General features: G+C 66.9%; 51 protein-coding genes and 3 rRNA genes (2 of these 54 cut by a window edge). 20 read left to right on the top strand and 34 right to left on the bottom strand.

From position 1 onward, the window contains the following. A protein-coding gene (locus tag QP609_RS01970; protein ID WP_197602883.1) for an acetyl-CoA hydrolase/transferase family protein crosses the window boundary here: on the top strand, positions 1-923 show its 3' portion. The gene continues 592 nt to the left of window position 1, outside the view; 923 of the gene's 1,515 nt are visible here — the last part of the coding sequence; the start codon falls outside the window, past its left edge; the stop codon is at positions 921-923. Positions 924-1,033: 110 nt separating this feature from the next. On the opposite strand, the gene QP609_RS01965 is transcribed toward QP609_RS01970, so the two are convergent. From QP609_RS01965 to QP609_RS01925, 9 genes are all read right to left on the bottom strand, one after another. Then, the gene (locus tag QP609_RS01965; protein WP_197621500.1) at positions 1,034-2,398 is read right to left on the bottom strand and encodes a VOC family protein; all 1,365 of its coding nucleotides are present in this window, start codon (positions 2,396-2,398) and stop codon (positions 1,034-1,036) included. Between the two features lie 160 nt (positions 2,399-2,558). Then, positions 2,559-3,047, bottom strand: a complete 489-nt coding sequence (locus tag QP609_RS01960) for a hypothetical protein (RefSeq protein WP_053495789.1) — start codon at positions 3,045-3,047, stop codon at positions 2,559-2,561. A 31-nt stretch (positions 3,048-3,078) separates the two neighbouring features. Then, positions 3,079-3,831, bottom strand: a complete 753-nt coding sequence (locus QP609_RS01955; protein ID WP_049397778.1) for an HAD family hydrolase — start codon at positions 3,829-3,831, stop codon at positions 3,079-3,081. A gap of 95 nt (positions 3,832-3,926) precedes the next feature. Beyond that, positions 3,927-4,337, bottom strand: a complete 411-nt coding sequence (locus QP609_RS01950) for an EF-hand domain-containing protein (protein ID WP_014035758.1) — start codon at positions 4,335-4,337, stop codon at positions 3,927-3,929. A gap of 232 nt (positions 4,338-4,569) precedes the next feature. Beyond that, entirely contained in the window at positions 4,570-4,941 is a 372-nt protein-coding gene (locus QP609_RS01945) for a hypothetical protein (RefSeq protein WP_046428249.1), read from the bottom strand. A 209-nt stretch (positions 4,942-5,150) separates the two neighbouring features. Next, entirely contained in the window at positions 5,151-5,864 is a 714-nt protein-coding gene (locus tag QP609_RS01940) for a M15 family metallopeptidase (RefSeq protein WP_289213850.1), read from the bottom strand. Continuing rightward, positions 5,797-7,383, bottom strand: a complete 1,587-nt coding sequence (locus QP609_RS01935; RefSeq protein WP_197621499.1) for a serine hydrolase — start codon at positions 7,381-7,383, stop codon at positions 5,797-5,799. The genes QP609_RS01940 and QP609_RS01935 overlap by 68 nt, the downstream gene beginning before the upstream one ends. Beyond that, entirely contained in the window at positions 7,371-10,370 is a 3,000-nt protein-coding gene (locus QP609_RS01930) for a TonB-dependent receptor (RefSeq protein ID WP_164166856.1), read from the bottom strand. The genes QP609_RS01935 and QP609_RS01930 overlap by 13 nt, the downstream gene beginning before the upstream one ends. A gap of 51 nt (positions 10,371-10,421) precedes the next feature. Further along, positions 10,422-11,894, bottom strand: coding sequence for a transglutaminase-like domain-containing protein (locus QP609_RS01925; protein ID WP_197602888.1), 1,473 nt, complete (start codon positions 11,892-11,894; stop codon positions 10,422-10,424). A 132-nt stretch (positions 11,895-12,026) separates the two neighbouring features. Between QP609_RS01925 and QP609_RS01920 the strand changes: the two genes are divergently transcribed. The 6 genes from QP609_RS01920 to QP609_RS01895 all read left to right on the top strand — a co-directional run bounded on the left by QP609_RS01920 (position 12,027) and on the right by QP609_RS01895 (position 18,427). After that, positions 12,027-13,466: an SH3 domain-containing protein gene (locus tag QP609_RS01920; RefSeq protein ID WP_134966454.1), complete on the top strand. Its 1,440-nt coding sequence runs from the start codon at positions 12,027-12,029 to the stop codon at positions 13,464-13,466. Further along, positions 13,463-14,557 (top strand): dipeptide epimerase, encoded by a 1,095-nt coding sequence (locus tag QP609_RS01915; protein ID WP_014645715.1) that lies wholly within the window; start codon positions 13,463-13,465, stop codon positions 14,555-14,557. The genes QP609_RS01920 and QP609_RS01915 overlap by 4 nt, the downstream gene beginning before the upstream one ends. A gap of 512 nt (positions 14,558-15,069) precedes the next feature. After that, complete coding sequence (locus QP609_RS01910; RefSeq protein ID WP_032957791.1) at positions 15,070-15,918, top strand: MurR/RpiR family transcriptional regulator; 849 nt, start codon at positions 15,070-15,072, stop codon at positions 15,916-15,918. Positions 15,919-15,933: 15 nt separating this feature from the next. Beyond that, on the top strand, positions 15,934-16,695 hold the full coding sequence (locus tag QP609_RS01905; RefSeq protein WP_049408409.1) for a L,D-transpeptidase family protein: 762 nt from the start codon (positions 15,934-15,936) through the stop codon (positions 16,693-16,695). Next, a complete protein-coding gene (locus QP609_RS01900) occupies positions 16,692-17,993 on the top strand; it encodes an amino acid permease (protein WP_014645712.1) in 1,302 nt (433 codons plus the stop codon). Before QP609_RS01905 ends, QP609_RS01900 begins: the two co-directional genes overlap by 4 nt. A gap of 110 nt (positions 17,994-18,103) precedes the next feature. After that, positions 18,104-18,427, top strand: coding sequence for a hypothetical protein (locus QP609_RS01895; protein ID WP_053495439.1), 324 nt, complete (start codon positions 18,104-18,106; stop codon positions 18,425-18,427). Between the two features lie 107 nt (positions 18,428-18,534). Here QP609_RS01895 and yiaA read toward each other — a convergent pair whose 3' ends face one another. Continuing rightward, positions 18,535-18,987 (bottom strand): inner membrane protein YiaA, encoded by a 453-nt coding sequence (gene yiaA / locus QP609_RS01890; protein WP_014645710.1) that lies wholly within the window; start codon positions 18,985-18,987, stop codon positions 18,535-18,537. A 168-nt stretch (positions 18,988-19,155) separates the two neighbouring features. On the opposite strand from yiaA, the gene QP609_RS01885 reads away from it, so the two are divergent. Continuing rightward, complete coding sequence (locus tag QP609_RS01885) at positions 19,156-20,322, top strand: PQQ-dependent sugar dehydrogenase (RefSeq protein ID WP_142235590.1); 1,167 nt, start codon at positions 19,156-19,158, stop codon at positions 20,320-20,322. A 110-nt stretch (positions 20,323-20,432) separates the two neighbouring features. On the opposite strand, the gene QP609_RS01880 is transcribed toward QP609_RS01885, so the two are convergent. The 4 genes from QP609_RS01880 to folB all read right to left on the bottom strand — a co-directional run bounded on the left by QP609_RS01880 (position 20,433) and on the right by folB (position 25,132). Further along, positions 20,433-20,984, bottom strand: a complete 552-nt coding sequence (locus tag QP609_RS01880) for a hypothetical protein (RefSeq protein ID WP_049441418.1) — start codon at positions 20,982-20,984, stop codon at positions 20,433-20,435. A 128-nt stretch (positions 20,985-21,112) separates the two neighbouring features. Further along, positions 21,113-23,287: a glycoside hydrolase family 3 N-terminal domain-containing protein gene (locus QP609_RS01875; protein WP_014645707.1), complete on the bottom strand. Its 2,175-nt coding sequence runs from the start codon at positions 23,285-23,287 to the stop codon at positions 21,113-21,115. 128 nt (positions 23,288-23,415) lie between these two features. Beyond that, positions 23,416-24,687: a mechanosensitive ion channel domain-containing protein gene (locus QP609_RS01870; protein ID WP_046428231.1), complete on the bottom strand. Its 1,272-nt coding sequence runs from the start codon at positions 24,685-24,687 to the stop codon at positions 23,416-23,418. A gap of 91 nt (positions 24,688-24,778) precedes the next feature. After that, complete coding sequence (folB, locus tag QP609_RS01865; RefSeq protein WP_005407807.1) at positions 24,779-25,132, bottom strand: dihydroneopterin aldolase; 354 nt, start codon at positions 25,130-25,132, stop codon at positions 24,779-24,781. A 357-nt stretch (positions 25,133-25,489) separates the two neighbouring features. Here folB and QP609_RS01860 point away from each other — a divergent pair, with 357 nt between their 5' ends. Next, positions 25,490-26,155 carry a hypothetical protein gene (locus tag QP609_RS01860; protein WP_197621497.1) on the top strand — a complete coding sequence of 222 codons (666 nt, stop codon included), beginning with the start codon at positions 25,490-25,492 and terminating at the stop codon, positions 26,153-26,155. A 33-nt stretch (positions 26,156-26,188) separates the two neighbouring features. Here QP609_RS01860 and tsaD read toward each other — a convergent pair whose 3' ends face one another. Next, positions 26,189-27,214 (bottom strand): tRNA (adenosine(37)-N6)-threonylcarbamoyltransferase complex transferase subunit TsaD, encoded by a 1,026-nt coding sequence (gene tsaD / locus QP609_RS01855; RefSeq protein ID WP_032957776.1) that lies wholly within the window; start codon positions 27,212-27,214, stop codon positions 26,189-26,191. A gap of 166 nt (positions 27,215-27,380) precedes the next feature. On the opposite strand from tsaD, the gene rpsU reads away from it, so the two are divergent. The 6 genes from rpsU to QP609_RS01825 all read left to right on the top strand — a co-directional run bounded on the left by rpsU (position 27,381) and on the right by QP609_RS01825 (position 32,528). Beyond that, positions 27,381-27,596, top strand: coding sequence for a 30S ribosomal protein S21 (gene rpsU, locus QP609_RS01850; RefSeq protein ID WP_002808376.1), 216 nt, complete (start codon positions 27,381-27,383; stop codon positions 27,594-27,596). Between the two features lie 133 nt (positions 27,597-27,729). Continuing rightward, on the top strand, positions 27,730-28,173 hold the full coding sequence (locus QP609_RS01845; RefSeq protein ID WP_197621496.1) for a GatB/YqeY domain-containing protein: 444 nt from the start codon (positions 27,730-27,732) through the stop codon (positions 28,171-28,173). 105 nt (positions 28,174-28,278) lie between these two features. Further along, complete coding sequence (locus tag QP609_RS01840) at positions 28,279-29,199, top strand: YihY/virulence factor BrkB family protein (protein ID WP_032957774.1); 921 nt, start codon at positions 28,279-28,281, stop codon at positions 29,197-29,199. A 61-nt stretch (positions 29,200-29,260) separates the two neighbouring features. Then, positions 29,261-31,000 (top strand): DNA primase, encoded by a 1,740-nt coding sequence (dnaG, locus tag QP609_RS01835; RefSeq protein WP_032957772.1) that lies wholly within the window; start codon positions 29,261-29,263, stop codon positions 30,998-31,000. Positions 31,001-31,027: 27 nt separating this feature from the next. Beyond that, on the top strand, positions 31,028-31,528 hold the full coding sequence (locus QP609_RS01830; protein WP_032957770.1) for a sulfur transferase domain-containing protein: 501 nt from the start codon (positions 31,028-31,030) through the stop codon (positions 31,526-31,528). 28 nt (positions 31,529-31,556) lie between these two features. Beyond that, positions 31,557-32,528 (top strand): bile acid:sodium symporter family protein, encoded by a 972-nt coding sequence (locus QP609_RS01825; protein WP_032957769.1) that lies wholly within the window; start codon positions 31,557-31,559, stop codon positions 32,526-32,528. A gap of 58 nt (positions 32,529-32,586) precedes the next feature. Here the strand turns inward: QP609_RS01825 and QP609_RS01820 are convergent, their stop codons facing one another. The 5 genes from QP609_RS01820 to QP609_RS01800 all read right to left on the bottom strand — a co-directional run bounded on the left by QP609_RS01820 (position 32,587) and on the right by QP609_RS01800 (position 36,986). Next, positions 32,587-33,396 (bottom strand): hypothetical protein, encoded by an 810-nt coding sequence (locus QP609_RS01820; protein WP_053505033.1) that lies wholly within the window; start codon positions 33,394-33,396, stop codon positions 32,587-32,589. 136 nt (positions 33,397-33,532) lie between these two features. Then, positions 33,533-34,426 (bottom strand): heme o synthase, encoded by an 894-nt coding sequence (gene cyoE / locus QP609_RS01815; RefSeq protein ID WP_111127774.1) that lies wholly within the window; start codon positions 34,424-34,426, stop codon positions 33,533-33,535. 4 nt (positions 34,427-34,430) lie between these two features. Beyond that, on the bottom strand, positions 34,431-35,594 hold the full coding sequence (locus tag QP609_RS01810; protein WP_041863006.1) for a COX15/CtaA family protein: 1,164 nt from the start codon (positions 35,592-35,594) through the stop codon (positions 34,431-34,433). A gap of 10 nt (positions 35,595-35,604) precedes the next feature. After that, complete coding sequence (locus tag QP609_RS01805) at positions 35,605-36,174, bottom strand: hypothetical protein (protein ID WP_046428212.1); 570 nt, start codon at positions 36,172-36,174, stop codon at positions 35,605-35,607. 95 nt (positions 36,175-36,269) lie between these two features. Next, the gene (locus tag QP609_RS01800; RefSeq protein WP_014645694.1) at positions 36,270-36,986 is read right to left on the bottom strand and encodes an SURF1 family protein; all 717 of its coding nucleotides are present in this window, start codon (positions 36,984-36,986) and stop codon (positions 36,270-36,272) included. A 57-nt stretch (positions 36,987-37,043) separates the two neighbouring features. Here QP609_RS01800 and QP609_RS01795 point away from each other — a divergent pair, with 57 nt between their 5' ends. Continuing rightward, positions 37,044-37,262 carry a twin transmembrane helix small protein gene (locus QP609_RS01795; protein WP_005412025.1) on the top strand — a complete coding sequence of 73 codons (219 nt, stop codon included), beginning with the start codon at positions 37,044-37,046 and terminating at the stop codon, positions 37,260-37,262. Between the two features lie 20 nt (positions 37,263-37,282). On the opposite strand, the gene QP609_RS01790 is transcribed toward QP609_RS01795, so the two are convergent. Genes QP609_RS01790 through QP609_RS01765 form a run of 6 tightly spaced genes read right to left on the bottom strand, consistent with a single transcriptional unit; the run spans position 37,283 to position 42,076 of the window. After that, positions 37,283-38,158 carry a cytochrome c oxidase subunit 3 gene (locus QP609_RS01790; protein ID WP_005407793.1) on the bottom strand — a complete coding sequence of 292 codons (876 nt, stop codon included), beginning with the start codon at positions 38,156-38,158 and terminating at the stop codon, positions 37,283-37,285. A gap of 13 nt (positions 38,159-38,171) precedes the next feature. After that, positions 38,172-38,762, bottom strand: a complete 591-nt coding sequence (locus tag QP609_RS01785) for a cytochrome c oxidase assembly protein (RefSeq protein WP_014645692.1) — start codon at positions 38,760-38,762, stop codon at positions 38,172-38,174. Further along, positions 38,759-38,959 (bottom strand): hypothetical protein, encoded by a 201-nt coding sequence (locus tag QP609_RS01780; protein WP_049408388.1) that lies wholly within the window; start codon positions 38,957-38,959, stop codon positions 38,759-38,761. Before QP609_RS01780 ends, QP609_RS01785 begins: the two co-directional genes overlap by 4 nt. 8 nt (positions 38,960-38,967) lie before the next feature. After that, on the bottom strand, positions 38,968-40,575 hold the full coding sequence (gene ctaD / locus QP609_RS01775; protein WP_004153896.1) for a cytochrome c oxidase subunit I: 1,608 nt from the start codon (positions 40,573-40,575) through the stop codon (positions 38,968-38,970). A gap of 59 nt (positions 40,576-40,634) precedes the next feature. Next, positions 40,635-41,588, bottom strand: coding sequence for a cytochrome c oxidase subunit II (gene coxB, locus QP609_RS01770; RefSeq protein ID WP_041863004.1), 954 nt, complete (start codon positions 41,586-41,588; stop codon positions 40,635-40,637). Between the two features lie 11 nt (positions 41,589-41,599). Beyond that, positions 41,600-42,076 carry a DUF2244 domain-containing protein gene (locus tag QP609_RS01765; protein WP_014645689.1) on the bottom strand — a complete coding sequence of 159 codons (477 nt, stop codon included), beginning with the start codon at positions 42,074-42,076 and terminating at the stop codon, positions 41,600-41,602. Between the two features lie 274 nt (positions 42,077-42,350). On the opposite strand from QP609_RS01765, the gene putA reads away from it, so the two are divergent. Then, positions 42,351-45,569: a bifunctional proline dehydrogenase/L-glutamate gamma-semialdehyde dehydrogenase PutA gene (gene putA, locus QP609_RS01760; protein WP_014645688.1), complete on the top strand. Its 3,219-nt coding sequence runs from the start codon at positions 42,351-42,353 to the stop codon at positions 45,567-45,569. Between the two features lie 118 nt (positions 45,570-45,687). Here the strand turns inward: putA and QP609_RS01755 are convergent, their stop codons facing one another. The 3 genes from QP609_RS01755 to QP609_RS01745 form a co-directional block, all read right to left on the bottom strand. Then, positions 45,688-46,761: an AAA family ATPase gene (locus QP609_RS01755; protein ID WP_197621690.1), complete on the bottom strand. Its 1,074-nt coding sequence runs from the start codon at positions 46,759-46,761 to the stop codon at positions 45,688-45,690. After that, entirely contained in the window at positions 46,748-47,347 is a 600-nt protein-coding gene (gene pnuC / locus QP609_RS01750; RefSeq protein ID WP_014645686.1) for a nicotinamide riboside transporter PnuC, read from the bottom strand. The genes QP609_RS01755 and pnuC overlap by 14 nt, the downstream gene beginning before the upstream one ends. Before the next feature lie 113 nt (positions 47,348-47,460). Then, positions 47,461-48,888, bottom strand: coding sequence for an outer membrane protein transport protein (locus QP609_RS01745; protein WP_049419231.1), 1,428 nt, complete (start codon positions 48,886-48,888; stop codon positions 47,461-47,463). Between the two features lie 225 nt (positions 48,889-49,113). Here QP609_RS01745 and QP609_RS01740 point away from each other — a divergent pair, with 225 nt between their 5' ends. Continuing rightward, positions 49,114-49,806, top strand: coding sequence for a rhomboid family intramembrane serine protease (locus QP609_RS01740; protein WP_005414994.1), 693 nt, complete (start codon positions 49,114-49,116; stop codon positions 49,804-49,806). An 83-nt stretch (positions 49,807-49,889) separates the two neighbouring features. On the opposite strand, the gene QP609_RS01735 is transcribed toward QP609_RS01740, so the two are convergent. Both QP609_RS01735 and QP609_RS01730 read right to left on the bottom strand, forming a co-directional pair. Beyond that, positions 49,890-51,410 carry a S41 family peptidase gene (locus QP609_RS01735; protein ID WP_289213849.1) on the bottom strand — a complete coding sequence of 507 codons (1,521 nt, stop codon included), beginning with the start codon at positions 51,408-51,410 and terminating at the stop codon, positions 49,890-49,892. A gap of 108 nt (positions 51,411-51,518) precedes the next feature. Then, positions 51,519-52,820 (bottom strand): peptidoglycan DD-metalloendopeptidase family protein, encoded by a 1,302-nt coding sequence (locus QP609_RS01730; RefSeq protein ID WP_197621688.1) that lies wholly within the window; start codon positions 52,818-52,820, stop codon positions 51,519-51,521. Positions 52,821-52,915: 95 nt separating this feature from the next. On the opposite strand from QP609_RS01730, the gene QP609_RS01725 reads away from it, so the two are divergent. Together QP609_RS01725 and QP609_RS01720 are read left to right on the top strand one after the other, a co-directional pair. After that, entirely contained in the window at positions 52,916-53,578 is a 663-nt protein-coding gene (locus QP609_RS01725) for a hypothetical protein (protein ID WP_197621687.1), read from the top strand. 86 nt (positions 53,579-53,664) lie between these two features. After that, complete coding sequence (locus tag QP609_RS01720; protein WP_180835692.1) at positions 53,665-55,374, top strand: M28 family metallopeptidase; 1,710 nt, start codon at positions 53,665-53,667, stop codon at positions 55,372-55,374. Positions 55,375-55,688: 314 nt separating this feature from the next. Here QP609_RS01720 and rrf (QP609_RS01715) read toward each other — a convergent pair. The 3 genes from rrf (QP609_RS01715) to QP609_RS01705 form a co-directional block, all read right to left on the bottom strand. Then, positions 55,689-55,803 (bottom strand): 5S ribosomal RNA (gene rrf, locus QP609_RS01715). A gap of 133 nt (positions 55,804-55,936) precedes the next feature. Next, a 5S ribosomal RNA gene (gene rrf / locus QP609_RS01710) occupies positions 55,937-56,051 on the bottom strand. Positions 56,052-56,177: 126 nt separating this feature from the next. After that, a 23S ribosomal RNA gene (locus tag QP609_RS01705) occupies positions 56,178-56,420 on the bottom strand; it runs 2,635 nt beyond the window's last position.

The following is a 56,420-nucleotide window of genomic DNA, read 5'->3' as shown; positions in this document are numbered from 1 at the left end:
TGGTGAACGCCAACGACCGCATCGGCGACACCGCGCTGCGCTGCGACCTGGACAAGATCGTGGCCGTGGTGCGCACCAACGGCCCGGACCGCAACAGCCCGTTCAGTCCGATCGATGCGACCAGCGAACAGATCGCCTCGCACCTGATCGAGTTCCTCAAGCACGAGGTGAAGAAGGGCCGCCTGCCGCCGAACCTGCTGCCGCTGCAGTCGGGCGTGGGCAACATCCCCAACGCCGTGCTGGCCGGCCTGGCCAGGAGCGGTTTCCGCGACCTGGCCGCGTTCACCGAAGTGATCCAGGACGGCATGCTCGACCTGCTGCGCGATGGCGTGCTGAGCTACGCCTCGTGTACCGGCTTCGCGCTGAGCCCGCAGGCCAACGAGACGTTCAAGGAGAACATCGATTTCTACCGCGAGCGCATCATCATGCGCACGCAGGAGATCTCCAACCATCCGGAACTGGTGCGCCGCCTGGGCTGCATCGGCATGAACGGCATGATCGAGGTGGACATCTACGGCAACGTCAACTCGACGCACGTGATGGGCACGCGGATCATGAACGGCATTGGCGGTTCGGGTGACTTCGCCCGCAACGGTTTCCTGTCGGCGTTCCTGAGCCCGTCCACTGCCAAGAACGGCACCATCTCGGCGATCGTGCCGATGGCCAGCCATGTCGACCACACCGAGCACGACGTGTCGGTGATCGTCACCGAACAGGGCCTGGCCGACCTGCGTGGCCTGACCCCGCGCAAGCGCGCGCAGGTGCTGATCGACAACTGCGCGCACCCGGATTTCCGCCCGCAGCTGCAGGATTACTTCGACCGTGCCAGCCGCGAAAGCTACGGCAAGCACACCCCGCACCTGTTGCCCGAAGCACTGTCGTGGCACCAGCGCTGGCTGGATACGGGCACGATGAAGGGCTGACCCCGGGTCCGGACATCGGGTAGAGCCGGCCGCTGGCCGGCTTCCCCTACAGCCGGCCAGCGGCCGGCTCTACCTCACGCGGTGCGCCCGGCCAGCGGCCGGCTCTACCTTCACGCGGTGCGCAGCGCCGCCAGCGATTCGGCCTGCAGCCGCTCGTAGATCTCGAACTCGTCATTCACCGCCACGCCCAGCGCCTGCTCGAAAGCCTCGCGGTTGGCGTGCGCGGCATACGCGCGCTGTTCTTCGCCGCCCAGGTTCGACTGGAAGATGCCCGCGGCACTGACCGGCAGGAAATCCTCGTAGACGATCGGATCGGCCGTGGCCAGGCCGGCGGCCACCAGCACTTCGGCAGGCAGATCGGCCACGCGTTCCGGCGCGGCGCGGCCGGCGTCGGTCAGCTGGTAGCGGTAGTAGCCCAATCCTTCCTGGCGCAGCGTGTCATGGTCATCCGGGAAGCTGGCGAACACCGCCTGCAGGCGCTGCCCGTAGTCGCCACCGGTACTGCCTTCGCCACCGGCATCGCGTGCCTGCGACAGCAGCTGGTCGTACAGCGCGCGGCCCTTCGGGGTCAGCGCAAGGCCGCGTTGTTCGATCTCGCCGAAGCGCGCGGTATGGGTGCCGGCATCGCCACCGTCCGCATCCGGGAAATGCACGGCCTCTTCCAGCGCCTTGAAGCTGGTCTGGCGCAGCAGGATCGGGCAGGCGCGGCGCGGCGGCCCTTCGATCACCGCCTTGGCCGCCATGCCGTGCTCGATCATTGCCGCCTGCGCCGCGTCGATGTCCAGCGTGCGCGGGGTCAGGTGATTGATGTGCGGGCCACGGAAACTGACCACGTCGGCCACCAGGCGGTGCGCATTGTGCAGCGCGTGGTAGGTCGGCAGATCGACGGTGGCATCGCCGTGCCAGCGGAAGGTTTCCAGTGCTTCGTCGACGAAGCGCTCGGCATCGGCCTGCGACAGGCCACCGTCACGCTCGGCCTGGTCGATCAGCGCCAGCGCGCCGTCGGTGAAGATGCGGCGGCGTGCCAGGATCTTCGCCGACTCGCCACGCAGGGTTTCGTCTTCGATCAACTCCAGGCGCAGCAGCGAGGTGAACACGCGGAACGGATTCTGCGCCAGCGCGGCGCCGGTCAGCGGGCGGAACGCGGTGGAGTGCACCGGCACGCCGGCTACCGACAGGTCGTAGTAGCCGACCGGGTACATGCCCATCACCCCGAACAGGCGGCGCAGCGTCGCCAGCTCCTGCGCGGTGCCGACGCGGATCGCGCCATGGCGCTCTTCGTCCAGGCGCGCACGCTCGTCGTTGCGCTGCAGCTGCGCGGCCAGTGCCGGGTCCTGGGCAAGCACCTGCGCGTTGATCCGCTCCACCAGTTCCACCAGCGTGCCGTACAGCGGCACTTCGGTGCGGTACATGCGGGACATGGCCTGCGCGAACAGGCGGCGGATCACATCAGGCGAAACGAAAGAGACGCTCATCAGTCACTCGATTACGGGAACGGGGAACAGCTCGGACCCGTATTGTCGCCGGAGCGCGCGGCGGCGGCGATACGCAGAGCAACATGGCCGGGTAGTGCCGGCCGCTGGCCGGCAACCTCCTGATGCCTGTAAGGGTGCAGTTGCCGGCCAACGGCCGGCACTACCGCTTCAACTGCCGCTTCAGGGTGGCATCCAGGGTGATCGGCCGGTCCCAGTGCTGGTAGCTGGCCACGATGGCATGCCGCACAGCGCGGTAATGCAGGTTGTCCGGCTTGGCCGGCATGCGCTTCACCACCGCTTCCCAGCCGCCCTCCGGGTCCTGGCTGAAGGCGCGCACGCTGTCGCGGCAGGTCTGGCCGCTGGCCTTGGCCCAGAAGCAGGCGAAATAGATATCCCCGGCCTGCCAGCCATGGGTGGTGAACAGCGCATTGATGTAGCCGCGGGGGACATCGGCGTAGCGCGACACTTCATCGAGGAAGGCATCGGGGTAGCGTTCGGCGTAATGGTTGATGTCCTGCAACTGGGCATCGATCCAGCGGTCACCGGTTTCCACGGTATACGCCGCCGAACGCTCGGCGGTCTGCTGGGCCGGCACGGTGGCCGGCGCCAGCAGCAGGGACAACAACAGCGCGCGCAGTCGGACGTTCATGCCACGATTCTGCCGCAGCTGCCGGGCCCTGTCAGGCCGCCGCAGCGGCCTTGGCCTCGATCGCCGCCAGTGCGGCCGGCCAGTCGTGGGCGGTATCGGCGGTGACCATCCGCGGTTCGTCGTCGGCCACGCCGTGCTGGGTCTCATGGGCCCAGGTCACCGCGTACGGGGTATGCACGCCCCAGCCACCCAGGGTCACCACCGGCTCGATGTCCGAGCGCAGCGAGTTGCCGACCATCACGAAGCGCTGCATCGGCAGGTCGAATTCGGCCAGCACGCGGGCGTAGGTTTCCGGGTCCTTCTCGGAAACGATCTCGATGCGCGGGAACAGCTCGGCCAGGTTGGCGACCTTGATCTTCGCTTCCTGGTGGAACAGATCGCCCTTGGTGATCAGCACTACCGGGTAGTGCTCGGCGATGGCCGCCACGGCTTCGCGCACACCGTCGATCAGTTCCACCGGGTGGCGCAGGGTATCGTGGCCGATATCCAGAATGCGCTGGATGTCCTTGGCCTCGATGCGCTGGCCGGTGATGTCGATGGCCGCTTCGATCATCGACAGGGTCATGCTCTTCACGCCGTAGCCGAAGGTGCCCAGGTGGCGCTGCTGAACTTCCAGCAGGTGGCGCGCGGTCTGGGTGTCGTGCACGTCGACATAGCGCGACAGCAGGTCAAGGTAATCCTGCTCGGCCTTGCGGTAGTAGTCCTCGCTCTTCCACAGCGTGTCGTCACCGTCAAAACCGACCAGGCCGATGGCGCGCGACGGCGCAGGCGTGGACGTGTTCATCGGCCAAGGATACAGGGGTGGCGATGACGAGAAAAACCCGGGCGGCCGCAGCCGCCCGGGTCCCCATGCACCGGTCTTCCCGAATCAGGTCTGGATCAGCGGCCCTGCGCCGCGCCGGCACCCGCACCGGCCTGCTGTGCGGCCACGTAGGCCTTGTACTCGTCGGCGCTCAGCTCGCCGTCCTTGTTGGTATCGGCCTGGTCGAACACCTGGGCCAGGCCGGCGTTCACCTGCGCCTCGGTCTTGCTGATGGTGCCGTTGCCATCGGTATCGATGCTGGCCCAGGTCTGGCCACCACCGTTGGCCTGCGCCGAGGCCGCTGCGGCCGCATCGGTCGCCTGGTCAGCCGCCTGCCCGGCCTGTGCTGCCGCCTGCTGGGCCTGCGCCGCTTCATTCTGCGCATGTGCGGCCTGCTGCTTGGCCGACTGGGCCATCGCCGGAATGGCCAGCACGCTGCCGGCGGCGACGATCAGGGCGATCAGGGGCTTGCGGTTGCGAATAGTCATCAGGGGTGTCTCCTGCATATTGGGTGGTGTTGCGCGGCCTGTTGTTTCCGCACGGCACCTACCCTGCCACCGCGTTTCTGAATCGATTTTGGGCCGCGACCGGCCTCCACACGCACGATTAACCACTCGCATCCACGCATGCTTTAGCGCGCTGGTTAGCGAGGAGTGAGCGGCTCATAAGATGCGCATTCAACGCCTCTGCATTTAACCGGCAGGCAACGAAAAACCTGCGTCAGTCGACGGTTTTTTCCAATGACCGCGAACTGAACAACACCCATCCCAAGGCGACACCGGCGAGCGCGCCGGCGATTTCCAGCACGACACGGCTGCCGAGCTCGTTCGGATCGTGGATGGTGGCCAGGAACAGGCGCGCGTACAGCGGCGACTCCAGTCGCACGATGCCCATGTAGAACAGCTTCCACGCATCGATGCCAGCGGAGGCCACCACCGAGATGACGCAGGACCAGCCGATCGCATGTCCCACCGACCAGTGCAGCAGCCGGCACAGCCGCGACCACACGAAGTACACCAGCAGCCCGACCAGCAGGGCGATGGCGCCGGCTTCCAGGGTGCCGAGCAGGCCGAAGTGCAGGGGAAGGTTCATCGGGTGGGCTGGGATGAGAAGGCGGCCAGTGTAAGGGATCTGCGCCGGACCCAATCGGCAGCCACAGTGGATCCACGCCATGCGTGGATGAATCTCCATCCAAATCGAATATCCCGACGATTGAACAAGGAGCAGCCGAGCATGGGCTCGGCTCTACAACGGACCACGCGGGAAACTGTCAGAGGCGGGGCGCAGCCCTGCCGATGCCCCTACCGTACCGGGACGTCGTACGCGGTGCCGGGATCCGGTTCGGGCTGCAGGGTGTAGTGCCACCACTCCTGCGGATAGTTGACGAAGCCCCGCCGCGCCATCGCGCGCACCAGCTGCTGGCGATTGGCCTGTTGCGCATCGCTCAATCCGCTTGCCTGCGTATGCGCGCGTGGACCGAAGAAATCGAAGTCGGTGGCCATGTCCAGCGGCGTGCATGCACCGCTGCGGCAATCCAGCAGGCCCAGATCAACCGTGGCGCCACGACTATGGCCAGAGCGCTCGGCGATGTAGCCGTCGGCCAGCAACCGTGGTTTGTCCAGGTCCGGGTACTGCTGTGCCTTGCGCGAGCGCTCACGCGGATCGTTCACCCAGGCCATGAAGGCCTGCACCGAACGCACCGGCCGGTAGCAGTCGTAGAGGCGCAGGCCGAAGCCATCGCCGCGCAGGTCCTGTTCCACCTGTGCCAGCGCCTTCGCCACCGGCGCCAGCAGATAACACGATGGCGCCTCGTAGCCGGGCACGCGCGCACCGGTGAAGTTGTTGGCACCGGCATAGCGGATATCCAGGTCGATGCGCGGCGACAACGTGCGGATCTCCACCAGTCCGGCGCTGGCCGCGTCGGTTGCCGGTGAAACGCGCGGTGGCTCAGCGGCGCGGGTGGTCGCCGCCAGCGCAGTCGCCAGTACGAGTGAAGTGCAGGTCCTGGAAGTCATAGCTGAAGTCGATGTCCGGGTCGATGGCGCGCAGGTCCAGCGTCGGTGCCGGGCCTTCGCCTGGCTGCAGCCACGCCTGCGCCTCGTCGCCCAGCGTATCCCAGCGCAGCAGCCAGCGCCCCTGCAGCTGCAGCACCGTGGCCTGCAGCCGGGGCGACTTGTCCACGCTGAAACGCAGGCCGTCCTTGCCCGGGCAAAGCGAGGCCGCGCCCAGCCACGGATCGCGGTAGCGGCCCTGCCAGCGGGACAGGTCCGTGCGGCTCGTCTCCTGCGCCGCCGCGGTGGATGGCCGCGAATGGCCGGTCGCGGCACGCGTTGCCTGGTCAGCCTTCAGTTCGGCCAGGTATTCCATCGCCGGGCGCGCATCGTCCGCTGCGGTGAAGCGCTTCAGCGCGGCCTGCATCAGGGCCATGCGTGCGTCCTCGCCTTCGCCGTTGATCAGCATCACCACGCCCACCCGGCGATCAGGCAGCAGCGCCAGCGACGAGTACATGCCCGACAACGTGCCGGTGTGCGCCACCTTCCACTGGCCGTCCATGTCAGACACGCGCCAGCCATAGCCGTAGCCGTAGAAATGCGCATTGTCCCAGCGCCGCTGGCGCTCGCCCAGCGGCATCGGCATGTGCAGGGTCCACAGCGTGCGGCGCTGCTCCGTGTCCAGCCAGCCGGGCGCCAGGGTGGGATCGAGCAGCACCTGCATCCAGCGCGTCATGTCGCGCAGTGAACAACGGATGCCGCCGGCCGCCATCGACGGCAGGGCCGGGCTGGTTCCACCATCGGCGTTCACCACTTCATTGCGTTCGCCACGCCAGGCATGCGGCTGCGCTACGTTGCCCACGCGTTTCACCGACCACGCCCCCACCTGGCAGCGCGTCATGCCCAGTGGTTCGAACACCTGCTCGCGCATCAGCTGGTCATACGGCTTGCCGCCCGCCGCAGCGGCCACTTCACCGGCCACCACGTACATCAGGTTGTCGTAGGCATAGTGGCTGCGGAAGCTGCTGACCGGCTTCAGGTGCGCCAATCCGGCGATGATGTCGGCGCGGGTGAACGCGTTCGGCTCCGGCCACAGCATCAGGTCCCCGGCGCCCAGGCCCAGGCCGCTGTTGTGGATCAGCAGGTCGCGCACCTGCATCTGCTGGCCCACCCACGCATCGTGCATGCGGAAGCCCGGCAGATGCCGCTGCACCGGATCATCCCAGCGCAGCCTGCCCTGCTGCACCAGCCGCGCCAGCAGTGCAGCAGTCATCGCCTTGCTGTTGGAGGCGATCTTGAACAGCGTGTCCTCGTCGATGCGGCCGCCATCGCCACGCGCGCCCTCGGCGTGGCGATAGACCACCTGCCCGTTGTCGACCACCGCCATCGCCAGCCCGGGCAGGTGCTCGAGCTGGACGACGGCAGCGACATCGGCATCGAGGGAGGCGGTCGCGGTGGTCTGTGCCACCGCAACCGGGAACACCGCCAGCGCCGCCGCGCAGACGCAGTTTCGAGCCTGCCGTGCGGGCTTCAATAGGCCCATGTCACGGTCAACTGCGCATAGCGCGGTGACTGGAAGCCGGTGCCGTAGCGGTACAGCGGGTTCGGCGTGCCGATGCTGTCCTGCGGCTCGTAGTCCTGGTCCACGGTCACCACGCGCTGCTGGTTGAGCACGTTGTACACCGCCAGCTTCAGGCGCAGATCGGTGGGAATCGGCACCTTGTACGAGACGCTCACGTCCAGGTCATAGGTCCAGGGCGTGCGGCCATCGCCACCGCGTGGCGAATGCACGAACACGCGCTGGGACGGAACCGTCGCCTGGCAGTTGGACACGCACACGTAGTAGCTGTGGAAGTCGGTGTCGTCGAACGGATTGCCGGCGCCGAAGCGGGTAATCGGGCTGCCCGACTGCACGCCCAGCGTAGCCGCCACACTGAGGTTCTCGGTCAGCGCGTAGCTGCCACGGAACTTGAACTGGTGGCGGCGATCATTGGCCAGGTAGCCATAGCCCCCGTAGTTCACCCACGGATTGTCGAAGTTCTCGGTGCGACCGGCATCGGCGAAGTCGGTATCGGAGTTGACCGGGCCTTCTGCGTTGCCGCGACCGTATGCAAGGGTGTAGGAGGCGTTGAAGCCCCACTTGCCGTCCCACGCGCGGTCGACCTGCAGTTCCAGCGCTTTGTAGTCACGCTTGGGCTTCACCCAGCCGCGCTGGCCGACATAATTGCCGTTGTCGTCATACAGCGCCCAACCTTCCTTCGAGGTGTCGATGCTGATCCAGCCATCGTTGCGGCCGTCGCAGTCGGTGTCACCCCACACGGTGTTGGTGCGCCCCGGGTTGCCCATGATCCACACGCCGTCGATGGCACCACACTGGCCGGTCGCGGTGATGTTCATGTCATCGATGGCATTGTGCAGGCGCCGGTAGGTCACGCTGGCGCCTACCGACCAGGCCTCGTTGATCATCTGCTGGAAGCCCAGGATCGCTTCATCCTGGTAGACCGGGTCCATGTCCCGGTTCACTTCCGCGCGCAGGTCCGGCACGCTGCCGTCGCCCTGCGAGTTGTCCACTGGGCCGATCTGCGCGCCCAGGTTGGGGATGTTGTTGGCTGCGCCGGTGTAGCCGAGGAACTCGTACCAGGTGCGCTCGTCGAGGAATCCACCGGCCTGCTTGATGTTGATGACGTTGGCCACCGGCAGGAAGTATCGGCCCAGGTTGCCGAACACCTTGGTCGTGCCATCGCCGCGCACGTCCCAGGAGAAGCCCAGGCGCGGGGCCAGCATGTCGTCGATCTTGATGTAGCTGCTGCCGTCGCCGCCCTTGTTGTCGAAGGCTTCCAGGCGCAGGCCCATGTTCAGCAGCAGATTCGGCGTCACCTGCCAGTTGTCTTCCAGGTAGTAGGCCGAGTTGATCGTCTCGAAGGCCCCGTCCACTTCATAGCGACGGGTGCGCACGACCACGCCGCTGGCCGGCACCACGCCACCGTTCAGCGAGCTGCCGGGAGTGCGGTAGTAGATGTCGTAGCGGAAGCCGCCCGGGCCCGGATAGGCGCGGCTGTAATCGGAGGTGTTCTCTTCCCGATCCAGGCCGAACCGCAGCAGGTGGTTGCCCAACGTCCATTCGAAGTCCGCGCGCGCGGCCTTGCGCGTGTCCAGCGCCGACTCCAGCTGCGAGCTGCTGGTGCAGCTGCGGTCGCCCTGCAGTGACGGCGGCACGCCCTGGCCGGCCGTGCGGTTGTCGAACACGCGGTTGCAGTTCTGGTCCATCAACGAGCTCTGCACACGGTTGCGCTTGTTCTCGCCGTACATCAGCTTCATGGTCAGGTCGTTGTTGACCTGCCAGCTGTAGGTACCGGACCAGTTCTTGCCACCCACCGTGTTGTAGATCTGGTTGCTGCGCTCGCCCACGGTCTGCCCCGTGGCGTAGTCGTAGGCGTAGACGTCGGTGAGGGTCTTGCTCTTGTCCGAGAAGCCGAACAGCGACAGCATCTGGTTGTCGGTGATCTGCCAATCGATCTTGCCGCCCCAGAACGGATCATCGGCCTTGCCCTGGCTCAGGCGCGTGCCGGCATCATTGGTCGAGGTGGGACGGTAGTCGCGCGCCTCGTACATGCCGAAGAAGAACAGGCGGTCCTGCACCAGCGCACCGGAAGCGAACACATTCAGCGCGCTGCGGCTGTAGTCGTCGCGGCTGGCGGTGATGTAGCGGCTGCCGCTGCCGTCGTAGCGGTCGCGTGCCTGCGACTGCCACGCGCGCGGCTCGAACACCAGTTCGGCACCGGCCTTGAAATCGTTGCTGCCCGAGCGGGTCACCGCATTGATGACGCCGCCGGTGCTGCGTCCGAACTCCACCGAGTAGCCGCCCGTCTTGACCTGGAATTCCTGGTAGAACGAGAACGGCACCGACGAGAAGCCGACCCGGTTGTAGAAGTCGGTGACGTTCAGGCCATTGATGTAGACGGTGTTCTCGGCCACCGACGAACCGCCGAAGGAAATGCCCTGCCCGCCCAGCGACCCCTTGCCCTTCACCGCGCCCGGCGCGAGCAGCGCCACCGCGGTGATGTCACGGTCCACTGGCAGGCGCGACAGCTCCTCGCGGGTGATGTTGGTGGCCGACTCGGTGGACTTCACATCCACCATCGACACCACCTGCGGCGCCCGCACTTCGACCGTGCCCAGGGTACTGACCGCACCCAGCGGCACGTTCACCGTGGTCGCGCTGCCGAGACTGACCGTCACCTGGCCGACACGGCTGGCGCCTCCACCCGGCAGGCTCACCTCCATCTCATAGGTGCCGACCGGCAGCAGCGGAATGCGGTAGCTGCCGTTGGCTTCGGCCTGCACGGAGCGCACGAAGCCCGTTGCCGGGTTGCGTACGGTCACCGTGGCACCGGCCGGTACCTGGCCGGCATCGCTGACCAGCCGGCCGACCACTGAACCATCCTGTGCGAATGCGCTGGGCGCGATCACGCCCAGACACGCCCCGAGAGCGACGCACAACGCCGCCCGCTTGATGCTGTAAGCCTTCATCCCCTGCTCTCTCCTGCAAGAATTGAATGGTGTGGAATGCGATGTGTCGCGCTAGCGTTGCCTGGCTGGCAGTACCCGCCACTGGAAGTCGTAGCTCCATTGGTCGAAGTACAGGTTGCCGCCTGCCCACTCGGCCTCGCCGCGCTGCGAGTCGACCGTTTCCGAGCGGAAGTGCTGCTTGGCCGGCACGAAGGGCTGGCCGAAATCATCGTTGAAGGCGATGCGGTAGCCATCGAGGCCACCCAGGTAGAAGTTGCGCAGGGCCGGCACATCGCTGGCCAGTGCGCCGGTGGTCACGTCCATCGGCAGCCAGCCATACGGCGCCAGGTAGACCTGTCCCCAGTCATGCAGGTTGTTGTAGCCACTGCCATCGTCGGAGAACACCATGCCCGACTGCCAGCGCGCGGGAATGCCATTCAGGCGCAGCAGCGCGATCAGCAGCAGGGTCTGCTGCCCGCAATCGGCATGGCCGGAACGCAGCGCGTAATCGCTGATGTTGCTGAGCGTGGAATATTCGCGCGCACCGGCCCAGGGAATACGGTCGACCGCAGCAAACAGCTTGCGCACCACTTCATATGGGCGCGTCTCGCCCTGCAGCACCTGGTCGGAGAACAGCTTCAACGCAGGGGTGAAGCGCACATGCGGCAGCTGCTCGGCCAGATACGGCTTCAACGCCGTATCGGCCGGGGTCGGTTGCACCACGGCCGGGTCGATCGCGGTGTGCCGGGCGAAGATCGTGACCGCGTAGCGGATCTCGAAGCGGGTCGGCTGCCCGGCCACCGCTTTGGCCTCCAGATAGGCCGTGCGTTGCAAGGTGCTGGCCGGTGCCACCCGCGCCTTGCCTGGGCTGCTGCCCAGCCACTGCACCTGCTCCTGCTGGCCGGGGATCTCGCGTGGGTACGGAATCCAGGCACGCACGGTTTCGCCGGCCGGCACGGCATCGGCCTTCACCGTGAGCGATTGGGTGAATTCGATACGCTGCGGCAGCACCGACGCCCGGCCACTCTGTTCGGCCGCGGCGACCACGCGCGTGTGGTGCGCGTTGAGCACTTCGTTGGGCCCTGGAGGCGGCATCGGTGCATCCGCACGGCGGCGTGCGCGTGCTTCGTCGCTGAGCAGGAACAGGTTCGACGGTGCGCGCTTGAAGTACCAACGCTCGCCATCGATATCGAGATGCTCGATCAGGCCAAGCTGGTCCCAGCGCGCGAATTCCTCGTCGGTCAGGTCGGGAATCCAGCGGCGCACGGCAGACTTGGCGGCGGTTTCGTCGAGGGAAAGATCCAGGCGGATGCGGCGCATGCGCTCACGCTGGAACGCGCCTTCGGCAGCATCGCTCCCTGTCGCCAGCAACGCATCGGCGTCGCTGAAGCGGCCGCCGTCGATCAGGTCGATCACCTGCGCCTGGCGCGCACGCTGCTGGCTGCTGCGCCCGTCTGCCGCCTGCGTGACCGACACCCACAGCAGCAGCGCGGCACACAGGCCGGCAGCAGCAGGCAGACGCGGTTTGCGAATGGCAGGATCCACAGCGACACTTCCCCAGCGCGGGTGGTAACGGCTGTGTAACACGGGCCGGGATGCCGGTCAATAATTTATTCTTGCTTTCGATGCCGAAAGGAATAAATATTCCACAAGGCATTCGAGGAGGGTGTGCACCGCATGAGCCTGGCTTCCCGCGAACGGCACCGGCATTGGCCGCGCCGCTTGACCCTGGCCCTGTGCCTGCTGGCCGCACCGGCCTTTGCACAGGCCGCCCCGGCGCCCGATCCCGGCGCACCGCTGCCCTATGTGATCGGCCTGCACGAGGCCTACCTGACGCCGCAGTACTGGGCGGCGCGTCTGGACAACGCCGATGCGCCGATCCTGGATCGCGCGCAGATCGAGGCGCAGAACGCACGGATGCGGGCGCAGGACAGCCATATCCGCGACATCGCGGCGCTGCCAGCCCAGCTTGATGCGGCGACGGTGCGTGCCAGCATCACCGCGCTGTCGAGCTGGCCCACGCGCACCCTCTACAGCGACAAGGGCACGCCCATCGCGCCGGCCCTGCGCAGCGCGATCGAAGCCAACCTCGGCCTTGATGCAATCCCCGCCCAGGTGGCACCGGCCTACGGGCTGGTGGTGAAGCGTGCCGCACTGCGCACCTTCCCCACCCGCGAGCGCGTCTTCAGCACCGTCGGTGACACCGACATCGACCGCTTCCAGGAATCGGCACTGTTCCCCGGCGACAAGGTCGCCGTGGTCCACCGCAGTGCCGACGGCCGCTGGCTGTTCGTGCACAGCGAGCGCTACAGCGCGTGGATCGAAGCCGACGCCATCGCCAGCGGCGACAAGGCCACGGTGCTCGGCTACGGCGCGAAGGGACCCTACCGGATCATCACCGGTGCCACCGCGCAGACCGCCTACACCCCGGAAGAACCGCGTGTCTCGCGCCTGCAGCTGGACATGGGCGTGCGCCTGCCGGTGCTGGCCGACTGGCCCGCGTCAGAACCGGTGAACGGCCAGCAGGCGCACGCATCGTGGGTGGTGCAGCTGCCGGTACGCGAGGCAGATGGTCGCCTGAAACTGGTACCGGCCCTGCTGCCGCGCTCGCAGGACACCGCCGCCGACTACCTGGCCCTGACCCCGCGCCTGTTGCTGCAGCAGGCCTTCAAGTTCCTCGGCGAGCGCTACGGTTGGGGCCACGACTACGACACCCGCGACTGCAGCGGTTTCGTCTCCGAGATCTACCGCAGCTTCGGCGTGCTGCTGCCACGCAATACCAGTGCACAGGCGGTCAGCCCGGCGCTGGATCGCCTGCCGTTCACCGGCAAGGACGGCAAGGCACTGCGCGACCGTGCCGTCACCGACCTGAAGGTCGGCGATCTGGTCTACATCCCCGGCCACGTGATGATGGCCATCGGCCACGTCGACGGTCGTACGTGGGTGATCCACGATACGGCGGGCGGCAGCTGGTTCGGTGCCGACGGCACGCGCGTGCAGGCCCATCTCAATGGTGTTTCGGTCACGCCGCTGGAGCCGATGATGGCCAGCGATACCGTCCGCTACATCGACCGCATCACCAACATCCAGCGCCTGCGGGCCAAGACTCCTGAATGAAGATCACCGCCATCGAACTGGGCATGCTGCGCGTGCCGTTGAAGACACCGTTCAAGACCGCCCTGCGCACGGTGGAAACCGTGGAAGACGTGGTGGTGCTGATCCGCACCGACACCGGCAACACCGGCTATGGTGAAGCCCCGGCCACCGCCGTGATCACCGGCGATACGCACGGCTCGATCATCGAAGCGATCCGCCACTTCATTGCCCCGCGCCTGATCGGCCAGGACGTGGTCAACCTCAACCACCTGTGCACGCTGGTGCAGACCGCGATGGAGCGCAACACCAGCGCCAAGGCGGCGGTGGAGATCGCGCTGTACGACCTGTGGGCGCAGCTGCACGGCGCCCCGCTGTACCAGATGCTCGGTGGTGGCGACCCGGTGATCACCACCGACATCACCATCAGCGTGGACTACATCGACAAGATGGTGGCCGACTCGCTGTCGGCAATCGAACGCGGCTTCGAGTCGCTGAAGATCAAGGTCGGCAAGGACATCGGCCTGGACATCGAACGGGTCAAGGCGATCCATGCCGCCGTGGAAGGCCGCGCCCTGCTGCGCCTGGACGCCAACCAGGGCTGGACCGCCAAGCAGGCAGTGCATGCGATGCGTACCCTGGAAGACGCCGGCGTGGTGCTTGAACTGCTGGAGCAGCCGGTGAAAGCGGCCGACATCAGCGGCCTGAAGTACGTCACCGACCGCGTCAACACGCCGGTGATGGCCGACGAAAGCGTGTTCAGCCCGAGCCAGGTGATGGACCTGATCCAGCAGCGCGCGGCCGACATCATCAACATCAAGCTGATGAAGACCGGCGGCCTGTCCAACGCGATCCGCATCGCCGACATTGCCGGCATCTACGGCGTGCCGTGCATGATCGGCTGCATGATCGAATCGAGCATCAGCGTGGCCGCCGCCGTGCACCTGGCCGTGGCCAAGAGCGATGTGATCACCAAGGTCGATCTGGACGGCCCCTCGCTGGGCCAGTTCGATCCGGTCAGCGGCGGCGTGCATTTCAACGAATCGGAGATCAGCATCAGCGACGTGCCGGGGCTGGGCATCACCGAAGTGCGCGGGCTGGAGATGCTGGGTTGATCTCTGCCTTGCGGCTGACGTTGCGTGCCACTGACGTTGGGTCGCGCGTTACTTTTCTTTTCGCGAAAAGAAAAGTAACCAAAAGAAACGCTCCGCCGGCCGCGAGCCGGTGCTACGCACCGGTTCCCTGCGCTCCTCGGCCCGTCGAGGGACGGCGCGGGAACTCGCTGCGCTCAGACACCCGCGCCTCTTCGCCCTCGCCGGACCTGCGGTGCTCGGCTCGCTACAAGGCGGACTCAACGTCCAATGCAACAGCTGCACCCAGTAGATCCACGCCACGCGTGGAAGCGCTTGTTTTTGCCCTACCCCGTAATCCCTTCGCGGCTGGCACGCGCGCGATGTGTCCAGGGTCGGGGGGTGGGGCTTGCGGGGGTGTCCGCCGCATGGATGCGGCGGCCAAGCCTACACGGACGTACTTGCGGCGTCCCCCGCAATCCCCACCCCCCGACCCACCCCATAATTCGCTTTATGCGGCCAACCGCAACGCCTTTGCAGACCCCCGGACACCCCGCATGCCGCCCCTGCTGAAGATCCGCACCGAGCGTGGGCAGATGTCGGCCATCGAGCGCCGCATCGCCGACTTCATCCTCGACAACGCCCACCTGCTGCGCGACTACTCCTCCCAGCAGCTGGCCAGCGCGCTCGGCATCAGCCAGTCCAGCGTGGTGAAGTTCAGCCAGAAGCTTGGCTTCAAGGGCTACCCGGATCTGAAGTACTCCATCGGCCAGGACGTGGCCCGCGCAGGTGCCGATCCGCAGCAGGCGCCCGACGAACCCGACAGCGGCGATGACTACCTGCGCCTGGGCGAGGCCCTGCGCCGCAGCAAGGCGCAGGCCGAGGAGGAAACACGCCAGGCCAATCCACGCGGGGAGATCGAGCGCATCGTGCAGCTGCTCGACGGTGCGCCCAAACTGTTCGTCTACGGCCTGGGTGACGACGGCCTGTTCGCCCGCGAGTTCGCCATGCGGCTGTCGCTGCTCGGACTGCTGGTGGTGCCGCATACCGATCCGATCCTGATGCTGGCAAACCTCTCGGCCGCACGCCCCGGCGATGCGCTGCTGATGTTCTCCGAGTTCGGCAACCTGCCCCAGCTTTCACAGTTGTCGCGGCAGTTCCAGGACATGGGTGGCAAGGTGATTTCCATCACCCGCCACACCGCCAACCCGCTGCGCGCGCATGCGGATGCGGCACTGGCGGTCTGCGCGCACGACCGCACGCCACAGGTCGCGCAGCTGCTGTACCGTAGCGCCATGCACGCCCTGCTCGATTTCCTGTTCGTGCTGCTCTGCCACACCAATCCGGATCGCCAGCAGCAGCTTGCGGTGAACCTGGAGCGGATCGACCACCTGCTGGATTCCTGACCGGAGCGCATGTTGATGAGATCGCTGGTCCGCCTTGCCACCACTGCACTGCTGCTCGCCGCGGCGGTGTCCGTTCACGCGGCGCCGCTGGATGGCGCGCGCCAGCTGATCGTGGTCACCAGCGAAGGCTGGGACAGCACCCAGGGGCAACTGCAGGCCTATGTGCGCGACGGCCAGGGCTGGCACCCGCATGGCCAGGCGTTCCCGGTGGCGCTTGGCCGCACCGGCAGCGCCTGGGGCCTGGGCCTGCATCCGGCACAGGCCGATGGCCCGCAGAAGCAGGAAGGCGATGGCCGCAGCCCGGCCGGCATATTCGCGCTCGGCAGTGCGTTCGGCTATGCCGTCACCCGCCGCGGCACTGCCATGCCCTACCAGCCGATGCTGGACAGCAGCTACTGCATGGACGTACCCGGTTCGCCGTTCTACAACCGCATCGTCGATGAAAAGAAGGTCGGCAATGCAGCGGTCAAGGGCTCCACCGAGCCGATGCGGCTGGACCTGCACAACAAGGGCGACGTGCGCTACCGGGAAGGCTTCGTCATCGCCCACAACCCGGACAACCAGCCCGGCAAGGGCAGCTGCATCTTCGCCCATCTGTGGCGCCAGCCCGGCGAGGCCACCGCCGGCTGCACGGCCATGCCGCAGGAACGCATGCAGGCACTGCTGGACTGGCTGCGGCCGCAGGACGCGCCGCGTTTCGTGCTCCTGCCGCGCGCGGAGTACAAGCGCCTGCAGGCGCAGTGGCAATTGCCCGCGCTGGCCGGAGACGTCCGTTGAGCACGCAGGACGAACCGCAGCTGCAACGCGCGGTCAGCCGCTGGCAGATCGTCGGCCTGTCGATCAACGATGTGATCGGCAGCGGCATCTACCTGCTGCCGGCCGCCACCGTCGCCCTGCTCGGCCCCTTCAGCCTGTGGGGCGTGGTCGCCGCTGGCATCGTCGTCGCGCTGCTGGTGCTGTGCTACGCGCAGGCCGCCAGCTACTTCGATGAACCCGGCGGCAGCTACCTGTATGCACGCGAGGCGTTCGGGCGCTTCGCCGGTTTCGAGATCGGCTGGATGATCTGGCTGACCCGCATCAGCTCGGCCGCTGCGCTCAGCAACGCGCTGGCCGACGCGGTTGCGCGTTTCTGGCCGTGGGCCGATGCCGGCCTGGGCCGCATCGCGGTGATCGTGGTATCGCTGGGCTTCCTCACCGGCATCAACATCATCGGCGTGCGCTCGGCCGCGCGTACCGGCGTGGTGCTGGTGATCGGCAAGATGCTGCCGCTGCTGCTGTTCGTGGCCATCGGTGCGTTCCACATCGACCCACAGCTGGCCTTCTCCGGCCAACGCCCGGACCCGCATGACCTGCAGCGCATGGGCGAAGCCGCCTTGCTGCTGCTTTACGCCTACGCGGGCTTCGAGAACATCCCGGCCGCCGCCGGCGAGTACCGCAATCCGCGCCGCGATATTCCGTTCGCCCTGATCACCATGATCATCACCGTCACCGTCATCTACGGCGCGGTGCAGGTGGTGGCGCAGGGAACGCTGGCCGGCCTGTCCAGTTCGGCCACCCCGCTGGCCGATGCCGCCGCCGGTTTCGGTGGCGAAGCACTGGCGCTGATCCTGACCGTCGGTGCCACCATCTCCATCCTCGGCACCAACAGCAACACGATGATGATGGGCCCACGCTTCCTGTTCGCACTGGCCCGCGATGGCTACGGCCCGAAGATCCTGGCCCAGGTGCATCCACGCTTCCACACCCCGGCCGCGTCGATCCTCTGCCAGGGCCTGATCGCGCTCGGCCTGGCCCTGTCCGGTTCGTTCGTGCAGCTGGCCCTGCTGTCGATGACGACGCGCCTGTTCGCCTACATCGGCACTGCCGCAGCAGTCCTGGTACTGGCCAAGCGCTACGCCGACCGCCCGGGCGCGTTGAAGCTGCCCGGTGGGCCGTTGATTCCGGTGCTGGCGCTGCTGCTGTGCCTGGCGCTGTTCGCCAGTGCCAGCTGGCAGAACATCGCTGCTGCGCTGGTGGCGTTCGCCATCGGCGCGGTGATCTACACGCTGCCGCGAAAGGATACCGATGCCGGATGACCGATAGCGCCGGGCCATGCCCGGCGGATTGATCTGGTGATCACGCTGCCGGACCGGGCCGTTAACCGCCACACAGGCACGATCGGGCTTCGTCCACAACGGAGCCTTCCATGACCGAGTACCAGATCCCCGGCCGCGTACCGGACGACAGCACGCCGCGCGACGCGGTCAGCAACTACTGGCGCGAGCGCTACACGGCCGAGCCGTACTACGACGACCAGCTGTTCTTCGAGGACTACGAGCCGGCCTACCGCATCGGCCACGGCGCGCGTGCACAGGACATGATCCGCGCCTATGAACAGGTCGAGGCCGAGCTCGAATCACGCTGGGCCAACGAACGCGGCCGCAGCCGCCTGGACTGGGCGCAGGCACGCAATGCGGTGCGTCGTGGCTGGGAGGAGGCACAGCTGGCGGATCCGCGGCTGGCACGATAGCGCCAGGCTTCTGTAGAGCCGAGCCTACGCTCGGCTCTCGCACCTCGTCTGTAACGTCGAGCCACGCTCGACTGAGCCGAGCATGGCCCGGCTCTACACCGGATCGATCACTCCTGTTCCGGCAGCGGCGGCACGATGGCGCTGCGCTTGCTCTCGCCCCCACCGGCGGCGATCAGGTCGCGGGTGTTCTTCTGCACCGCCACCGCGCCGAACAGCGACAGCGCATACGCCATGCCATAGAAGCCCTTCTCACTCGGCGCCAGCGTGGCATTCCACAGGCCGACCAGCAGCAGCATCAGCGCCGACAGCAGCGCGAACCAGCACAGCGCGTAGTACAGGCCACTCACCGGAATGCCTTCGACGCGGTCGCGCACGCTCTTCTGCAGCGACACCGCCGCGAACAGGCCGAACAGCAGCAGGGTCAGGTAGTAGCCCTTCTCGTTGAGCGCCATCGTGGCGTTGAACAGGCCGATCAGGTACGCCGCCGCCCCCAGCAGCAGGGCCACCCAGGAGGCGGCGATGAAGGCGGTGGACGGCTTGTGGGGCATGGCAGTGTTCATTGCAGGTCCTTGGCAGGCAGGCGGGCACGCTTTGCCCGGGCGTGCCCACCCTAGACGATCCCGCCGCGCTCGCACAGGGGGCGCAGGACCTTCGGGCCACGACGCTCACGGTGCCGGTGGTATACAAGGGACAGCCCGGCCATCCGCATCCCCGCACTGGAGATACCCATGACCCGCACGCCCCTGCTGCTCGCCCTCGGCCTTGTGCCGATCCTTGCCACCTCCGCCTGCAATGCCGCCGATCCGGCCGCCAACGGTGCGCAGACCGCCACAGCGGCCTCTGCCGCCACCGACCAGCGCCCGTTCAACGCCACCGAAGTCAGCCGCTTCGACCAGCCCTGGGCGATGACCTTCCTGCCCGACGGCAGCCTGCTGGTCACCGAAAAGCGCGGCAAGCTCCAGCACCTGGACCCGGCCAGCGGCCAGAAGCACGAGATCACCGGCGTTCCGAAGGTCGCCTATGCTGGCCAGGGTGGTTTCGGCGACATCATCCTGCACCCGGATTTCGCCCGGAATCATGTCGTTTACGTCAGCTATGCCGAGGAAGGCACGCTGGATACCCGCGGTGCCGCGGTGGCCCGGGCCACGCTGGCACTGGATGCCAACGGCGGTGGCCAGCTGAAGGACCTGAAGGTGATCTGGCGGCAGAGCCCCAAGGTCAGCGGTGAGGGTCACTACGGGCATCGCCTCGCCTTCGGCCCGGACGGCAAGCTGTGGATCAGCTCCAGCGAGCGCCAGAAGTTCGATCCGGCCCAGGACATGGGCAGCAACCTCGGCAAGATCATCCGCCTCAACGACGATGGCAGCCTGCCCGCCGACAATCCGTTCGCGTCGCAGGGCGGGGTGGCCGCACAGGTGTGGTCGCTGGGCCACCGCAACATCCTCGGCATGGCCTTCGATGCCAACGGCAAGCTGTGGGCGCACGAGATGGGCCCGGCCGGCGGCGACGAGCTGAACCTGATCGTGCGTGGCGCCAACTACGGCTACCCGATCGTTTCCAACGGTGACCATTACGACGGCCGGCCGATTCCCGACCACGATACGCGCCCGGAATTCGCCGCGCCGAAGGTGACCTGGACGCCGGTGATCTCGCCGGCCGGCTTCGTGATCTACAGCGGCAGCCTGTTCCCGCAGTGGAAGGGCAGCGGCTTCATCGGTGGCCTGTCGTCCACCTCGCTGGTGCGCGTGGCCTTCGATGGCGACAGCGCGCGCGAAGCCGAGCGCTTCAACATGGGCGAGCGCATCCGCGAAGTGGAACAGGGCCCGGACGGCGCGCTGTGGCTGCTGGAAGACGGCAGCAAGGCGCGCCTGCTGAAGCTCACGCCGAAGACCTGAGGTAGTGCCGGCCGCTGGCCGGCACCCTGGATCCTTCCGGCATCCTGCGGTTGCCGGCCAGCGGCCGGCACTACCCTTGCCAAACGGCCCCGCACGCGGGGCGTCTGCATTCATTGGATGGTGATGACCTTCACCTCGGTCTTCGTGCAGGCCTGGTCCAGGCACTGGCCGCTCAACCACACCTGGCCGCTGCCGATCATCACGCCCTGCTGGTTGACGAACACCTTGCCGAAGTCCTGCTCGGACACCGCCTTGACCACCTCCGGCGTGATGATCTTCTCGTAGTTGCGCTGGAACTCTCCGGGGCCGGAGATCTTCTTTCCGCCGCTGATGTTCAAGGGGAATCGCACTTCCTCGACCACCGCAGCGCGATCACCGCCGACCACGGCGGCCTTGAACGCATTGAAGACCTTTTCGAACTGCGCGGCATCGCCGAGCAGCGACTCGATGCGCGCACGCGCATCCTCGGCGGACACCTCGGCTGCCGGTGCGGCAGGTGCAGCGGCGGCTTCGGCAGCCGGCGCCGCCGGTTCAGCCGCAGGTGTCGAAGCAGCACTGGCCTCCATCGGCGGCGGCGCATCCGCTGCAGGCTCGGCCGGCGGCGCCGGCTGCGAACAGGCCGCCAGCAGCAGGGCGGGAATCAGGTAGGCCATCCGGCGCATGCGCGCACTCCATCGAACAGGAGGCCCGATGGTAGCGCCGCCACAGTGAGGACCACAAAAAAGGGGACGGAGGGGATTAAGTCGTTTTGGCACAAACGACTTAATCCCCTCCGTCCCCTTTTTTTCGATCAGGCCTTCAGCAGCTCGAACTGCACCGCTTCGCCGGCGGCCGACGAGGCACAGACCCACAGGTCGAACTGGCCCGGCTCGGCACGCAGCACGCCGTCGCGGCCGGTGAAGGCCAGTTGCTCGCGGGTCAAGGTGAACACCACTTCGGCTGACTCGCCCGGCTGCAGCGCCACCTTGCGGAAGTCCTTCAGTTCACGCACCGGACGCACGCGGCTGGCCACGCGATCGTGGATGTACAGCTGCACCACTTCCTCGCCCGCCACGCGGCCGGTGTTGGTCAGCACGGTGGTGATGGTCAGGGTGTCGTCCCAGCCGAGCTGTGCCGTGCTCAGCTGCGGCACGCCGTAGGCGAAGGTGGTGTAGCCGATGCCATGGCCGAACGGGTACAGCGGTTCATTGGGAATCTCGCGCCAGCGCGCCTTGAACTCCGACATGGTCGGCAGTTCCGGACGGCCGGTGCGCGGGTGGTTGTAGAAGTACGGCTGCTGGCCGGACACCTGCGGGAAGCTGACCGGCAGGCGGCCGGACGGGCTGTAGTCACCGAACAGTACATCGGCCACGGCATGGCCGGTCTGCGTGCCCAGGTACCAGGTCACCGCCACGGCCTGCGCATTGCGCACTGCGCCCTGCAATGCCAGCGCGCGGCCATTGCGCAGCAGCACCACCAGCGGCTTGCCGGTCATCGCCACGGCCTCGGCCAGCGCCTGCTGTGCCGGCGGCAGGGTGATCTCCACGCGCGACTGTGCTTCGCCGCTGTAGCGCTGCGGTTCGCCCAGCGCCAGCACCACCACGTCGGCACGCAGTGCGGCAGCCACAGCGGCTTCCGTGCCGCCCGGAATCGCGGCTTCCAGTTCGCAGCCCGGCACGATTTCCAGCAGCGCTTCGTCGCCGATGGCGGCACGCACACCGGTTTCCAGGTCCACGTAACGCTGCTTGTCGCCGAACAGCGTCCAGCAGCCTTCGATGTTCTCGCGGTCCTGCACGAACGGGCCGATCAGCGCGATCTTCTGCCCGGTCTTCTGCAGCGGCAGCACGTTGTCACGGTTGTTCAGCAGCACGATCGAACGCCGCGCGGCATCGCGCGACAGTTCGTCATGCGCGGCAATGTGCGAGGTATCCGCTTCGCGCGCCGGGTCCAGCGAACGGTACGGGTCGTCGAACAGGCCGATGGTCTCCTTCAGCCACAGGATGCGGCGCACGCCCTCATCCAGCACCGCCATCGGCACCTCGCCGCTCTCGACCAGGCCGGGCAGGTGCTCGGCATAGAAGCCGCTCTGCATGCTCAGGTCCAGGCCGGCGGTGAACGCCTTGGCCGTGGCATCGCGGTCATCGGCGGCATAGCCGTGCGCGACCAGTTCCATGTCGGCGGTATAGTCGGAGATCACCACGCCCGGGAACTTCCATTCGCCGCGCAGGATGTCGGTCAGCAGTTCGGCATTGGCACTGGCCGGCACGCCATTGATGTCATTGAACGAGGACATCACGGTGATCGCGCCGGCCTCGAAGGCGGCCTTGAACGGCGGCAGGTGCACGTCGCGCAGGGTCTGCGGCGAGATGTCCACCATGTTGTATTCCATGCCGGCCATCACCGCGCCGTAGGCGGCGAAGTGCTTGGGCGTGGCCAGCAGCGAATCGGCCGCACGCAGGTCGCTGCCCTGGAAGCCACGCACGCGGGCGGCGGCGAACGCACAGCCCAGCACCACATCCTCGCCGGCACCTTCGGCGCCACGGCCCCAGCGCTGGTCGCGGGCGATGTCCACGGCCGGCGCATAGGTCCAGTGCAGGCCCGCGGCGGTGGCTTCGATCGCAGTGGCGCGCGCGGTGCGCTCGGCCAGGTCCGGCTCGAAGCTGGCGGCCTCGCCCAGCGGAATCGGGAACACGGTGCGCATGCCGTGGATGACGTCGGCCGCCAGGATCACCGGGATGCCCAGGCGGCTCTCCTCGGTGGCGACCTGCTGGATGCGGCGGCCCAGTTCGGCGCCCACACCATTGAACAGCGAGCCGACCTTGCCCTCGCGCACCTGCTGCAGCACCTGGTCGGCATTGCGCACGTTGGCTTCCGGGTTCACGTCCGGGGCGAACGGGCGGACCATGTCCGCGAAGACACCCAGCTGGCCGACCTTTTCCTCGACGGTCATCTGGGCAATGAGGGATTCGATGCGATCGGAGGCCACCGGCAGTCCTTGATGAAAACGTTTACAAGCCCGGCATTCTAGCGATCCCGAGCCGTTTGGCGAGAGGTTTCTTCATTCAGTTTCAGCCACCAGCGGGGTCCGTATGGCCCCGCCGGGGGCACCGCAGCTTACTCCGAGCCGGCCAACTGGCGCTGCCCGGCCATCAACATGGCGTCACTGGAGGCCTGGAATACCCGCAGGCCGAAGGCCGGCAGGATCGCCAGCAGGTGGTCGAAGATGTCCGACTGCACCGCCTCATACTCGGCCCAGGCAGTACTGCGGGTGAAGCAGTAGAGCTCCAGCGGCAGGCCCTCGGTGGTCGGCTGCAGCTGCCGTACCAGCAGGGTCATGTCGGTATGGATGCCCGGGTGGCTGCGCAGGTAGCGCTCCACATAGGCCCGGAACGTACCCAGGTTGGTCACGCGGCGGCTGTTGACCTCGGCCACGCCCTGCTCGCGCAGGCGCCCGTTCCACTGCCCCAGTTCCTGTTCCTTGTCGCGCAGGTAGTCGCGCAGCAGCGCGAACTCGCCGAGGAAGGCCAGGTCACCCTCGTCCAGGAAGCCGACGCTGTGCTGGTCCAGGTACAGCGCGCGCTTGATCCGGCGCCCGCCGGCCTCCTGCATGCCGCGCCAGTTCTTGAACGACTCGGTCACCAGCTTCTTGGTGGGGATGGTGGTGATGGTCTTGTCGAAGTTCTGCACGGTGATGGTGTGCAGCGCGATGTCGATGACGTCGCCGTCGGCGTTCTGGCTGGGCATCTCGATCCAGTCGCCGATGCGCACGCGGCCATCGCCACTGATCTGCACGCTGGCCACCAGCGACAGGATGGTGTCCTGGAAGATCAGCATCAGCACCGCCGTGGCCGCGCCCAGGCCGGTGACCAGATAGCGCAGGTCGACGCCCGCCAGGGTAGCGACGATCGACAGGCCGGCGATCACGAAGAGGACGATCTTGGCGACCTGCAGGTAGCCCTTGATCGGCTTGTTGCGTGCCTCGGGGCGGCGCTCGTACAGATCGTTGGCCGCATCCAGCGCATGCGAGATGGCCAGCACCACGGTCAGGATCGCCCACGCCTGGCAGGCGCCGATGATGAAGCTGACCAGGCCCGGCGGCAGGTCCGGCACGATGCGGATGCCCGAGGCGATCACCTGGCTGGGCACCACGTTCGACAGGCGCGAGATCACCCGCATCAGGTGGCTGCCGCGGCCGGTATCAGCGCCCGGAAGGCGGCTCAGCAGCCGCCGCAGCCCGCGCAGCAGGATGCGCTTGGTCACCCAGTTGGCCAGGCCAGCGGCGATCAGCAGCGCCGAGATCATCAACGCCAGGTAGGCGCCGGGATAGGGTTCCAGTGTGTTCTGCAGCCGTTCCAGCCACTGTACCGCCACCACCGCGTCCACCATCGGTTGTCTCCTGTCTGTTTCGTTGTTGCCAAGGTTGCCGGCCAGCGGCCGGCACGACCGGGGTTGTCGGCCAACGGCCGGCACGACCGGGTCAGTCCCGCGTGCGTTCGATGATCACGCCCACCGCGCGCGCGCCGCGCACTGCGCCCGGCTTGCTCAACTTCAGGCGCAGCCACTTCACGTCGAATTCGTCCAGCACGATCTGCGCGCAGCGCTCGGCCAGGGTCTCGACCAGGCCGAACTCCGACTCGCGCACGAACTGTTCCAGGCGCTTGCTCACCGCCTTGTAGTTCAGGGTGTGGGCGATGTCATCGGTGGCTGCAGGGCGACGGTTGTCGAAACCCATTTCCAGGTCGAACACCAGGTCCTGGCGGATCCGTCGTTCCCAATCGTAGATACCGATCAGGGCGTCGATCGTCAGCCCTTCGATGAAAACCTTGTCCATTGCGCTTACCGGCACGAATACAGGCGGCCATGGTAACGGCACGGCGGTGAGCCTGCCCGGAACGGGCGGTGGGCCACCGGCGTGGGGTGGCCCGGAAAAAACAAAGGGCCCTGCTAGCGGGGCCCTTTGGTACTACCGTTTGTCCCCGGGGGGAGCTGAAATCCAGCCGCGAGTCCCGGTGGCGCAGGCACGCAGATTAGGCAAGGACCAGATCGCCGGTCAAGGCCAAATCCGACAGGACAGGTCAGGTATTCGTCCGAGGCAAAACGCAGAAAATAAGCCGCGCGGACAAGGACGTTCCCTGATGGTCGCCGCCGCCCACTCTCGCGAACATCGATTCCTCCTTCACCACCGCACATGACGATGGCTCCATACGATGTACTGCGGCGCGCGTTGTCAGCGGAGCGTCTGTCTACTTACGAGAGAATCGCATCGACCTGCAGCCCCGACGTCACAGCCGAATCCCTGTACCTGTGGAACATGCGGATGTGCAGTGCACTGATGATGCCGGTCCATCTGTGCGAAGTGGTCACCCGCAACGCCGCTGCAGCTGTGCTCGCCAGGCAGCATGGCCCGCGTTGGCCTTGGAATAATGCCTTCCGACGGAGGCTGCCAACCTCATCCAGTACTTCTCCGCGCACGGTACTGGAACAACTTGCCAGCCGCGTATCCGATACACCCGGGATCGTCGCCAACCTGCCGATGGTGTTCTGGCAGCAGCTCTTTACCTGTCGCTTCGACTCCACGCTTTGGATACCCGCACTCAGCAGGGTTCTGCAGCATGCTCCCTCCGCTCATCCCAGTGCCGTCAGGAAAGCCGTCCATGCGGATATCGGACGCATCCGCCACCTGCGCAACCGCATCGCCCCCCACGAGCCGGTCCTGGAACGTGACATCGGCGCCGACCTGGCCGCGATCGGGCGGCTGATCCATGCCCGCTGCCCACACACGCTGGGCTGGCTGCAGCGCCATGAGCGGGCGACAACCGTGCTGGCGGCGTCGCCGTTGGCAGTGCATCGGTGATGCGTCCGCCGGGCATGGCCCGGCGCCACCGGCTCAGACCGCCGGCAGGGTCGCCATGTCCCAGCGCGGTGTCACATCCACCTTCGGCGGGCTGTGCTGGCCGGCCTGCAGGCGCAGCGCGCCGGCGAAGGCGATCATCGCCCCGTTGTCGGTGCACAGTGCCGGCCGCGGGAAGCAGGCACGGCCGCCGAGGCGCTCGGCCATCTGCTGCAGGCGGGCGCGCAGGCGCGTGTTGGCGCCGACGCCGCCGGCCACCACGATCACGTTGGTCCCGGCCGCTTCCAGTGCGCGCTCGCACTTGATCGACAGGGTCTCGACCACCGCGTCCTCAAAGCCCCGGGCGATGTCGGCGCGGGTCTGCTCGCTCTGGTCACTGTCGCGCCAGGCCATCAGGACCTGGGTCTTCAGGCCGGAGAAGCTGAAATCCAGCCCAGGGCGGTCGGTCATCGGCCGCGCGAAGCGGTACGCGCCCGGCGTGCCCTGCTCGGCCAGCCTGGCCAGCTGCGGGCCGCCCGGGTACGGCAGGCCCATCAGCTTGGCGGTCTTGTCGAAGGCTTCGCCGGCCGCGTCGTCCAGGGTCTCGCCCAGCAGGCGGTACTGGCCGATCGCGTCCACCGCCACCAGCTGGGTGTGGCCACCGGACACCAGCAGCGCCACGAACGGCGCTTCCGGCGGGTCGTCTTCCATCAGCGGGGCCAGCAGGTGGCCTTCCATATGGTGTACGCCCACGGCCGGCACCTCCAGCGCCCAGGCCAGCGAACGCGCCACGCCAGCGCCCACCAGCAGCGCGCCGACCAGGCCGGGACCGGCGGTGTAGGCCACGCCATCGATATCGCCCACGCCCAGGCCGGCGTCGGCCAGGGTCTGGCGTACCAGTGGCAGCAGCTTGCGGACATGGTCGCGGCTGGCCAGCTCGGGCACCACACCACCGTATTCGGCGTGCAGGGCGATCTGGCTGTAGACCGCATGGGCGCGCAGGGCCGCGCTGCCGGCCAGGTCGGTGTCATACACCGCCACGCCGGTCTCATCACAGGAAGATTCGATGCCAAGGACTCGCATGCCTGCTATTATGACGCCCCTGCCGCCCCCTCGGGGGACGTGCAGATCTCACTGCTTTCGAACCCCCGGCCCGTATTCAGGGTTGGCCGCTTGCAGTTTGTCGTTTCGCCGCTATAATGTGCGGCTCGCCGGGCGTGACCCGGTTCTACTGTGTCCCGGAGATTCCATGCCCAGCGTCAAAGTCCGCGAGAACGAGCCCTTCGAGTTTGCTCTTCGCCGCTTCAAGCGCACTTGCGAAAAGGCCGGTGTGCTGGCCGAAACCCGCAAGCGCGAGTTCTACGAAAAGCCGACCCAGGAGCGCAAGCGCAAGGCCGCCGCTGCTGTGAAGCGTCAGCTGCGCCGCTCGTCGCGCGACGTCACCAAGCGTCAGCGCCTGTACTGATCGGACGCATCTTCATTGCGGCGGGCCTGCCTGTCGCGATGGAGCCGAAGCCGGCACGCGCGAGCGTCGCCGGCTTTTTGCGTTTCCGGGTTCGGGCATCCGCCCCGCCCCACCTACCACCACGAGGTTCCTCATGAGCATGAAGCAGCAGCTCACCGAAGACATGAAGGCCGCCATGAAGGCGGGCGAGAAGCACAAGCTGGGCGTGATCCGCCTGATCAACGCTGCCATCAAGCAGCGCGAAGTCGACGAGCGCATCGAGCTGGACGACACCGCCGTGATCGCCGTGCTCGACAAGATGGTCAAGCAGCGCAAGGACTCGGTCAGCCAGTACGAAGCCGCCAACCGCGAAGACCTGGCCGAGATCGAGCGCGCCGAGATCGTGGTCATCGAAGCCTACCTGCCGGCCAAGATGGGCGAGGCCGAGATCGTGGCCGCCATCCAGGCCGCCATCGCCGAGACCGGTGCCGCCGGCCCGGCCGACATGGGCAAGCTGATGGGCGCGCTGAAGCCCAAGCTCGCCGGCCAGGCCGACATGAGCCTGGTCTCCAAGCTGGTCAAGCAGCTGCTGGCGTAATCCAGCACCTGGGGTCGGATCCCTTCCGCAGCGCGGAAGGGCTCTGACCCCATTGATGCACCCGCTTCACCGCACCTTCGTCGGTCGCCTGCTACAACCGCACACATGGTTGAACCCGAGCCCAACGTTCCCGTGTCCCTGCACAAGTACCTCAAGCGCCTGCAGGACAGCTTTCCGATGGCGGTGGCCAAGCGCTTCATCGACGTCGACGTGCTGACCCAGGCAGCTTCCGTCTCCTTCTACGCCCTGCTGTCGATGGCACCGTTGCTGGTGCTGCTGCTGTGGCTGACCGCCTCGCTGTACCCACCGGCCCAGCAGGCGCTGATCGACCAGATCAGCTCGGTGGCCGGCAGCAGCGCGGCTACCGTGGCCGAAACCGTTCTGAAGAACGCCGACAACCAGCCGGATGTCGGCTCGCTGGCGGGTGTGTGGAGCACGCTGCTGCTGTTCGTCGGCGCCACCGCCGTGTTCGCCCAGCTGCAGAACGCACTGAACCTGATCTTCCGCACCAGCGGCGAGCGCCTGGAAGGCCTCAAGGCCTGGCTGCGCAAGCGCGTGTTCTCGTTCGGCGTGGTGCTGGCCCTGGGCTTCCTGCTGATCCTGTCGATGACGGCCACCACGGTACTGCAGGTGGCCTTCGCCCAGCTGCCCTCGATCCTGCCCGCGCTGGGGTATGTCACGAGCCTGCTGCTTTACGCAGTCGGCTTCGCCTTCATGTACCACTACCTGCCCGACCGCCGCGTGGCCTGGCGCCAGGCCTTCATCGGCGGCGTCATCACCTCGGCACTGTTCGCACTGGGCCGCTACGGCATCGGCGTCTACATCGCCACCGTGGCCCCCGGCAGTGCCTACGGCTCGATGGGTGCGCTGGTGATCTCGCTGGTCTGGATCTACTACGCCACCGTCGTGTTCTTCGTTGGCGCACTGATGACGGCGGTGATCGATGAGCGCCTGCGCGCGCGTCATCACCTGGCCGCAGCCGGCATTGATCCGGCAACCGCCAGCCAGGTGCCCGACAGGGGGTAAACTAGGCCGACCGCCCCCGGTTCCGTCGCGTGGTCCTGCACCGCGCCCTGCCCTGTTGCCCATGGCCCGTATCCCCGACGCTTTCATCGACGACCTGCTCGCCCGCACCGACATCGTCGAGGTGGTGGGCAGCCGCGTGCCGTTGAAGCGCCAGGGCAAGGAGTACGCCGCCCGCTGCCCGTTCCATGACGAGCGCTCGGCGTCGTTCACGGTCTCGCCCACCAAGCAGTTCTATCACTGCTTCGGCTGTGGCGCGCACGGCACCGCGATCAGCTTCCTGATGAACTACGACCGCCTCGAGTTCCTCGACGCGGTGGATGAACTGGCCAAGCGCGCCGGCATGGAAGTGCCGCGCAACGAGAATCCGCGCAGCCCGCAGCAGCAGGACGACAGCCGCGAGCTGTACTCGGCGCTGGACGCGGCGACCAAGTTCTTCCAGAAGAACCTGGAGGGCAGCGAGAAGGCCCGCAGCTACCTGGATGGCCGTGGCGTGGACGAAGAGAACCGCGCGCGCTTCCAGATCGGCTACGCGCCGGATGGTTACAGCGGCCTGCGCGACGCGCTGGGCAAGGACGAGCGGCGCATGAAGCTGCTCGACCGCGCCGGCCTGTTCTCCAAGAACGACCGCGGCCACGTCTACGACAAGTTCCGCGACCGGGTGATGTTCCCGATCTTCGACCGCCGTGGCCGGGTGATCGCCTTCGGCGGCCGCGTGTTCGAGAAGGACGACGGCCCCAAGTACCTCAACTCGCCCGAGACCGCGCTGTTCCACAAGGGCCGCGAACTGTACGGCCTGTGGCAGGTGCGCCAGGCCAACCAGAAGATCGAGCGGCTGATCGTGGTCGAGGGCTACATGGACGTGGTCTCGCTGTTCCAGTTCGGCGTCACCCAGGCGGTGGCAACGCTGGGTACCGCGACCACGCCGGACCATGCCGAGCTGCTGTTCCGCAACGCACCGGACGTGTTCTTCTGCTTCGACGGCGACGCCGCCGGCCGCCGCGCCGGCTGGAAGGCGCTGGAGTCGGTGCTGCCGCGCATGAAGGATGGCCGCCAGGCCTTCTTCCTGTTCCTGCCCGATGGCGAAGACCCGGACACCATCGTGCGCAAGGAAGGCGCCGAAGCGTTCAACGAGCGCCTGAAGCAGGCTACGCCGCTGTCGCAGTTCTTCTTCGACGAACTGACCCGCGAGATCAACCTGGGCACGCTCGATGGCAAGGCACGCCTGGCCGAACGCGCCAAGCCGATGCTGGCGCAGATTCCCGACGGCGCCTTTGGCGACCTGATGAAGCAGCAGCTGGCGCAGCTGACCGGCCTGGGCGGTACTGCCCAAGCCACGCGCGCGCCGATGCCGCAACGCCAGCCGCAGCGGACGATCCAGCCCGTGGCCAAGCGCAGCCTGGTGCGCGGCGCGATCGCCGTACTGCTGCAGCAGCCGTCGCTGGCGCTGACGCTGGGCGGCAAGCACCACTTCCAGGGCCTGCGCCTGCCCGGCGTGGAACTGCTGCTGGAGCTGCTGGGGCTGGTCGAACAGCGCCCGGACATCAGTACCGGCGCCCTGCTGGAACACTTCGATGGGCGCGAGGAACAGGCCTCGCTGCATACCCTGGCCGCACAGACGCTGCCCGGCACCGAGGCCAGCTGGACCCAGGAACTGCACGACGCAGTGGCACAGCTGGAGAAACAGCTGCTGGTGCAACGTCTGGAGGAGTTGTTGGCAAAGCAGCGCCAGCAGGGCCTGGACGATACTGACAAGTACGAACTGCGCGAGCTGCTGAAGGCGCGCGCCGGACTGCGCCTGTAGCGGCAGAACGTTTTCACGGAGAAGACCATGCTGCTGCGCCTGACCTGCCTGCTGTTGTTGTCGCTCTGCCTGTCACTGACGGCCCTGGCCGAAGACGCGCCCCTCAACGAAGTCCGCCCCGGCCTGTATGCCGGCGGCCAGCCCAGCGCCGCACAGCTGCAGGCCTTGGCTGCACAGGGCGTGCGCACTGTGATCGACCTGCGCCAGCCCGGCGAGGACCGGGGCTTCGATGAAACCCGCGTCGCCGAATCATTGGGCCTGCGCTACGTGCGCATTCCGGTGGCCGGCGCCGATGGCCTGGATACGGCCAACGTGCGTGCCGTGCACCTGGCCCTGCAGCAGAGCCAGGGGCCGGTGCTGCTGCACTGTGCGTCCGGCAACCGCGCCGGCGCCGTGCTCGGCCTGGTCAATGCACGGTACGAACATGCCAGCCCCGAACAGGCCCTTCAGCTGGGCCAGCGTGCTGGCCTGAAGTCGCTGGAAGCCGCCACCCGCCAACGCCTGGCAACGCCGGTCACCTCGCCCTGAACCCTCCGCACCAAGGACACTGCCCACCATGACCCGCTGGTGGTCGCGCCTGCGACCGGACAACTTCACCCTCGCCCTGCTGTGCACCGTCGGCCTGGCCTCGCTGCTGCCGATGAAGGGCGCCGCCGCCATCGTCCTCGACGATGTCACCACCGTCGCCATCGCTGCACTGTTCTTCCTGCATGGCGCGCGCCTGCCGCGCGAGTCGATCATCGGCGGCATGCTGCACTGGCGGCTGCACCTGACCATCCTGGCCTGCACCTTCATCCTGTTCCCGCTGCTGGGGCTGATGTTCAAGCCACTGTCGGGCTGGCTGCTGACCCCGGAGCTGTACCTGGGCGTGCTGTTCCTGTGCACCCTGCCCTCCACCGTGCAGTCGTCCATCGCGTTCACTTCGATGGCGCATGGCAACGTGCCCGCAGCGGTGTGCAGCGCTTCGCTGTCGAGCATCCTCGGCGTGTTCCTGACCCCGCTGCTGCTGACCGCGCTGGCCGGCACCTCGGGCGGCATCCATGATCCGCTGCATGCGATCGGCGGCATCATGCTGCAGCTGCTGGTGCCGTTCGTGGCCGGCCACCTGCTGCGGCCGTGGATTGCCGGCTGGGTGGAACGCCAGCGCGCGCTGCTGCGCTACACCGACCAGGCCACCATCCTGCTGGTGGTGTACTCGGCGTTCGGCGAAGCGGTGACCGAAGGCCTGTGGAGCAAGACCCCGCTGCTGTCGCTGCTGGCTGTGGCCATCGTGGCCGCTGTGCTGCTGGGCATCGCCATGCCGCTGATCACCTTCATCGCCCGTCGCCTGCGCTTCAACCGCGAGGACGAGATCGCCATCGTGTTCTGCGGCTCGAAGAAGAGCCTGGCCACCGGCGTGCCGATCGCCAAGGTGCTGTTCGCCGGCGGCAGCCTGGGCGCCATCGTGCTGCCGGTGATGATCTACCACCAGATCCAGCTGATCGTCTGCGGTGTGATCGCGCAGCGGTATGCGCGGCGCAAGCCCTGACCCGGAACTCCATCCACGCGTGGCGTGGATCTACAGCAGATCCACGCCATGCGTGGATTCACGGCTCCACCAGCGTGCCCACGCTCAGCTGCGGCATCCACACCCACAGGTCGTACTCGCGGCCGGCGTGGGTGTTGACCTCCGGCGCACGCGCGGGCCGTTCGAGCAGCGCCAGCGCCTTGCAGCGGTCCATGCATCCCCAGAAGTGGCCGCGCAACGCTTCCAGCCGCACGCTGTAGATATCTAGGTCGCGCAGTACCGATGCCATCGGCTGGGTCTGCATTTCCGGCGGAGCATCGGCGGGGCGCTGCAGCATGGCGTGGACATTGCCGGTCAGCACAACCATCCGTGCACCATCGGGCAGGCGCTGGTACAGGCGCCGTAGTTCGGCGGCCATGCGGTCATCGCGGGCCTGGCTGCCGCCGTCACTGTGATTGACGTCGTAGCCAACCACCTCGATCGCGCGGCCCTGCGCCTTCAGCGCGCGCAGGCCTTCGATCATCGCCAGCATGTCGCGGCTGCGGCGACCATCGTGCTGGTCGTCGCGTACGGTCCAGAACGCGCGGCCGTGCAGGTGCTGGCGCGCCGCGGCCCCGCCATCGGATTCCAGATAGTCGCGCAGCACAGGATTCTCGGCACGTGGCAGTTCCAGCGCCAGCAGGACCGGCGCGCCATTGCGGCTGTAGTCGTCCACCAGCTGCCGCACCAGCAGTGGCGTCTCGCGTGTGCCGTGGAATTCGCCCAGCACCAGCATGCGATGGCCAGCGGCGTATTGGCGGATCTGCGCGGTAGTGTCGTCGGCATGCGCGGTCACGGCCATGCCCAGCGCCAGCATCAGCGCGGTGGTCCAACGGAAGAACGAATGCATCCCTGCTGCTTCCTTTCCCTGGGGTCAGGAACAGCAATGGCGACGCCGAGACGGCGGTTCAAGGTGATCCACGTCATGCGAGGATGTCCGCGCGATCAGGTGGGGTCAGAGCCCCTTCGGGGATCCGACCCCGAGGTCACAGCCAGGGCAGGATCCAGTGGTCCACCAGCAGGAAGGCGAACAGCGCCATCAGGTACACGATGGAGTAATAGAACATCTTCATCGAGAACAGCTCGTCCGGCGGGTTCAGCATGCGCCAGGCGTACCAGAGGAACACGGCGTTGAGCACGATCGCGCCGCCCAGGTAGAACGCACCACTCATGCCCACCAGGTACGGCAGCAGGCAGACCAGCGCCAGCACCACCGAATACACCATGATCTGCTTGCGGGTGTGCGCCACGCCGTGTGTCACCGGCAGCATCGGGATCTCCGCCTTGGCGTAATCCTCGCGGCGGAAGATCGCCAGCGCCCAGAAGTGCGGCGGAGTCCAGATGAAGATGATCAGCACCAGCAGCGACGAGTACGCCCAGTCCGACGAACCCTGCATGCCGGTCACTGCGGCCCAGCCCAGCATCGGCGGCATCGCGCCGGCCAGGCCACCGATGACGATGTTCTGCGAGGTCGCACGCTTGAGGTACACGGTGTAGATCACCGCGTAGCCGATCAGCGAGGCGAAGGTCAGCACTGCGGTGATCAGGTTCACCCACAGCACCAGGATGGTCATCGACAGCACGATCAGCACGCCGGCAAACACCAGCACCTGCCACGGCTTGACCTTGCCCACCACCAGCGGGCGCCACGAGGTGCGCGCCATCTGCGCATCGATGTGCGCGTCCAGCAGCTGGTTGATGGCGGCCGCGGCCGAGGCCGCCAGCCAGATGCCGAGGAAGCCGAGCAGGCCGGCGCGCACCTGCTCCCAGCTCGGCACGCCGGGGATGGCCAGGACCATGCCGACCAGGGCGGTGAAGACGATCAGGGCGACGACCTTGGGCTTGGTCAGGTCCCAGTACTGGCGGTAATTGGAAAACATGGAATCAGTCCGGGGCACGCAGGCGGGCCAGCAGGCTGACCAGTACGAACAACAGGGCAACGGCCACGCCGTTGTGGGCCACGGCCACTTCCAGCGGCAGCGCCAGCTTCACGTTGAGGATGCCGAGCGTGACCTGCAGCACCAGCAGCGCGATCAGCGCGCTGGCCCAGCCACGCATGCTCGGCAACCGGAACAGGCGCACGCCAAGCCACAGCAGGTAGACGGCCACCACCACCGCGAACAGGCGGTGCGCCATCTGGATGGCGATGCGCGAAGCGCCATCCAGCACACCGCCTTCGTAATCCACGCCGATGCCGCGCCACAGGGTGAAGCCTTCGACGAAGTTGTGCTGCGGCCACCACTGGTTGGCGCAGCGCGGGAAGTTGTCCAGTGAGGCGCTGCCACCGCCGCAGGCGAGTGCGGCGTAGTTGGCGCTGACCCAACCACCCAGCGCGATCTGGGTAACCAGCACTGCCACGCCGATGCGCATCAGCCACTTCAGCTTCGGCGCTTCGGCCAGGGTGATCGGCATGTGCGTCGCGCGCCAGGCCATCCACACCAGCAGGCCGAACATCAGCATGCCACCCAGCAGATGGCCCATCACCACGATGGGTTTGAGCAGCAGGGTCACCGTCCACATGCCCAGCAGGGCCTGGAAGATCACCACCGCCAAGGTCAGCAGCGCCGCACGTGCGAGATCGATGTTGCTCCAGCGCAGCGCGGCGATCAGCAGGATCGCCTCGCCGGTCAAGGCCAGGGCACTGGCGGTGCCGTGCCAGCCCATCATGTACAGCGGTATGCCGGCGGCCACCAGCACGCAGGCGGTCACCACCGCCGTGCTTCCGAATCGCCGCTTGCGCGTTGCCAGCAGCGCCAGGGTCAGGATCTCGATGCCCAGCGCGCCGGCCAGGAAGCGATGCACCTGTTCTCGCCAGGCCTTGTGGGTCTCCAGCGGGCGGATCTCCGCCGCCGGGTGGCCGATGGTCTCTTCCACGTGCTGCGGCCAGGTGGCCTGGCCATAGCAGGTCGGCCAGTCCGGGCAGCTCAGGCCGGCATCGGACAGGCGCACGAAGGCGCCGAACATGATCGTGCTCGCGGTCATGATCATGGCGAACCACGCCAGGCGGTGGAAATTGCGGTGCAGCGCCGGACGCGCGGAAAGGCTCATCAAACGGGACTCACTTCAGTTTCAGCAACGTGGCCATGTCCTTGCGCAGGCCGCCGAGGTCGGAACCCGGGGCATGGCGCATGATCACGAAGCCGTTCGGATCGATCACGTAGACCGGCAGTCCCGCCGGATCGTCGACGCCCGGCAACGCCGCGCGCAGGGCTGGCGACGGAGCCAGCGGCCGCAGCGCGGGCAGCGAGGCGATCGACGCCGGTGGCGTACCCAGCCACAGGATCTCGACATTATCGGCGTTATGGCCGAACAGCTGCCACACCTTGCCCAGTCCCTGCGACAAAGTGACGCACTGCGCGTCGCAGGCACCGGCCGGCGCCACCAGCAGGCGCCAGGTACGGGCCTCGGGGTTCCAGGGGTAGGACTGGCCGCTGGCCAGGGTCGGCGCCTGCTGGCGCAGGTCCACCGGCGGCTTCAGCAGCTGGCCGGCATTGCGGTGCCCGGTCGGCTGCCAGCCGGAGAAGCGCAGCACGGCGGCCAGTGCCATCGCCCCGAAGAACACGGCAAACAGCAGCACCAGGGTCCGGCGGCCGGAACCGCGCGCCTGCGGGGACGTAGCAGTGTTCATGCGGGGCATTTTCTCATGGTTGGGTAGGGGATGCCGGTAGTGCCGGCCGCTGGCCGGCATCCAGGATTGCGGGGGTTGCCGGCCAGCGGCCGGCACTACCGGGTAATCACGCGCCTCCGCCGCCGCTCCAGCACCACGGCCACCACCAGCACGGTCAGGGCCAGCCCGAACCACTGCACGGCGTAGCCCAGGTGGCGCTGAGGCGGCAGCGTGTTCGGCAGCAGGTCCAGATCGCGCTCGTCGCCAAAGGGTAGCGCCGGGTCCAGCCTCAGCACGCGGTCGGGTAGCGCCTGCAGCCCCAGCGCGCGCGCCAGCCCGTCGTCCGGCAACCGGCTGGCCAGCCAGCGCCCGGCCTCACCGGTAGCAGAGAACGCCGGGCCCAGTAGCAGTCCCGCCGATGGTGGCGGCGCGAGCAGCCCGCGCACGGCCACCGGCGAAGGCGGCGACGGCACCTCCGGAAGCGTGCGATCCGGCGGCAGCGCACGCCAACCGAGGTCGACCAGCAGCACGCTGCCGTCGTCACTGCGGAAGGGGCGATAGATCTTCACCCCGGCGCGGCCATGCCGGATCTGGTTGTCCAGCAGTACCACGCCGGGCAGGAAGCGACCGTGGTCGGCCACGCCGTGCAACGCGCCGGGCGCCGCCAGGGCCTCCGACAGCGGCAACGCCTGTGCCACGGCTGGACCCTGTGCATCCAACATTGCCTGTTTGGCATGCATGCGCTGCAGCTGCCACAGCCCCAATGCGGTGAATCCGGCCATCGCCAGCACGGCCAGCAACCATCCGAACACGCGCGTGTGCTGGCGCATCATGACAAGTCCGCGCAAACGCGGTCAGATAGGCACATCCACCCTGCCCTCGAGCCGCGCATGAGTGATTCGCTGAAGACCCTGCTGGTAATCGCGTTTCTGATCGTCATCGTCTGGAATCTGGGCGCCGGCCTGTACTACCTGCTGGTCGACCGCGGCCAGACCAAGCGCACGGTCAATGCACTGACGCGCCGCATCGCGGTGTCGGTAGCGTTGATCCTGCTGGTGATCGTGAGCATCTACATGGGCTGGATCAAACCACACGGCATCGGCGGCTGAGACCACCGATGCGCGCCTGATCAAAGCACGTAGACGAACAGGAACAGCATCAGCCACACCACGTCGACGAAGTGCCAGTACCACGCGGCGGCTTCGAAACCGAAATGGTTGTCGCGGGTGAAGTGTCCCTTGGCCGAACGCAGCCACATCACGATCAGCATGATCGTGCCCAGCAGCACGTGCGCGCCGTGGAAGCCGGTCAGCATGAAGAACGTCGACCCGTAGATGCCGGAGCCGAGCGTCAGGTTCAGTTCCTTGTAGGCATGGATGTACTCCTCTGCCTGCAGGGTCAGGAAGCCCAGGCCGAGCACCACGGTCAGGCCCAGCCAGATCAGCAGCTGGCGGCGGTTGCCGGCCTTCAGTGCGTGGTGGGCGATGGTCAGGGTCACGCCGGAGGTCAACAGGATCAGCGTATTGATCAGTGGCAGGCCCCAGGCCGGGATGGTCTGGAACGCGCCACCGATCGCCGCCGGGCCATTGGTCGGCCATCCGGCGGAATAGCCCTGCCAGAGCAGCTCGTTGGTCATGACCCCACGGCCTTCGCCACTGAGCCACGACAGGCCCAGGTTGCGGGTGTAGAACAGCGCGCCGAAGAACGCGCCGAAGAACATCACCTCGGAGAAGATGAACCAGATCATCCCCATCCGGAATGATCCGTCGACCTGGTGGTTGTAGTTGCCGGCCTGCGATTCGCGCACCACGTCGCTGAACCACCAGAACAGGGTCAGCACCAGCATCGCGATGCCGATGTAGAACGTCCAGCGTCCCCAGCTGGCATCGTTGAGCCAGCTGGCCACGCCCACCATGGTCACCATCATGGCGATGGAACCCACGAACGGCCATTTGCTCTGGGCCGGGACGAAGTACACGTTGGCGTCGGTCGGTGTCTGGGCCATGTCGGTATCCGGGTCAGGGTGCGGCGTGCGCGCCGTCCGAGGTGGCGGCCGGAGCCAGCCGATCGGACAGCGCGTCGTTGCGGTAGAAGGTGTAGGACAAGGTGATCGTCCTGATCTCCGGCGGCAGGTCCGGATCGACGATGAAGCGCACCGGCATGTCGCGCTTCTCGCCGGCCTGCAGCGTCTGCGCGGTGAAACAGAAGCACTCGGTCTTGCTGAAGAAGCCCGACGCACGCGCCGGTGCCACCGAAGGCACCGCGCTGCCGACCACGGCGGCTGCGCTGTCGTTGCGGGCGAAGTACAGCGCCTCGTTGAGCTCGCCGGGCACCACGTCCATGGTCAGCTGCTCAGGATGGAACGACCACGGCAGTCGCGAATTGACGCCGCCATCGAACTCCACCCGCACGGTGCGCTTGCCGGCCGCGGCACCTGCGCTGGCTTCGCCACCGGGACCGCGTTCCAGGCGCACGCCGAACACCTTCTCGCAGGCGATGCGGTATAGCGGCACCAGTGAGAACGTCAGCAGGAACACCGCCACCGCCACGCCGATCAGGCGCGGCAGCCCGGCACTGCGTGACGGTGTGCTGGCCGGTGCCTCGCTCATCGGCCGATCACCCCGCTGAGGATGAAGCCGACGTAGACCAGCACAGCGATGGCGCCGACCCACATCGCCGTGCGCTTCGCACGCTGGCGCTGCTGCTCGATGCTTCCGCCCTGGTAGAGCCGACCGCTGGTCGGCTGCTTCTCATCCGCCGAGCATGGCTCGGCTCTACAGGTCTGCAGCGGGCTCTCGTTATGCATGCCCCACCTCAATGCGTGATGTCGTCATGCGCCAGATCCCCCGGGCGGATGGTCGGCGGGGTGGTGAAGGTGTGCGCCGGTGCCGGCGACGGCAGCGTCCATTCCAGGCCGCGTGCACCCTCCCAGGAACGCGCTTCGGCCTTCTCGCCGTTGCGCAGCGAGGACAGCAGGATCGCGGCCATCATGAACGGGGTGACGAACATGCCGAACGCACCGATCGAGCTGATCAGGTTCCAGTCGGCAAACGCCACGCTGTAATCGGGAATGCGGCGCGGCATGCCGGCCAGGCCGAGGAAGTGCTGCGGGAAGAACAGCAGGTTGACGAACACGATCGACCACCAGAAGTGCACCTTGGCCCACTTCTCGCTGTACATGCGCCCGGTCCACTTCGGCCACCAGTAGTACACCGCGGCGATCAGCGCGAACACCGCACCGGTCACCAGCACGTAGTGGAAGTGCGCGACCACGAAGTAGGTGTCGTGGTACTGGAAGTCGGCGGCCACGATGGCCAGCATCAGGCCGGAGAAGCCACCGATGGTGAACAGGATGACGAAGGCCACCGACCACAGCATCGGTGCCTCGAACGTCAGCGAGCCACGCCACATGGTGCTGACCCAGTTGAACACCTTCACGCCGGTCGGGATCGAGATCAGCATGGTGGCGAACATGAAATAGATCTCGCCGCCCAGCGGCATGCCCACGGTGAACATGTGGTGGGCCCAGACGATGAACGACAGGAACGCGATCGCCGCGGTGGCGTACACCATCGCCTGGTAGCCGAACAGCGGCTTGCGGCTGAAGGTCGGGATGATCTCGCTGACCACGCCGAAGGCGGGCAGGATCATGATGTAGACCTCGGGGTGCCCGAAGAACCAGAAGATGTGCTGGTACATCACCGGGTCACCGCCACCGGCGGCGTTGAAGAAGCTGGTGCCGAAGAACTTGTCGGTCAGCAGCATGGTCACCGCACCGGCCAGCACCGGCATCACCGCGATCAGCAGGAACGCGGTGATCAGCCAGGCCCAGCAGAAGATCGGCATTTTCAGCAGGTCGATGCCCGGCGCACGCATGTTCAGCACGGTGGCGATGATGTTGATCGCACCCATGATCGAACTGATGCCGGCCACATGGATAGCGAACACGCTGAAGGCCACGTTGTAGCCGCCCTGCAGCGACAGCGGCGGATACAGCGTCCAGCCACCAGCCGGCGCACCACCGGGCAGGAACAGGGTCAGCAGCAGCAGGCTGAAGGCCACCGGCAGCAACCAGAACGACCAGTTGTTCATGCGCGGCAGCGCCATGTCCGGCGCGCCGATCTGCAGCGGGATCATCCAGTTGGCGAGGCCGACGAAGGCCGGCATCACGCCACCGAAGATCATCACCAGCGCATGCACGGTGGTCATCTGGTTGAAGAACTCGGGCTTGACGAACTGCAGGCCGGGCTGTGCCAGCTCGGCGCGGATCACCACGCTCATCGCCGCACCGATGATGAACATGATGAAGCTGAAACCCAGGTACAGCGTGCCGATGTCCTTGTGGTTGGTCGAGAAGAACCAACGCTCGAAGAAACTCTGCTGGTGATGGTGATCGTCGTGCCCAACTGCCGAGTGCGCCATTGCAAAACACCTCTCAGAATCGGTTGTCACCACGGCCGCGGGCGGCCGCGGGCTTTACATCACGCGCCGCTGGCTGCAGTGGCAGGTGCGCTGGCCGCTTCTGCAGCAGCAGGCGCAGCCGGCGCCTCGCCCGCCGGTGCAGCCGGTTCGGCAGGTGCCGCAGGCGTGGCCGGCGCGGCAGCCGGCGCCGGCTTGCGCTGCGCCAGCCACTGTTTGAATTCCTCCTTGGACACCGCCTCGACCACGATCGGCATGAAGCCGTGGTCCTTTCCGCACAGCTCGGCGCACTGGCCGCGGTACACGCCAGGCTGCTCGATGCTGGTCCAGGCTTCGTTGATGAAGCCGGGAATGGCATCCTGCTTCCAGCCCAGCGCCGGCACCCACCAGGCGTGGATCACGTCGTCGGAGGTGATGACGAAGCGCACCTTGGTGTCGACCGGCAGCACCAGCCGGTTGTCGACATCCAGCAGGTAGTGCGGATGGCTTTCACGGGTCGGCACGATGCCACTTTGCCGCACGCGGTCGGACTCGCGGTCCAGGCGGCTGGTGAAGGTGACGTTCTCGCCGAGGTATTCGTACTTCCACATCCACTGGTAGCCGGTGACCTTGACCGTCATCTCGGCATCGCGGGTGTCGTACATCTTGATCAGGTTGGCCGTGGCCGGCCACGCCATCACGATCAGGATGATCACCGGGATCACCGTCCAGATGATCTCGGCCTTGGTGTTGTGGCTGAAGGTGGCGGCGACTGCCCCCTTGGATTTGCGGAACTTGAAGATGGCGTAGGCCATCGCGCCGAACACGATGACGCCGATCACCGTGCAGATGATCAACGAGAGATTGTTCGATTCCCAGGCCAGGCGCGAGGTCTGGGTCACCCCCTTGCCCATGTTCAGCTGCCACGGCTTGGGATCGGCCGCCTGGGCCCAGGCCAACGCCGGCATCAGTCCCCCGGCCACCATGGCGGTGACCGCTGCAACGCACTTCGTGCCCCACCTGCTGCTTTGCTTCATTGCCTAGACCCTTAGCGTCGTCGGTTGCCGCCATCGCTGGCGGCGAGCAAGCTTTCAAGTGTCTCTGCGAGCGTCTGACGTTCGGCCGGCGCGAGGAAACTCCCCACCTCCACCTGCCGGCCGCTGGATGCCAGCCGGACCCTCTCATCGCCGGTGAGCAGGCGCACCCAGTGGGGGTGGGCCCGGAACACCGGCGATCCACCGGGTACGGGGATGACCTCCACGTACGCCGGCACTACCCGGATCTCCTCCTGCCGTTCACCGCTGCGCCACAAGGCACGCAGTGCCGCCGCCAGCACCAGGCTGTACAGCAGCGCGAACAGGGGGGCGAATGCATTGCCGGCCAACCACCCGAGGGCGGACACCAGCCACATCGCACCCGACAACACGGTGAACAACAGGACGAACTGCCGGGCATCGAGCGCCCGTGGGGGACGCAGCCGCAGCTGCGTACCTGACCCATCCGGAGCTGGAAGCACCTCGATCATGTCGCAACCGCGTTCCTGCCGCGGGAAACGTCTCGATGGTAGCCCCGCCCTCTCGCCGGTAGCAAGGGTGCATTCACACTTTTTCCCATGCTGCAACACAGCATGGGGTCGGCGGCGCGAATGCCGAATTCAGCACAAATATTGCGGGGCTTGCTGAACACGCTGAATACACCACCGTTAGGGGCTATCAGCCCTTCACGAAGGTGGCTGTGGGGCACTTCCGCAACCCGCAAAAATGATTAAAATCGCCAAGTTTTCCATTGGCCGGACCGGCATGAACGCACCTTCCTCCTCCCCTGCCGCCAGCGACGCCCAGCGTCCCGGCGTGCTGCTGTCGCCGGAACTGCCGGCGCCCCCCAACCCGTTCCGCCAGGCCATCACCGATGCCTGGTTGAAGGACGAGGCCAGCCACGTCCGCGAGCTGCTGGCGCAGGCCCGGCTGCCGGCCGACGAGCAGGCCAGGGTGCAGGCGCTGGCCGCCGACCTGGTCGGCCGCGTGCGCGTGCGTGCCAAGGACCAGGGCGCGATCGAAGCCTTCATGCGCCAGTACGACCTGGGCAGCGAAGAAGGCGTGCTGCTGATGTGCGTGGCCGAAGCGCTGCTGCGCATTCCGGACCAGGACACCGCCGACAAGCTGATCCGCGACAAGCTGGCCGATGCCGACTGGGAAAAGCACCTGGGCGGCAGCGACTCGGTGCTGGTCAACGCCTCCACCTGGGGCCTGATGCTGACCGGCAAGCTGGTACAGATGAACGACGCCACCCGCGCCGATGCGCCCAGCGCGTTCAAGCGCCTGGTCGGCCGCGTCGGTGAGCCGGTGGTGCGCCTGGCCGTGCGCCAGGCGATGAAGATCATGGGCCACCAGTTCGTCATGGGCCGCACCATCAGCGAGGCGCTGTCGCGCTCGCACAAGGGCGACAACGCGAACTACCGCTACTCCTTCGACATGCTGGGCGAAGGCGCGCTGACCATGAAGGACGCGCTGCGCTACCTGGAAGACTACCGTCGCGCGATCCACGCCATTGGCGGTGATCACAAGGCCCGCGGCGGCCGCCCGGATGGCGACGTCAACAACGCACCGGGCATCTCGATCAAGCTGTCGGCGCTGTACCCGCGCTACGAGCACGCCAAGCGCGAGCGCGTGCTGAAGGACCTGGTGCCGGGCGTGCTGGAGCTGGCGCAGCTGGCCAAGAGCTACGGCATCGGCTGCACCGTCGACGCCGAAGAGTCCGACCGCCTGGAACTGTCGCTGGACATCATCGAGCAGGTGTTCTCCGACGCCTCGCTGGCCGGCTGGGACGGCTTCGGCGTGGTCGTGCAGGCCTACCAGAAGCGCACGCCGTACACGATCGACCACCTGGCCGACATGGCGCGCCGCGCCGGTCGCCGCCTGCAGGTGCGCCTGGTCAAGGGCGCCTATTGGGATGCCGAGATCAAGCGCGCGCAGATCGAAGGCTATCCGGGCTACCCGGTGTTCACCCGCAAGCAGAACACCGACGTGTCCTACCTGGCATGCGCCAAGCGCCTGTTCACCCATGCCGACGCGATCTACCCGATGTTCGCCACGCACAACGCGCACACCATCGCTGCGGTGCGCAGCATCGCCAACGGTGGCGTGTACGAGCACCAGAAGCTGCACGGCATGGGCGATGACCTGTACGCCGAAGTGGTGCCGGCCGATCGCCTGGGCCTGCCCTGCCGCGTGTACGCCCCGGTCGGTTCGCATGAAGACCTGCTGCCGTACCTGGTGCGCCGCCTGCTGGAAAACGGCGCCAACTCCAGCTTCGTCAACCGCATCACCGATGAGCGCGTGCCGATCGCCGACCTGATCCGCGATCCGGTCGAGATGGTCGCCTCGTTCGCTTCGATTCCGCATCCCAAGATCCCGCTGCCGGTAGACCTGCTGCGCAGCCAGAACCACGACAGGAAGAACTCCATGGGCGCCAACCTCGCCAACGACAACGAACTGCGCGCCCTCGCCGAGCAGCTCAACGCGGCCGTGAAGCCGTGGCAGGCCGCCCCGCTGGTGCCGGGTGCGAACCCGGCCGGCGCCTCGCTGCCGGTGACCAACCCGGCCGACACCCGCGAAGTGGTCGGCCAGTGGCTGGCCGCCGATGCCGCCACCGTGCAGAAGGCGCTGGCGAATGCCGTAGCCGCGCAGCCGGCCTGGAACCGCACCCCGGCCGCCAGCCGCGCCGCCATCCTCGAGCACGCCGCCGACCAGCTGGAAGCGCGCATGCCGGAGTTCATGGCGCTGTGCGTGAAGGAAGCCGGCAAGAGCCTGCCCGACAGCATCGCCGAAGTGCGCGAAGCCGTGGACTTCCTGCGCTACTACGCCAAGCAGGCGCGCGAGCAGTTCAGCCACGCCGAGAAGCTGCCCAGCCCGACCGGTGAGTCCAACGAGCTGCAGCTGCACGGCCGCGGCGTGTTCGTCTGCATCAGCCCGTGGAACTTCCCGCTGGCGATCTTCCTGGGCCAGGTCGCTGCTGCACTGGCCGCCGGCAACAGCGTCATCGCCAAGCCGGCCGAACAGACCAACCTGATCGGCTACTACGCGGTGAAGCTGCTGCACGAAGCTGGCGTGCCGGCCGAGGTGGTGCAGTACCTGCCGGGCGACGGCGCCACCGTCGGTGCCGCACTGACCGCCGACCCGCGCGTGGCCGGCGTGGCCTTCACCGGCTCCACCGACACCGCACGTGCGATCAACCGCGCCATGGCCGCGCGTGACGCCGCCATCGGTGTGCTGATCGCCGAGACCGGCGGCCAGAATGCCTTCATCGCCGACTCCTCGGCGCTGCCGGAACAGCTGGTCAAGGACGCGATCGGTTCGGCCTTCACCTCCGCCGGCCAGCGTTGCTCGGCCGCGCGCGTGCTGTTCGTGCAGGACGACATCGCCGACAAGGTGATGACCATGCTGGCCGGCGCGATGAAGGAACTGAAGGTCGGCAACCCGGGCCTGCTGTCCACCGACGTCGGCCCGGTGATCGACGCCGACGCGCTGAAGATCCTGCAGGACCACGCCGAGCGCATGGACCGCGAAGCGCGCCTGATCGCGGCCGCCGAGCTGTCCGCCGAAGCGGCCAATGGCACCTTCTTCGCACCGCGCGCGTATGAACTGAAGGACCTGGGCCAGCTGCACAAGGAAATCTTCGGGCCGGTCCTGCACGTGATCCGCTGGAAGGGCGACCAGCTCGACGCGGTGATCGACCAGATCAATGCCACCGGCTACGGCCTGACCCTGGGCGTGCATTCGCGCATCGACGAGACCGTTGATCGCATCAGCAACGGCGTCCACGTCGGCAACGTCTACGTCAACCGCAACCAGATCGGCGCGGTGGTCGGCGTGCAGCCGTTCGGCGGCCAGGGCCTGTCCGGCACCGGCCCGAAGGCCGGCGGCCCGCACTACCTGCTGCGCTTCGCTACCGAAAAGACGGTGACGGTGAACACCACAGCCGCCGGCGGCAACGCCTCGCTGCTGACCCTGGGCGACTGATCGCCTGCTTGATGCAGTAAACAAAAAACCCCGCGAACGCGGGGTTTTTTGTGCTTTGCTTCCTGTAGAGGCGGGCCCATGCTCGGCTTTTCTGGCGCAGCCGAGCGTGGGCTCGGCTCTACAGAGGCAAGGCGACACTGAACCGATTGTCCGCCCGCTTCGCCAGCTCGCCCTGCACGCGTGCGATGCGCGTCTCCAGATCGCCTTCCAGCAGCACATGCTCGACACCCTCTGCCTGCAGCTGCTCCAGGTACCACGCATGCTGCTGCGTCCGGAAGGCTTCGCCCACGCGCGTGCCATCCTGGTCAAACGGAATATCCGGCGCGCACAGGAACAGCAGGTCGTAGCGTCGTCGTGCCGCTTGCCGCAGCGGCTGCGGCGCCGTGCCAAACATCCAGCCGCTGTAGCCCAGCGTCACCAGCGGCGTGGTATCGCAGAACAGCCAGCGATGCGCACGCCGCACAGCCTCGTCTTCGTGCTGTGGCTGTGTCATTGCGATGCGCAGCAGGTCGCCCGGCGTCAGCTCTCCGCCTCGCTGCTCCCACAGCGTGCGGCCATACTCCGGCACCCAGACGGTCTGCAGACGCTCGGCCAGCACGCGGGCCAGCGTGGTCTTGCCGCTGGACTCGCCACCGATGAAGGCCACGCGCTGTACATGGTCGGCATACACCTGCGGTGCGAGCCCATGGCGATGCGCATGCGGATCGCTGCGCAGCTGGGTGCCGCAGGCCTGCCCGACGTCCAATGCACGTTCGAGCCGCTCATGGCGTACCGGCGCACCGAAGTGCGTGGCCAGTGCCTGCGCGAAGCCGTCACCGTAGTCCTCACCGGTGTACACCGCCTGCACCGGCCCACCGAACAGGTTCAGGCACAGCCAGGCGGTAAAGTCACGCTGCACCTGTTCGTCATCACTGTCCTGCGGCAGCGCTCGCACCGGCAAGCCATGCTGCGTGCACAATGCGGCCAGTCGCGCGTCGTCAAGCACCGCTACCGTGGCCTGCGGGAAACGCGCACGCAGCCAGCGCTCGCGGCGCGCAGCGCTGTAGCCGGCAAAGCCCGGCTGCGACCAGCCGATCACCAGCAGCTGCTGGCAGCGCGTGGCGGCGAAGTCGATCAGTCGTTCATGGCCGAGATGCAGCGGGCAGAACTTGCCCACCACCAGGCCGCGTGCAACGCGCTCAGGCAGCGGCATCGGCCGCCCTGGCCTCGTCCCGCATCAGGTGCCGCCAATGGCGCAAGGCGACCAGCGCGTTGATCCAGAAGCCCACATACAGGATCGAGGTCAGGTGCAGGCCACGGCTGTAGTAGAGCGGCACCGCAACGGTGTTCACCAGCAGCCATACCCACCACGATTCCAGCTTGCGTCGCATCATCAGGATCTGCGCGATCACACTCAACACCAGCACCGCCGAATCGATGTACGGCGCATAGGCATTGGTCAGGCGGGTCAGCATCCAGCCGTAGCCGAACGTGGCCACTACCGCCAGCGGCGCCAGCCAGGCCCAGGCGCGTGGCCGCAATGAAGTGATCGGCAACGGCGCGCCATGGTCACCACGCAGCCACTGCCACCAGCCCAGCACACTGATGGCGATGAAGAAGAACTGCAGCACCATGTCCGCATACAGATGCGATCGTTCGAACACGGCAGCAAACAAGGCGCAGCCGACGATGCCCAGCCACCAGGTGTGCACGTTGTTGCGGCCGGCCAGCAGGATCGAGCCGGCGACGGCGATGTTGGCAGCCAGCTCCAGCTGGAAGTTCGGATCGGACAGGTTCATGTCGCTATTGTCGTGGATCCGTGCGCTGCGTGGACGCCCCGGCCCGTCCCCACAAAAAGAAAGGCCCCGCTTGCGCGGGGCCTCCTTCGTACTGCTCCAGGCAATCGCCCGAATCAGAACTTGTACTGCATCGAAGCCGCCAGCACGTCGCCGCTGACCTTGTACTTGCCGGTCACGGTGTTGCCGGTGGCCGAGGTCGAGGTGATGTTCGGATCCTTGGTGAACAGGTGGGTGTAGCCCACGCTGTATTCCATCTTGTCCGAAGCGGCGTAGGTCATGCCCAGCGACAGCCACTTGCGGGTGGTGTCCGGCACGCGCACGTCGCGGTGGGCATCGGTGGTCGGGGTCTGGTCATAGGCCAGGCCGCCACGCAGGGTCAGCTTGTCGTTCACGCGGAAATCGGTACCGATCGACGCGAAGGTGGTGTCACGGTAGTGGAACGGCAGCACGCTGTCCGGCTGGTTGGAGTCGTAATCGACGACGACCTGGTCGAACTTGCTCCACGCGGTGCGCGTGACTTCAGCCATGATCTGCCACTGGTCGTTCACACGGTGGGTGAAGCCCACGGTGGCGCTGGCCGGCAGGGTGATGGTCGCGCGACCGTTGCTGTCGATGAAGGTACCCGGGGCAGCAGTGGCCAGGAAGGCCGCCGCATTCTGCGGGATGGTGAAATCGGCCTTGCCGTCGGTGATCTTGTGCTCGACCTTCGAGCGGTAGCTGAACGCGATGTTGGTGCCTTCCACCGGGGTGACCGTCATGCCCAGGGTGTAGCCGACCGACACTTCATCGCCCTTGATGCGCAGGTAGCCATCGGCGGTGCCCGGCGAGAAGCCGAGCTGGGCGGCCTGGCGTGCAGCGGCCTGCGAGGCCGCCGCAGCCTGGGCTGCGGTGCCGCCGGCAGCCAACACACGCGCCGCAGCGGTGCGCTGGGCAGTGGCGTTGATCGCGGTGCCGGTGTCGACAGCACTGGTCAGGTCGACGTTCAGGCGCTCGGCGAACACCGACGCACCGAACGACAGGTACGGGTTGACGTCATAGGAGAACGCCACGCCCAGGTCGATGGCCTGCAGCTCGGTCTTGACGCCGTTGTAGCGGCCGACCCAGTCGCGGTCGTATTCGGTCTTGAAGCCGAACGGCACGGTCAGCGAAGCACCGAAGTGCATGTTGTCGTTCTCGCCGAACGGCACGTGGAAGTACGCGGCCGGAACCGGGGCGATCATGCCGGCGTCGCCGCCGTTGCCACCGGAAATCGGCGCGCCGTTGGCGTACTTGCCCTGGCCGCGGAACTTGGCGCCGAAGCTGATGGCGCTGACGTCGCCCTGGACCAGGGTGCCGTCGAGCAGGCGCATGGACGCCGGGTTGGTAGCGATGACCGAGGCGTCACCTTCGGTCGAGGTGGAGCCGGCGAACGCGCGGCCCAGGCCCTTGGCGCTGTTTTCCTTCAGCTGGAAGGCGGCAGCATTGGCATCGGCAGCGGCCAGCGCACCGGCAACGCCGACGGCCAGCAGGGTCAGTCGGGCAATGGTGGAAGCGGTTTGCATCGTAGTTCTCTCTCCGGTAAGCGGTGATGGTGCTCTGAGTGCGCCTGCGCCCGCCGGGTCCTGGGACCCATCGGAGCGCGCCGGATTCCCCTCCCGACATACGACGCCGTATGCGAGTATTACCCAGAGCTGTTAATGAAACAATAACAGCGCAGGCGGTTTTTTCGTCTCAAAAGCTGAACAGGACCGTCCCCACCGAACGTGGCCGCACGCTAGGCTATTGGCATGTTCGTCTCCCTCCCGTCGCGCAAGAAGGCGGCCCTGCGTTGGGCCACGCCCGTGCTGTTCGCGTCATTGTGGCTGGCATTCCTGTGGTCGATCTCGCGCCCGGACGATGCCCGCGGCAGTCTCTGGCTGGACTGGGGCGCCCTGTCCACCGGCCTGACCCGTCCGCTGGACTGGTGGGCGACCCTGCAGGACGGCAGCGTGCTGCGCCTGTTCACTGCGCTGTTCCTGCACGCCGACTGGTCGCACCTGCTGGGCAACCTGGTGTTCCTGCTGATCTTCGGCCTCCCCGCCGAGCGGGTGCTGGGACCGTGGCGGTTGCTGCTGCTGTTCCTTGTGGGCGGCGCGGTGTCCAACCTGGTGGCGATCTACACCATGGGCAGCCCGGACCAGATCATCATCGGCGCCAGCGGCGCGGTGTCGGCGCTGATCGGCGCCTATCTGGCCCTGTTCCCCGGTGCCCGGCTGGGCGTGGTGATCCCGCTGGGCCTGTTCCTGGAGTTCGTGCGCGCCCCGGCCTACCTGCTGATCGGCGTCTGGGCCGCGCTGCAGGTGGTGTTCGCCCATATCGGCCCCAGCTTCGGCATGGTGGCCTGGTGGGCGCACATCGGCGGCTTCGTGTTCGGCGTGGTGTATGGCGTGTACGTGCGCGCCGCGATCGCGCGCCGCCTGCGCAAGCGGCACGGATTCTGACCCTTGGTAGTGCCGGCCGCTGGCCGGCTCCACGCTCACCCGCTCGTTCGTAGATCAGTCGAGCATGGCTCGACTCTACAAAATCAAGGCTTGGCCGGGACGGGTTCGGGCTTTGCTTCCGGCTTTGCTTCCGGCTTTGCTTCCGGCTTTGCTTCCGGCTTTGCTTCCGGCTTTGCTTCCGGCTTTGCTTCCGGCTTTGCTTCCGGCTTCGCCGCAGCGGCCTTCGCGGCCTTGGCCGCAGCGGCCTTCGCGGCCTTGGCCGCATCCGCCTTGGCGGCCTCGGCCTTCAACCGTGCGGCCACCGAGCCTGGGTTCTTCAGCTCGGCCAGCGCGTCGTTGATCGGGCCATCGCCCGGCAGCACCGCACCGGCGTGGTAGCCCTCCGTGCCTTCGTCATCGCCGCGCAGATGGCCCGGCAGGGTCGCTTCGCTGTAGTCGCTCAGGCTGGCTGGCAGTGCATCCTCGGCCGGCGTGGCGGCGGGCTTCAGTTCGACGTCCGGCACGATGCCGGTGGCCTGGATCGACTTGCCGCTGGGCGTGTAATAGCGCGCGGTGGTCAGCTTCACCGAATCGCCATTGTCCAGCGGCAGCACCGTCTGCACCGAGCCCTTGCCGAAGGTGCGGCTGCCGACCACGCGCGCGCGCTTGTTGTCGCGCAGCGCGCCGGCCAGGACTTCCGATGCACTGGCCGAACCGGCATCGGCCAGCACGACCACCGGTGCGCCCTTCAGCAGGTCGCCCGGGGTCGCGTCGAATCGTGCATCGCTGATGCTGATGCGGCCACGGGTGCTGACGATGTTGCCCTTGTCGAGCAGATCATCGGCCACCTGCACGGCAGCGGTCAGCAGGCCACCCGGGTTGCTGCGCAGGTCCAGCACCAGGCCCTTGAGCTGGCCACCGGACTGCTTCTGCAGCTGCTGCACGTGCTTCTGGAAGTCCGAACCGGTATCGGCCTGGAAGGTGCTCAGGCGGATGTAGCCATAGCCGGGTTCCAGCAGGCGGCTGCGCACGCTGGTCACGCGGATGGTCTGGCGGGTGAGGCTCACGTCGAACGGCTTGGGCTTGCCTTCGCGCACGATGGTCAGCACCACCTTGCTGCCGGCCGGGCCGCGCAGCGGCTCGCTGGCATCGATCGCACTGATCGGCTTGCCGTCGATGGCGATGATCAGGTCACCAGCGAGGATGCCGGCCTTGGCCGCCGGGGTGTCGTCGATCGGCGCGATCACCTTCATGCTGGCGTTGTCCGGCTGCTGCTGCAGCTCCACGCCGATGCCCTCGTAGGCACCATTGGCCTGCTCGTCGAAGGCCTGCGCGTCTTCCTTGTTGAAGTAGGTGCTGTGCGGATCGAGGTCGAGCAGCAGGCCACGCACGGCCGACTGCATCAGCTTCTTGTCATCGACCGGATCGACATAGGCGGCGCGCACCGCGTTGTACACGGCCACGAAACGGCGGATGTCCTCCAGCGGCACCTTCGAGGTCACCGCCTCCTCGCTGTTCGCTGCCTGCCCGCTGGTTTCCTGGCTCGGGGCGGGCGCGGTCTGCTGCGCCCAGGACAGCGCTGGCAACAGGGCCAGCAAGAGGGTGGCGGTACGGGCTGCGCGCATGGATCACTCCTGTCGACGTTGGCATCGTGCCCAAGGCACATGCACCGATTATGCGCGAAGCACAGCTAAATTCCCGTTGAATCCAACCCGCATCCGGCAGGCCTGGATTCAGCGCCGCTGCAGCCAGCTGTCCGGGTTGACCGGCTGCCCGCCACGGCGCAGCTCAAAGTACAGCGCGGTGACGCCCTGGCCACCGGAATTGCCGACCTTGGCCACCGCATCACCGCGGCTGACCCGTGCGCCGGCATCCTTCAGCAGGGTGTCGTTGTGGGCATACAGGCTCATGTAGCCATTGCCGTGGTCCACGATCAGGATCATGCCGTAGCCGGTCATCCAGTCGGAGAACACCACGGTGCCGTCGGCCACGGCCGTGACGGTGCTGCCGGCCGGCGCGCCGATCAGCACGCCGCTGCTGGTACGGCCATCGGGCAGCTTGCCGCCATAGCGGGCCAGCAGGTTGCCGGACAACGGCCAACCCAGGCCGCCGACCTTCGGTGCCTGTGCCGACGCCACCGCAGGTGGAACCTTGGTTGCCGGCGGCGGTGGCCGGCCCTGTGCGGCCGCCTGGCGTGCGGCCCGCTCGGCAGCGGCCTTTTCGGCAGCAGCTCGACGTGCCGCCGCGCGACGCTCGGCTTCGGCCCGGGCGGCAGCGGCACGCAGATTGGCCAGCAGCGTTTCCAGCGCCTTGGCATCCTGGCCCAGTGCCTGTTCCTTCTCGCGCCGGTCCTTGAAGCGTTCGTCGAGCGAGGCCACGGTCTGCGCGCGGTCACGGCGGTCGGCCGCCAGCGCCGCTGCCTGCTGCTTCTGGTCCTGCTGCGCCCCCTGCAGCTTCTGCTTGCGCTCGGCGATCTGCGCCTGCAGCGCTTCCAGTTCCTTCAGGTCGGCGGTGAGCGTGGTGATGCGCTGCGCTCGTTCGCGCTGCAGGTAACGATGGTAGGCCAGGGCGCGATTGGCATCGGCCACCGTGTCCTGCGACAGCAGCAGCTTCAGCGGTGCGTGATTGCCAAGCTGATACGCCGCGCGCAGCAGGCCGGCCAGTTCGCGGTGCTGCTGGGCCAGGTTGGTTTGCAGGCTGCTGCGGCGCTGCTCGGCCTGGGCCAGGGCCTGGGCCTGCTCGCGCAGCGCCGCTTCGGTCTGCGCAAGCGCACGGCCGGTGCGTGCCACCTTCTCGTCGGCCTCGCGCAGCTGTTGCGATGCCTGGCCACGCTGCCCTTCGATCTGCCGTCGCTCCTGCGCCACGCCCTTCAGCTCGGTACGCAGCTTCTGCAGCTTGCGCTCGGTCTCGCGGGTGGTCTGCGCAGCACCCGGCAGGGGCAGGGCCAGCGCCACAGCCAGCCCCAGCAGCAGCCAGCGCCCGCCGCGTACGGCGGCGATGTGATGTCGGCGTGATGGGAAGGCGTTGTCGCGCAAGGGCTTTCCAGTGACTTCAGGCAGTTGCGGGGGGTACCGGGGAATGGTGACATCTCCGCACGCGGCCTGCCAGCCGCACATCCATCGAGGTTCCCATGAAAACTCTATCCATTCCGCTGCTGTTGGGCGTACTGCTGGTCACCGGGCCAGTCTGCGCCCAGGAGAACATCAGCAAGGTCAACGGCAGCATCAGCGCCGAACCCGGCCAACGCTACGGCAAGCTGGACACCGTCAACGGCGGCATCCGCGTCGGCGAAGGCGTCGAGACCGGAAGCATCGACACCGTCAACGGCGGGGTGAAGGTTGCCGACCGCGCACGCACCGGCAAGATCGAAACGGTCAACGGCGGTGTCCGCCTGGGTCGTGAAGTGATCGCCAGCGGTGGCGTCAGCACCGTCAACGGCAGCATCTTCACTGATCGCGGCAGCCAGATCGAAGGCGGCGTCGAGACCGTGAACGGCGGCATCGGCCTGGTCGAGAGCCGCGTCGGCAAAGACGTCGAGACCGTCAACGGTGACATCACCGTCGGCATCGGTTCGCAGGTCAACGGCGGCGTGCATGTGCGCAAGCCGAACTTCAGTGTCTCGCTCACCGCCAGCCGCAAGCCGCGCGTGATCATCGGCCCCAACGCGGTCGTCAGTGGGACGCTGCAGTTCGAGCGCGAGGTGGTGCTGTACGTGCATCGCACCGCACGCATCGGCCCGGTCACCGGGGCCGAGCCGATCCCGTTCGATACCGAAACCGCGCCGGCCGACTGAACCCGTCGCACCCGCCGCTTCGGTGATACTCGCGTTTACCGGTCGCGCATGAGATGCGACCGCCCTTTGTTCTCCAGGAATCGACGATGCCCCGCAAACTCCTCCTGTGCCTGGCCGCCGCGGCCGCGCTCAGTGCCTGCAAAGGCGAATCCACGCCGGCTGCCACGCCGCCCACCGATACCGCTGCCGCGAAGCCGGCCGCCCATCAGTTCTCACCGGAGATCAACGCCGGCGACTTCGCCGAGATGGTCAAGACCCTGGCTTCGGATGAGTTCGAAGGCCGCGCCCCGGGCAGCAAGGGCGAAGAACTGACGGTCAACTACATCCGCGACCAGATGCAGCGCATCGGCCTGCAGCCCGGCAACGGCGACAGCTGGTTCCAGGATGTGCCGATGACCGAGACCACGGCCGATGAATCGACCGTGCTGAAGATCACCCAGGGCGGCAAGACCACCGAACTGAAGTTCGGCACCGACATGGTGGTCGGCACCCGTACCGGCCAGGCCGAGGTGAAGGTCGATGCCAGCGACCTGGTGTTCGTCGGCTATGGCGTCGATGCGCCGGAGCAGAAGTGGAATGACTACGCCGGTCAGGACTGGAAGGGCAAGACGGTCGTGATGTTCGTCAACGACCCGGGCTTCCACGTCGACGACGCGAAGCTGTTCGACGGCAAGCGCATGACCTACTACGGCCGCTGGACCTACAAGTTCGAGGAGGCCGCCCGCAAGGGCGCCGCCGCCGCGCTGATCGTGCACGACACCGCCGGCGCGTCCTACGGCTGGGACGTGGTGAAGAATTCCTGGGCTGGCCCGCAGTACGACCTGCCCGCCAAGGATGACCCGGAAGCGCGCATCCCGGTACAGGGCTGGCTGAGCGCCGACGCGGCCAAGGCGCTGTTCGCCGGTGCCGGCCTGGACCTCGCCCAGGCCTACAAGGACGCCAGCAAGCGCGGTTTCAAGCCAGTGCCGCTGAAGGCCACCGCTGCGGTCGACCTGAAGAGCCGGATCGCACAGAAGCAGTCGCGCAACGTGGTCGGCGTGCTGCCGGGCAGCAAGCGCGCTGACGAGGCCGTCCTGTACATGGCGCACTGGGACCACCTGGGCAAGCATGAGGGTGAGACCGGCGACAACATCTACAACGGCGCGGTCGACAACGCCACCGGCGTGGCTGGCATTCTCGAAGTGGCCGAAGCCATGGCCCACCAGGAGCCGAAGCCGGAGCGTTCGGTGGTGTTCCTGGCGGTGACCCTGGAAGAGTCCGGCCTGCTGGGTTCCAAGTACTACGTCGCCCACCCGACCTTCCCGCTGGACAAGATCGCCGGTGTGATCAACATCGATGCGATGTCGGTGGCCGGCCGTGCCAAGGACGTGACCGTCACCGGCTTCGGCAGCTCGGAGCTGGAGGACATCCTCAAGCCGCTGGCCGCCGCCCAGGACCGCACCCTGCACGGTGAGACCTCGGTACAGAGCGGCTTCTACTTCCGCTCCGATCACTTCAACTTCGCAAAGGCGGGTGTGCCGGCCCTGTACGCCGATGGCGGCGAAGACCTGCGCGAGGGTGGCGTGGAAGCGGGCCGCAAGGCGGCGGCGGACTACGGCGCCAACCGTTACCACGGCCCGAAGGACGAGTTCGACGCCGCCACCTGGAAGCTGGACGGCACCGTCGAAGACCTGCAGCTGATGTACGGCGTGGGCAAGGAACTGGCCGGTGGCGATCGTTGGCCGAACTGGTATGCAGGCAATCCGTTCAAGGCAGCCCGCGACGCGATGATGAAGGACAAGGTCCCGGCCAAGTAAAGTCGGGCCATGCTCGACTGAGCACTGTTGAGAGCAGAGCGGCGCCCCACGGGGCGCCGCTTTTCTTTTGCGTACCGTCGGCGGCTCATCCACGGTTGGTGTGGATCTGCCGGTAGTGCCGGCCGCTGGCCGGCAATCGATTGGTAGCGGCCAACCCTGGTTGGCGCCATGCTCCTCGCGGAGCACTTACGCATGGCGTGGATCTACCGGGCAATGCAACGCCATCGGATTGCCGGCCAGCGGCCGGCACTACCGGGGTTTCCTGCGCACAAAGAAAAACCCCGCTGCATGAGCAGCGGGGTTTTGGGTGTAAACCCTGGCGATGACCTACTCTCGCATGGCTTGAGCCACACTACCATCGGCGCAGCTGCGTTTCACTTCCGAGTTCGGGATGGGATCGGGTGGTTCCACAGCGCTAATTTCACCAGGGAGACGGTTGCAGCAGCGCTTGCAGCGCCAGCTTCGCGATCTTGCCCTTGGGGCGGAAGGGACCCGGAAAATGCAGTGCCTTCACTTAATAAGAAAAACCCCGCTGCGTGAGCAGCGGGGTTTTGGGTATAAACCCTGGCGATGACCTACTCTCGCATGGCTTGAGCCACACTACCATCGGCGCAGCTGCGTTTCACTTCCGAGTTCGGGATGGGATCGGGTGGTTCCACAGCGCTAATTTCACCAGGGAGGCTTTTGGAGAGTCGCACTCGTCCCGGTGGGACAAGGCGCCAGCCTCGCATAGTTCTTGTGACGTAGCGTGCACTTGGATGCTCTTACGACGTTGTCGTAAAGCCAAGGCAACTTGAGGTTATATGGTCAAGCCGCACGGATCATTAGTATCAGTTAGCTCAATACATTGCTGTACTTACACACCTGACCTATCAACCACGTAGTCTACATGGTTCCTTCAGGGGGCTTGTGCCCCGGGAGATCTCATCTTGAGGCGCGCTTCCCGCTTAGATGCTTTCAGCGGTTATCGCTTCCGAACATAGCTACCCGGCAATGCCACTGGCGTGACAACCGGAACACCAGAGGTTCGTCCACTCCGGTCCTCT

This window comes from Stenotrophomonas sp. 8(2023) (genome assembly GCF_030345295.1).
GTDB classification, from domain to species: domain Bacteria; phylum Pseudomonadota; class Gammaproteobacteria; order Xanthomonadales; family Xanthomonadaceae; genus Stenotrophomonas; species Stenotrophomonas muris.
Note: the sequence above shows the minus strand (reverse complement) of the source record. Positions and strands in the feature narration are given on the sequence as shown.

Bases quoted from the DNA above. Each gene is read 5' to 3' on its own strand.
- ctaD (WP_004153896.1), bottom strand. From the start codon at position 40,575: ATGGCGCACTCGGCAGTTGGGCACGACGATCACCATCACCAGCAGAGT.
- cyoE (WP_111127774.1), bottom strand. From the start codon at position 34,426: ATGTTTTCCAATTACCGCCAGTACTGGGACCTGACCAAGCCCAAGGTC.
- dnaG (WP_032957772.1), top strand. From the start codon at position 29,261: ATGGCCCGTATCCCCGACGCTTTCATCGACGACCTGCTCGCCCGCACC.
- QP609_RS01950 (WP_014035758.1), bottom strand. From the start codon at position 4,337: ATGACTATTCGCAACCGCAAGCCCCTGATCGCCCTGATCGTCGCCGCC.
- QP609_RS01895 (WP_053495439.1), top strand. From the start codon at position 18,104: ATGACCGAGTACCAGATCCCCGGCCGCGTACCGGACGACAGCACGCCG.
- QP609_RS01920 (WP_134966454.1), top strand. From the start codon at position 12,027: ATGAGCCTGGCTTCCCGCGAACGGCACCGGCATTGGCCGCGCCGCTTG.
- QP609_RS01780 (WP_049408388.1), bottom strand. From the start codon at position 38,959: ATGCATAACGAGAGCCCGCTGCAGACCTGTAGAGCCGAGCCATGCTCG.
- QP609_RS01765 (WP_014645689.1), bottom strand. From the start codon at position 42,076: ATGATCGAGGTGCTTCCAGCTCCGGATGGGTCAGGTACGCAGCTGCGG.
- coxB (WP_041863004.1), bottom strand. From the start codon at position 41,588: ATGAAGCAAAGCAGCAGGTGGGGCACGAAGTGCGTTGCAGCGGTCACC.
- folB (WP_005407807.1), bottom strand. From the start codon at position 25,132: ATGGACAAGGTTTTCATCGAAGGGCTGACGATCGACGCCCTGATCGGT.
- QP609_RS01880 (WP_049441418.1), bottom strand. From the start codon at position 20,984: ATGCGCCGGATGGCCTACCTGATTCCCGCCCTGCTGCTGGCGGCCTGT.
- QP609_RS01820 (WP_053505033.1), bottom strand. From the start codon at position 33,396: ATGCATTCGTTCTTCCGTTGGACCACCGCGCTGATGCTGGCGCTGGGC.
- QP609_RS01915 (WP_014645715.1), top strand. From the start codon at position 13,463: ATGAAGATCACCGCCATCGAACTGGGCATGCTGCGCGTGCCGTTGAAG.
- QP609_RS01965 (WP_197621500.1), bottom strand. From the start codon at position 2,398: ATGAGCGTCTCTTTCGTTTCGCCTGATGTGATCCGCCGCCTGTTCGCG.
- QP609_RS01740 (WP_005414994.1), top strand. From the start codon at position 49,114: ATGTTCGTCTCCCTCCCGTCGCGCAAGAAGGCGGCCCTGCGTTGGGCC.
- QP609_RS01725 (WP_197621687.1), top strand. From the start codon at position 52,916: ATGAAAACTCTATCCATTCCGCTGCTGTTGGGCGTACTGCTGGTCACC.
- QP609_RS01840 (WP_032957774.1), top strand. From the start codon at position 28,279: ATGGTTGAACCCGAGCCCAACGTTCCCGTGTCCCTGCACAAGTACCTC.
- QP609_RS01940 (WP_289213850.1), bottom strand. From the start codon at position 5,864: ATGACTTCCAGGACCTGCACTTCACTCGTACTGGCGACTGCGCTGGCG.
- putA (WP_014645688.1), top strand. From the start codon at position 42,351: ATGAACGCACCTTCCTCCTCCCCTGCCGCCAGCGACGCCCAGCGTCCC.
- QP609_RS01830 (WP_032957770.1), top strand. From the start codon at position 31,028: ATGCTGCTGCGCCTGACCTGCCTGCTGTTGTTGTCGCTCTGCCTGTCA.
- pnuC (WP_014645686.1), bottom strand. From the start codon at position 47,347: ATGAACCTGTCCGATCCGAACTTCCAGCTGGAGCTGGCTGCCAACATC.
- QP609_RS01785 (WP_014645692.1), bottom strand. From the start codon at position 38,762: ATGAGCGAGGCACCGGCCAGCACACCGTCACGCAGTGCCGGGCTGCCG.
- QP609_RS01860 (WP_197621497.1), top strand. From the start codon at position 25,490: ATGACGATGGCTCCATACGATGTACTGCGGCGCGCGTTGTCAGCGGAG.
- QP609_RS01935 (WP_197621499.1), bottom strand. From the start codon at position 7,383: ATGGGCCTATTGAAGCCCGCACGGCAGGCTCGAAACTGCGTCTGCGCG.
- QP609_RS01910 (WP_032957791.1), top strand. From the start codon at position 15,070: ATGCCGCCCCTGCTGAAGATCCGCACCGAGCGTGGGCAGATGTCGGCC.
- QP609_RS01790 (WP_005407793.1), bottom strand. From the start codon at position 38,158: ATGGCCCAGACACCGACCGACGCCAACGTGTACTTCGTCCCGGCCCAG.
- QP609_RS01845 (WP_197621496.1), top strand. From the start codon at position 27,730: ATGAGCATGAAGCAGCAGCTCACCGAAGACATGAAGGCCGCCATGAAG.
- QP609_RS01805 (WP_046428212.1), bottom strand. From the start codon at position 36,174: ATGAACACTGCTACGTCCCCGCAGGCGCGCGGTTCCGGCCGCCGGACC.
- tsaD (WP_032957776.1), bottom strand. From the start codon at position 27,214: ATGCGAGTCCTTGGCATCGAATCTTCCTGTGATGAGACCGGCGTGGCG.
- QP609_RS01825 (WP_032957769.1), top strand. From the start codon at position 31,557: ATGACCCGCTGGTGGTCGCGCCTGCGACCGGACAACTTCACCCTCGCC.
- QP609_RS01735 (WP_289213849.1), bottom strand. From the start codon at position 51,410: ATGCGCGCAGCCCGTACCGCCACCCTCTTGCTGGCCCTGTTGCCAGCG.
- QP609_RS01905 (WP_049408409.1), top strand. From the start codon at position 15,934: ATGAGATCGCTGGTCCGCCTTGCCACCACTGCACTGCTGCTCGCCGCG.
- yiaA (WP_014645710.1), bottom strand. From the start codon at position 18,987: ATGAACACTGCCATGCCCCACAAGCCGTCCACCGCCTTCATCGCCGCC.
- QP609_RS01930 (WP_164166856.1), bottom strand. From the start codon at position 10,370: ATGAAGGCTTACAGCATCAAGCGGGCGGCGTTGTGCGTCGCTCTCGGG.
- QP609_RS01870 (WP_046428231.1), bottom strand. From the start codon at position 24,687: ATGGTGGACGCGGTGGTGGCGGTACAGTGGCTGGAACGGCTGCAGAAC.
- QP609_RS01795 (WP_005412025.1), top strand. From the start codon at position 37,044: ATGAGTGATTCGCTGAAGACCCTGCTGGTAATCGCGTTTCTGATCGTC.
- QP609_RS01810 (WP_041863006.1), bottom strand. From the start codon at position 35,594: ATGAGCCTTTCCGCGCGTCCGGCGCTGCACCGCAATTTCCACCGCCTG.
- QP609_RS01720 (WP_180835692.1), top strand. From the start codon at position 53,665: ATGCCCCGCAAACTCCTCCTGTGCCTGGCCGCCGCGGCCGCGCTCAGT.
- QP609_RS01755 (WP_197621690.1), bottom strand. From the start codon at position 46,761: ATGCCGCTGCCTGAGCGCGTTGCACGCGGCCTGGTGGTGGGCAAGTTC.
- QP609_RS01885 (WP_142235590.1), top strand. From the start codon at position 19,156: ATGACCCGCACGCCCCTGCTGCTCGCCCTCGGCCTTGTGCCGATCCTT.
- QP609_RS01800 (WP_014645694.1), bottom strand. From the start codon at position 36,986: ATGATGCGCCAGCACACGCGCGTGTTCGGATGGTTGCTGGCCGTGCTG.
- rpsU (WP_002808376.1), top strand. From the start codon at position 27,381: ATGCCCAGCGTCAAAGTCCGCGAGAACGAGCCCTTCGAGTTTGCTCTT.
- QP609_RS01955 (WP_049397778.1), bottom strand. From the start codon at position 3,831: ATGAACACGTCCACGCCTGCGCCGTCGCGCGCCATCGGCCTGGTCGGT.
- QP609_RS01745 (WP_049419231.1), bottom strand. From the start codon at position 48,888: ATGCAAACCGCTTCCACCATTGCCCGACTGACCCTGCTGGCCGTCGGC.
- QP609_RS01945 (WP_046428249.1), bottom strand. From the start codon at position 4,941: ATGAACCTTCCCCTGCACTTCGGCCTGCTCGGCACCCTGGAAGCCGGC.
- QP609_RS01960 (WP_053495789.1), bottom strand. From the start codon at position 3,047: ATGAACGTCCGACTGCGCGCGCTGTTGTTGTCCCTGCTGCTGGCGCCG.